65 protein-coding genes and 1 riboswitch (1 of these 66 only partly in view) are annotated in these 57671 nt (G+C 39.6%); of the genes, 20 read left to right on the top strand and 45 right to left on the bottom strand.

The annotated features are described in order from the left end of the window. The 4 genes from ERX37_RS08545 to ERX37_RS08560 form a co-directional block, all read left to right on the top strand. Positions 1-519, top strand: the 3' portion of a protein-coding gene (locus tag ERX37_RS08545) for an undecaprenyl-diphosphate phosphatase (protein ID WP_133430253.1). Its footprint begins 324 nt before the window's first position; 519 of the gene's 843 nt are visible here — the last part of the coding sequence; its start codon lies beyond the left edge, outside the window; its stop codon occupies positions 517-519. A 29-nt stretch (positions 520-548) separates the two neighbouring features. After that, a complete protein-coding gene (locus ERX37_RS08550) occupies positions 549-968 on the top strand; it encodes a MarR family winged helix-turn-helix transcriptional regulator (RefSeq protein WP_133430254.1) in 420 nt (139 codons plus the stop codon). 84 nt (positions 969-1052) lie between these two features. Next, positions 1053-1697 (top strand): hypothetical protein, encoded by a 645-nt coding sequence (locus ERX37_RS08555; protein ID WP_133430255.1) that lies wholly within the window; start codon positions 1053-1055, stop codon positions 1695-1697. 3 nt (positions 1698-1700) lie between these two features. Then, the gene (locus ERX37_RS08560) at positions 1701-2141 is read left to right on the top strand and encodes a YaiI/YqxD family protein (RefSeq protein ID WP_133430256.1); all 441 of its coding nucleotides are present in this window, start codon (positions 1701-1703) and stop codon (positions 2139-2141) included. Here ERX37_RS08560 and ERX37_RS08565 read toward each other — a convergent pair. Then, positions 2135-2602, bottom strand: a complete 468-nt coding sequence (locus ERX37_RS08565) for a GNAT family N-acetyltransferase (protein WP_165982013.1) — start codon at positions 2600-2602, stop codon at positions 2135-2137. The two genes, ERX37_RS08560 and ERX37_RS08565, sit on opposite strands and share 7 nt — an antisense overlap. A gap of 56 nt (positions 2603-2658) precedes the next feature. On the opposite strand from ERX37_RS08565, the gene ERX37_RS08570 reads away from it, so the two are divergent. Beyond that, complete coding sequence (locus ERX37_RS08570; protein WP_133430258.1) at positions 2659-3192, top strand: LOG family protein; 534 nt, start codon at positions 2659-2661, stop codon at positions 3190-3192. Here the strand turns inward: ERX37_RS08570 and ERX37_RS08575 are convergent. The 5 genes from ERX37_RS08575 to ERX37_RS08595 all read right to left on the bottom strand — a co-directional run bounded on the left by ERX37_RS08575 (position 3169) and on the right by ERX37_RS08595 (position 9158). Beyond that, complete coding sequence (locus ERX37_RS08575; RefSeq protein ID WP_133430259.1) at positions 3169-3636, bottom strand: 2-thiouracil desulfurase family protein; 468 nt, start codon at positions 3634-3636, stop codon at positions 3169-3171. The genes ERX37_RS08570 and ERX37_RS08575 overlap by 24 nt on opposite strands. Then, on the bottom strand, positions 3620-4168 hold the full coding sequence (locus tag ERX37_RS08580) for a GNAT family N-acetyltransferase (RefSeq protein WP_133430260.1): 549 nt from the start codon (positions 4166-4168) through the stop codon (positions 3620-3622). The genes ERX37_RS08575 and ERX37_RS08580 overlap by 17 nt, the downstream gene beginning before the upstream one ends. Positions 4169-4226: 58 nt before the next feature. Further along, positions 4227-6587, bottom strand: coding sequence for an immune inhibitor A domain-containing protein (locus ERX37_RS08585; RefSeq protein WP_133430261.1), 2361 nt, complete (start codon positions 6585-6587; stop codon positions 4227-4229). Positions 6588-6766: 179 nt separating this feature from the next. Beyond that, positions 6767-7060 carry a hypothetical protein gene (locus ERX37_RS08590; protein WP_133430262.1) on the bottom strand — a complete coding sequence of 98 codons (294 nt, stop codon included), beginning with the start codon at positions 7058-7060 and terminating at the stop codon, positions 6767-6769. Positions 7061-7124: 64 nt separating this feature from the next. Beyond that, positions 7125-9158 (bottom strand): cation:proton antiporter, encoded by a 2034-nt coding sequence (locus ERX37_RS08595; RefSeq protein WP_133430263.1) that lies wholly within the window; start codon positions 9156-9158, stop codon positions 7125-7127. 76 nt (positions 9159-9234) lie between these two features. Here ERX37_RS08595 and ERX37_RS08600 point away from each other — a divergent pair, with 76 nt between their 5' ends. Next, positions 9235-9741 (top strand): cupin domain-containing protein, encoded by a 507-nt coding sequence (locus ERX37_RS08600; RefSeq protein ID WP_133430264.1) that lies wholly within the window; start codon positions 9235-9237, stop codon positions 9739-9741. Between the two features lie 17 nt (positions 9742-9758). Here ERX37_RS08600 and corA read toward each other — a convergent pair whose 3' ends face one another. Both corA and ERX37_RS08610 read right to left on the bottom strand, forming a co-directional pair. After that, entirely contained in the window at positions 9759-10706 is a 948-nt protein-coding gene (corA, locus tag ERX37_RS08605) for a magnesium/cobalt transporter CorA (RefSeq protein WP_133430265.1), read from the bottom strand. A 9-nt stretch (positions 10707-10715) separates the two neighbouring features. Further along, positions 10716-11144, bottom strand: coding sequence for a GNAT family N-acetyltransferase (locus ERX37_RS08610; RefSeq protein WP_133430266.1), 429 nt, complete (start codon positions 11142-11144; stop codon positions 10716-10718). Positions 11145-11356: 212 nt separating this feature from the next. Here ERX37_RS08610 and pflB point away from each other — a divergent pair, with 212 nt between their 5' ends. Together pflB and pflA are read left to right on the top strand one after the other, a co-directional pair. Further along, positions 11357-13606, top strand: a complete 2250-nt coding sequence (gene pflB / locus ERX37_RS08615; RefSeq protein ID WP_133430267.1) for a formate C-acetyltransferase — start codon at positions 11357-11359, stop codon at positions 13604-13606. A gap of 23 nt (positions 13607-13629) precedes the next feature. Next, entirely contained in the window at positions 13630-14385 is a 756-nt protein-coding gene (pflA, locus tag ERX37_RS08620) for a pyruvate formate-lyase-activating protein (protein ID WP_133430268.1), read from the top strand. Positions 14386-14426: 41 nt separating this feature from the next. On the opposite strand, the gene ERX37_RS08625 is transcribed toward pflA, so the two are convergent. Next, a complete protein-coding gene (locus ERX37_RS08625) occupies positions 14427-14900 on the bottom strand; it encodes a DinB family protein (RefSeq protein WP_165982014.1) in 474 nt (157 codons plus the stop codon). A 265-nt stretch (positions 14901-15165) separates the two neighbouring features. Between ERX37_RS08625 and rsgA the strand changes: the two genes are divergently transcribed. Further along, positions 15166-16221 (top strand): ribosome small subunit-dependent GTPase A, encoded by a 1056-nt coding sequence (rsgA, locus tag ERX37_RS08630; RefSeq protein ID WP_165982015.1) that lies wholly within the window; start codon positions 15166-15168, stop codon positions 16219-16221. Positions 16222-16315: 94 nt separating this feature from the next. Here rsgA and ERX37_RS08635 read toward each other — a convergent pair whose 3' ends face one another. Together ERX37_RS08635 and ERX37_RS08640 are read right to left on the bottom strand one after the other, a co-directional pair. After that, entirely contained in the window at positions 16316-16792 is a 477-nt protein-coding gene (locus tag ERX37_RS08635) for a DUF456 domain-containing protein (RefSeq protein ID WP_133430271.1), read from the bottom strand. Next, positions 16792-17994 (bottom strand): sugar efflux transporter, encoded by a 1203-nt coding sequence (locus ERX37_RS08640; protein ID WP_133430272.1) that lies wholly within the window; start codon positions 17992-17994, stop codon positions 16792-16794. The genes ERX37_RS08635 and ERX37_RS08640 overlap by 1 nt, the downstream gene beginning before the upstream one ends. A 57-nt stretch (positions 17995-18051) precedes the next feature. Between ERX37_RS08640 and ERX37_RS08645 the strand changes: the two genes are divergently transcribed. After that, the gene (locus ERX37_RS08645) at positions 18052-18696 is read left to right on the top strand and encodes an MOSC domain-containing protein (protein WP_165982016.1); all 645 of its coding nucleotides are present in this window, start codon (positions 18052-18054) and stop codon (positions 18694-18696) included. A gap of 2 nt (positions 18697-18698) precedes the next feature. Here ERX37_RS08645 and ERX37_RS08650 read toward each other — a convergent pair whose 3' ends face one another. The 3 genes from ERX37_RS08650 to ERX37_RS08660 are packed head-to-tail and all read right to left on the bottom strand — an operon-like array spanning position 18699 to position 20966. Beyond that, a complete protein-coding gene (locus ERX37_RS08650) occupies positions 18699-19355 on the bottom strand; it encodes a GTP pyrophosphokinase (protein ID WP_133430274.1) in 657 nt (218 codons plus the stop codon). 11 nt (positions 19356-19366) lie between these two features. Further along, the gene (locus tag ERX37_RS08655; protein WP_133430275.1) at positions 19367-20218 is read right to left on the bottom strand and encodes a LysR family transcriptional regulator; all 852 of its coding nucleotides are present in this window, start codon (positions 20216-20218) and stop codon (positions 19367-19369) included. Then, the gene (locus ERX37_RS08660; protein WP_165982017.1) at positions 20205-20966 is read right to left on the bottom strand and encodes a TatD family hydrolase; all 762 of its coding nucleotides are present in this window, start codon (positions 20964-20966) and stop codon (positions 20205-20207) included. The genes ERX37_RS08655 and ERX37_RS08660 overlap by 14 nt, the downstream gene beginning before the upstream one ends. Before the next feature lie 162 nt (positions 20967-21128). Between ERX37_RS08660 and ERX37_RS08665 the strand changes: the two genes are divergently transcribed. Both ERX37_RS08665 and ERX37_RS08670 read left to right on the top strand, forming a co-directional pair. Beyond that, a complete protein-coding gene (locus tag ERX37_RS08665) occupies positions 21129-21998 on the top strand; it encodes an SDR family oxidoreductase (protein WP_133430277.1) in 870 nt (289 codons plus the stop codon). 88 nt (positions 21999-22086) lie between these two features. Further along, entirely contained in the window at positions 22087-22470 is a 384-nt protein-coding gene (locus ERX37_RS08670; RefSeq protein ID WP_133430278.1) for a YkvA family protein, read from the top strand. A gap of 3 nt (positions 22471-22473) precedes the next feature. Here the strand turns inward: ERX37_RS08670 and ERX37_RS08675 are convergent, their stop codons facing one another. The 3 genes from ERX37_RS08675 to ERX37_RS08685 form a co-directional block, all read right to left on the bottom strand. Continuing rightward, complete coding sequence (locus tag ERX37_RS08675; RefSeq protein ID WP_133430279.1) at positions 22474-23010, bottom strand: ribonuclease FAU-1 family protein; 537 nt, start codon at positions 23008-23010, stop codon at positions 22474-22476. A 79-nt stretch (positions 23011-23089) separates the two neighbouring features. After that, positions 23090-24961, bottom strand: a complete 1872-nt coding sequence (locus tag ERX37_RS08680; protein ID WP_133430280.1) for a DHA2 family efflux MFS transporter permease subunit — start codon at positions 24959-24961, stop codon at positions 23090-23092. 12 nt (positions 24962-24973) lie between these two features. Beyond that, positions 24974-25624 carry a biotin/lipoyl-containing protein gene (locus ERX37_RS08685; RefSeq protein WP_133430281.1) on the bottom strand — a complete coding sequence of 217 codons (651 nt, stop codon included), beginning with the start codon at positions 25622-25624 and terminating at the stop codon, positions 24974-24976. Positions 25625-25796: 172 nt separating this feature from the next. Between ERX37_RS08685 and ERX37_RS08690 the strand changes: the two genes are divergently transcribed. Continuing rightward, positions 25797-26564, top strand: coding sequence for a nuclease-related domain-containing protein (locus ERX37_RS08690; protein ID WP_133430282.1), 768 nt, complete (start codon positions 25797-25799; stop codon positions 26562-26564). A 211-nt stretch (positions 26565-26775) separates the two neighbouring features. Here the strand turns inward: ERX37_RS08690 and ERX37_RS08695 are convergent, their stop codons facing one another. From ERX37_RS08695 to ERX37_RS08705, 3 genes are read right to left on the bottom strand one after another with little or no spacing between them, the layout of a single operon-like run. Next, the gene (locus ERX37_RS08695) at positions 26776-27615 is read right to left on the bottom strand and encodes a MetQ/NlpA family ABC transporter substrate-binding protein (protein ID WP_133430283.1); all 840 of its coding nucleotides are present in this window, start codon (positions 27613-27615) and stop codon (positions 26776-26778) included. Positions 27616-27627: 12 nt separating this feature from the next. Beyond that, entirely contained in the window at positions 27628-28293 is a 666-nt protein-coding gene (locus ERX37_RS08700; RefSeq protein WP_133430284.1) for a methionine ABC transporter permease, read from the bottom strand. Then, on the bottom strand, positions 28283-29299 hold the full coding sequence (locus tag ERX37_RS08705; protein ID WP_133430365.1) for a methionine ABC transporter ATP-binding protein: 1017 nt from the start codon (positions 29297-29299) through the stop codon (positions 28283-28285). Before ERX37_RS08705 ends, ERX37_RS08700 begins: the two co-directional genes overlap by 11 nt. 66 nt (positions 29300-29365) lie before the next feature. Beyond that, positions 29366-29471, bottom strand: a riboswitch (SAM riboswitch). A 123-nt stretch (positions 29472-29594) separates the two neighbouring features. Between ERX37_RS08705 and ERX37_RS08710 the strand changes: the two genes are divergently transcribed. Beyond that, the gene (locus ERX37_RS08710) at positions 29595-30137 is read left to right on the top strand and encodes a TetR/AcrR family transcriptional regulator C-terminal domain-containing protein (RefSeq protein ID WP_165982018.1); all 543 of its coding nucleotides are present in this window, start codon (positions 29595-29597) and stop codon (positions 30135-30137) included. Positions 30138-30209: 72 nt separating this feature from the next. Beyond that, a complete protein-coding gene (locus tag ERX37_RS08715) occupies positions 30210-31508 on the top strand; it encodes an N-acetylglucosaminidase (protein ID WP_165982019.1) in 1299 nt (432 codons plus the stop codon). A 34-nt stretch (positions 31509-31542) separates the two neighbouring features. Here the strand turns inward: ERX37_RS08715 and ERX37_RS08720 are convergent, their stop codons facing one another. The 16 genes from ERX37_RS08720 to ERX37_RS08795 form a co-directional block, all read right to left on the bottom strand. Further along, the gene (locus ERX37_RS08720) at positions 31543-33063 is read right to left on the bottom strand and encodes a phospholipase D family protein (RefSeq protein ID WP_243715922.1); all 1521 of its coding nucleotides are present in this window, start codon (positions 33061-33063) and stop codon (positions 31543-31545) included. 52 nt (positions 33064-33115) lie between these two features. Further along, complete coding sequence (locus ERX37_RS08725) at positions 33116-34999, bottom strand: hypothetical protein (protein WP_133430287.1); 1884 nt, start codon at positions 34997-34999, stop codon at positions 33116-33118. Further along, positions 34971-35876: an ABC transporter ATP-binding protein gene (locus ERX37_RS08730; protein WP_133430288.1), complete on the bottom strand. Its 906-nt coding sequence runs from the start codon at positions 35874-35876 to the stop codon at positions 34971-34973. The genes ERX37_RS08725 and ERX37_RS08730 overlap by 29 nt, the downstream gene beginning before the upstream one ends. Before the next feature lies 1 nt (position 35877). Further along, positions 35878-36246: a GntR family transcriptional regulator gene (locus ERX37_RS08735; protein WP_133430289.1), complete on the bottom strand. Its 369-nt coding sequence runs from the start codon at positions 36244-36246 to the stop codon at positions 35878-35880. Between the two features lie 277 nt (positions 36247-36523). Next, positions 36524-37303 (bottom strand): SDR family NAD(P)-dependent oxidoreductase, encoded by a 780-nt coding sequence (locus ERX37_RS08740; RefSeq protein ID WP_133430290.1) that lies wholly within the window; start codon positions 37301-37303, stop codon positions 36524-36526. Further along, on the bottom strand, positions 37304-37696 hold the full coding sequence (locus ERX37_RS08745) for a GNAT family N-acetyltransferase (protein WP_133430291.1): 393 nt from the start codon (positions 37694-37696) through the stop codon (positions 37304-37306). Further along, positions 37693-38097: a VOC family protein gene (locus ERX37_RS08750; RefSeq protein WP_133430292.1), complete on the bottom strand. Its 405-nt coding sequence runs from the start codon at positions 38095-38097 to the stop codon at positions 37693-37695. The genes ERX37_RS08745 and ERX37_RS08750 overlap by 4 nt, the downstream gene beginning before the upstream one ends. A 60-nt stretch (positions 38098-38157) precedes the next feature. Then, complete coding sequence (locus ERX37_RS08755; RefSeq protein WP_133430293.1) at positions 38158-38661, bottom strand: cupin domain-containing protein; 504 nt, start codon at positions 38659-38661, stop codon at positions 38158-38160. Positions 38662-38697: 36 nt separating this feature from the next. Beyond that, positions 38698-39411, bottom strand: coding sequence for a YebC/PmpR family DNA-binding transcriptional regulator (locus ERX37_RS08760; RefSeq protein WP_133430294.1), 714 nt, complete (start codon positions 39409-39411; stop codon positions 38698-38700). Between the two features lie 78 nt (positions 39412-39489). Further along, on the bottom strand, positions 39490-40116 hold the full coding sequence (locus tag ERX37_RS08765; protein WP_229713108.1) for a Bax inhibitor-1/YccA family protein: 627 nt from the start codon (positions 40114-40116) through the stop codon (positions 39490-39492). A gap of 68 nt (positions 40117-40184) precedes the next feature. Continuing rightward, positions 40185-41705: a gluconokinase gene (gntK, locus tag ERX37_RS08770; RefSeq protein WP_133430296.1), complete on the bottom strand. Its 1521-nt coding sequence runs from the start codon at positions 41703-41705 to the stop codon at positions 40185-40187. Between the two features lie 12 nt (positions 41706-41717). Further along, on the bottom strand, positions 41718-42266 hold the full coding sequence (locus tag ERX37_RS08775) for an alpha/beta hydrolase (protein ID WP_133430297.1): 549 nt from the start codon (positions 42264-42266) through the stop codon (positions 41718-41720). Between the two features lie 59 nt (positions 42267-42325). Continuing rightward, a complete protein-coding gene (locus ERX37_RS08780) occupies positions 42326-43324 on the bottom strand; it encodes an inorganic phosphate transporter (RefSeq protein ID WP_133430298.1) in 999 nt (332 codons plus the stop codon). Positions 43325-43339: 15 nt separating this feature from the next. Beyond that, entirely contained in the window at positions 43340-43957 is a 618-nt protein-coding gene (locus tag ERX37_RS08785; RefSeq protein WP_133430299.1) for a DUF47 domain-containing protein, read from the bottom strand. A 165-nt stretch (positions 43958-44122) separates the two neighbouring features. After that, positions 44123-45004 carry an NAD-dependent epimerase/dehydratase family protein gene (locus tag ERX37_RS08790; RefSeq protein WP_133430300.1) on the bottom strand — a complete coding sequence of 294 codons (882 nt, stop codon included), beginning with the start codon at positions 45002-45004 and terminating at the stop codon, positions 44123-44125. 94 nt (positions 45005-45098) lie between these two features. Continuing rightward, positions 45099-46172: a YkvI family membrane protein gene (locus ERX37_RS08795; RefSeq protein WP_133430301.1), complete on the bottom strand. Its 1074-nt coding sequence runs from the start codon at positions 46170-46172 to the stop codon at positions 45099-45101. Positions 46173-46309: 137 nt separating this feature from the next. On the opposite strand from ERX37_RS08795, the gene ERX37_RS08800 reads away from it, so the two are divergent. Further along, positions 46310-46684 carry a hypothetical protein gene (locus tag ERX37_RS08800; RefSeq protein WP_133430302.1) on the top strand — a complete coding sequence of 125 codons (375 nt, stop codon included), beginning with the start codon at positions 46310-46312 and terminating at the stop codon, positions 46682-46684. 31 nt (positions 46685-46715) lie between these two features. On the opposite strand, the gene ERX37_RS08805 is transcribed toward ERX37_RS08800, so the two are convergent. The 5 genes from ERX37_RS08805 to ERX37_RS08825 all read right to left on the bottom strand — a co-directional run bounded on the left by ERX37_RS08805 (position 46716) and on the right by ERX37_RS08825 (position 49656). Continuing rightward, positions 46716-47213, bottom strand: coding sequence for a hypothetical protein (locus ERX37_RS08805; RefSeq protein WP_133430303.1), 498 nt, complete (start codon positions 47211-47213; stop codon positions 46716-46718). A gap of 62 nt (positions 47214-47275) precedes the next feature. Then, a complete protein-coding gene (locus ERX37_RS08810; protein ID WP_133430304.1) occupies positions 47276-48409 on the bottom strand; it encodes a DUF418 domain-containing protein in 1134 nt (377 codons plus the stop codon). Further along, positions 48406-48741 carry a zinc ribbon domain-containing protein YjdM gene (locus tag ERX37_RS08815; protein ID WP_133430305.1) on the bottom strand — a complete coding sequence of 112 codons (336 nt, stop codon included), beginning with the start codon at positions 48739-48741 and terminating at the stop codon, positions 48406-48408. Before ERX37_RS08815 ends, ERX37_RS08810 begins: the two co-directional genes overlap by 4 nt. A 26-nt stretch (positions 48742-48767) precedes the next feature. Next, positions 48768-49235 carry a methylated-DNA--[protein]-cysteine S-methyltransferase gene (locus ERX37_RS11715; RefSeq protein ID WP_133430306.1) on the bottom strand — a complete coding sequence of 156 codons (468 nt, stop codon included), beginning with the start codon at positions 49233-49235 and terminating at the stop codon, positions 48768-48770. Next, positions 49228-49656 (bottom strand): GNAT family N-acetyltransferase, encoded by a 429-nt coding sequence (locus ERX37_RS08825; protein ID WP_133430307.1) that lies wholly within the window; start codon positions 49654-49656, stop codon positions 49228-49230. The genes ERX37_RS11715 and ERX37_RS08825 overlap by 8 nt, the downstream gene beginning before the upstream one ends. A gap of 82 nt (positions 49657-49738) precedes the next feature. Here ERX37_RS08825 and ERX37_RS08830 point away from each other — a divergent pair, with 82 nt between their 5' ends. Next, positions 49739-50437: a type 1 glutamine amidotransferase domain-containing protein gene (locus ERX37_RS08830; RefSeq protein WP_208001687.1), complete on the top strand. Its 699-nt coding sequence runs from the start codon at positions 49739-49741 to the stop codon at positions 50435-50437. A gap of 25 nt (positions 50438-50462) precedes the next feature. Here the strand turns inward: ERX37_RS08830 and ERX37_RS08835 are convergent, their stop codons facing one another. Then, positions 50463-51224: a C40 family peptidase gene (locus ERX37_RS08835; RefSeq protein WP_133430309.1), complete on the bottom strand. Its 762-nt coding sequence runs from the start codon at positions 51222-51224 to the stop codon at positions 50463-50465. A gap of 297 nt (positions 51225-51521) precedes the next feature. After that, positions 51522-52967: an NAD(P)H-binding protein gene (locus ERX37_RS08840; protein ID WP_133430310.1), complete on the bottom strand. Its 1446-nt coding sequence runs from the start codon at positions 52965-52967 to the stop codon at positions 51522-51524. Between the two features lie 159 nt (positions 52968-53126). Here ERX37_RS08840 and ERX37_RS08845 point away from each other — a divergent pair, with 159 nt between their 5' ends. The 3 genes from ERX37_RS08845 (at position 53127) to ERX37_RS08855 (ending at position 54450) form a co-directional block, all read left to right on the top strand. After that, the gene (locus ERX37_RS08845; protein ID WP_165982020.1) at positions 53127-53609 is read left to right on the top strand and encodes a DUF805 domain-containing protein; all 483 of its coding nucleotides are present in this window, start codon (positions 53127-53129) and stop codon (positions 53607-53609) included. A gap of 201 nt (positions 53610-53810) precedes the next feature. Next, positions 53811-54044 (top strand): GNAT family N-acetyltransferase, encoded by a 234-nt coding sequence (locus tag ERX37_RS08850; protein ID WP_133430312.1) that lies wholly within the window; start codon positions 53811-53813, stop codon positions 54042-54044. Between the two features lie 85 nt (positions 54045-54129). Beyond that, on the top strand, positions 54130-54450 hold the full coding sequence (locus tag ERX37_RS08855) for a hypothetical protein (RefSeq protein WP_133430313.1): 321 nt from the start codon (positions 54130-54132) through the stop codon (positions 54448-54450). A 20-nt stretch (positions 54451-54470) separates the two neighbouring features. On the opposite strand, the gene mqo is transcribed toward ERX37_RS08855, so the two are convergent. Further along, positions 54471-55949: a malate dehydrogenase (quinone) gene (mqo, locus tag ERX37_RS08860; protein ID WP_133430314.1), complete on the bottom strand. Its 1479-nt coding sequence runs from the start codon at positions 55947-55949 to the stop codon at positions 54471-54473. A gap of 145 nt (positions 55950-56094) precedes the next feature. Next, on the bottom strand, positions 56095-57576 hold the full coding sequence (locus tag ERX37_RS08865) for an FAD-dependent oxidoreductase (RefSeq protein ID WP_165982021.1): 1482 nt from the start codon (positions 57574-57576) through the stop codon (positions 56095-56097). Between the last annotated feature and the right edge of the window lie 95 nt (positions 57577-57671).

A 57671-nucleotide genomic window follows, 5' to 3' on the forward strand; every position in this document is an offset into this window, starting at 1 on the left:
GATTTCATTGACGAACATCTCTTTTCAGTACCAACTGTACTCATTGGTCTTGCGCTTGGTGCTATTCTGATGATTGTCGCTGACTTATACGCTAAGAAAGTTAAACATCCTCAGACTGTTGACAGCATTACCCACAAGCAGGCTCTTATCATCGGTCTCGTTCAGATTCTTGCGCTATGGCCTGGGTTCTCTCGCTCTGGTTCTACAATATCAGCGGGTGTTCTGACAAAACTTGATCATAAAGCTGCTTCAGACTTCACTTTTATTATGGCTGTACCTATTATGGCAGCAGCGAGTGCAAAAAGTCTGCTCAGTAATTATCAGTACATCCATGCAGACCAGCTCTGGTTCTACATTGCCGGTTTTATCGCTGCCTTTATTTTCGGTTTACTATCCATCAAGCTATTTCTTGAACTCATCAACCGCGTCAAATTAATCCCATTCGCGATTTATCGCCTCGTGCTTGTCGCGATTATTGCCGTTCTTTATTTTGGATTTGGTATCGGTAAAGGAATTTAAAATTGTGTGTTATTTATGAAGGAGATATTATGAATAAATTATCTACAGTTGATTACCATCTCTATCATGGCCAACGGGAAATGATCAAGCATTATAACCGTAATCTGCTGAAGTCTTATGGTATTAGTTATCAACAGTATCTGGTGATGATGGTGCTAAGTGAACATCATGATATGCCTGTACTGAAACTCGGTGAAAAACTGGCCTTTCAATCAGGTACTATCACTCCTATCCTCAAAAAAATGGAGGCAGATGAATTAGTCATCCGCAGTCGTTCAGAGACAGATGAACGTGTAGTGATGGTCTCCCTCGCAAAAACAGGACAGGCATTACTTGAAGATATTCAGCATATACCAGATGAAATGTTTAAAGATTCGAAAGTCACAATAGAAGAATATAAACGGCTCATGTATTTGATGAATAAAATCGTCCATAACATAGAAGTATAAAACGGTTGTCAGGCGACAGCCGTTTATTTATAAGTTATAAGGGTAAATTGAAGTATTAAAAATGACTTTAAGGAGAGATTGAATATGAATGATAAAATCAAGACAGCAGTTAATGTCGGCGCCTTAATCCTGGTTCCACTTATCAATGAACGTCACCGCCTGAAAGAAAATGCAGACTATGTGGCCATTAAAGATAAGACAGTACGTACAGCAGCTGTCACAAAAGATGCAGCTATTAAAGTCAAAGATAAAACAGTCGATACCACTAAGAAAGTAGCTCATACAACTAAGAATGTAAAAGATAAAACAGTCGCTGCTTCTCAATTTGTTGCTGAAACGTCTCACAACATCAAAGAAAACAGAGCTGAAAACAAAAAAGTGAAACAGACTAAACAAATGAACAAACAGCTTGAAAAGGAAATGACTAAGCGTCAGAAACAGGAAGAAAAACAACTTAAAGAACGTCAGAAAGAAATGAAAGAAAATCTGATTCAGGCCAATAAGGAAGAAAAGAAAAAGCAGAACAATGAAAAGAAAAATAAAAAGAAAGCCTCTCATAAAACAGATAAGCCTTCTCTTTTAAATACTTTCAGTCGTCAATCAAAAAAAGAAGCTGTCCCTGCTCGCACATTAAGATTTGATCATGAAGAGGATTACAGCAACGCGCCGCTCTTTGAAAAGCATCGTACAGAAATGGCCGCGCATATTGAAAAACGCGGAAAATTTTAAAGCATGCTGATTGTAGACGCTGACGCATGTCCTGTAATCGACGAGATTATCGATATCGCTGGACAATATCAGCTCAACGTTATATTAGTTCGCAATTTCAATCACTTCACCAGCCGTCAGTATCCTTCCTTTGTAACACTGGACTATGTTGATGACGGCTTTGATAGTGCAGACTACAGAATTGTGCAACTAGCCAGTAAGCAGGATATCGTTATTACGCAGGACTATGGTCTTGCAAGTCTTCTGCTCAATAAGCAAGTGACGGTTCTGCACCATACCGGTTCTATTTATTCACAGGATAATATTGAATATCTGCTTATGGTGCGTCATTCTTCTCAACAAATGCGCAGAGCAAGACATAAGACTAAAGGACCGAAAGCCTTGACGGAAGCTGATCGACAGCATTTTTGTCAGCAGCTCGAAAAAACCATCCGTAATCAATGATTATGGATGGTTTTTGATAGAACTTTTAATTTGAGCAAGCCTTGACGCACGACTCGTTTTCTATCTATAAAGCCTGTTTTAATGAATGCATAATAGCCGCTGTCATTTTTGACATTGACCATCAGATAAAGTTCTTTTTTACCAGCTGTCCGGGCATAATCCTCAATCAGTTTAAGGGCTTGTCTGAAAAAGCCTTTACCTTGATGATTCTGATCGATAGATAGTCCTCTTAAATAAATGGCATCAGGCGAAGCGCCCATTTTAGCAAGAATAGCGCCATCTTCAAGCGCAAAGACACCAATTACTTTATCATCTTTCAATATGACGAATGGCTGGTAATTTTCTTTTTTTCTACTGATGATATAACTCGGATGACCCGAAAAATTCATCTGTCTCATTGATAGTGAATAATGTTGTAATGAAATTTCCATTTCTGCGTTCACTTTCATGATTCTGATCATACAGTCACCTCTTTTCAATAGCACTATCATATCACATTTAAGAAAGGATTTTTTCTATGAAATCAGTCGCAGTATTTTGTGGTTCACGTTCTGGTTCTGATATTTATACATCAAAAGCACAAGCACTGGGTCGTTACCTGGCTGACAATCAAATCAGACTCGTTTACGGTGGTGGAAATATCGGTCTGATGGGAATCATCGCAGATAGCGTCATTGAACATGGCGGGGAAGCTATCGGCGTTATCCCCCAGTTTCTCTGTGATAAAGAAGTCGCTCATAAAGGACTTACTGAGTTGCATATTGTTGACTCCATGCATGAACGAAAGAAGATAATGGCTGACTTATCTGATGGTTTCATTATGATGCCAGGCGGTGCAGGTACGCTTGAAGAGTTTTTTGAGATCTTCACCTGGGCTCAGCTCGACCTGCACACAAAACCGATCGGCATATATAATATTGAGGGCTATTATGACACACTTAACCAGCTGCTCATTGAAATGCATGATAAAGGATTCCTGGATCAACGTTATCTGACACTCGCCTTATTTGCAGATGACCCTGCCCATTTAATCGAAGAGATGACCCTCTAATTGAGGGTCATTTTCATTGAGCACCTGAATATTATTCATTTCAAGAAGTGCAGTAGTCACTCCGCTGCCCATACGCTTTTCGCCATTAAATGAGCCTGTATAGATGTGCTGACTGCCACAACTTGGGCTATTCTCTTTTAATATGACGACTGTAATGCTGAGTGAATGGCATAATTTCAGTGTCTTTTCTGCACCCTCTTTAAATGCTGCTGTCACATCTTTACCTGATAAGGTCATCACACGCGCCGTACCTTGCCAGACATCGACACCCTCTCCACCAACAATTTCTGCCGGTTCGCGTGGCACATTTAACCCGCCCATTAATTCAGGACAAGCCGCTACTGCCTTACCTTCTGTAACGAGTTTTTTAAGTTCACTGTCTAATTGATCCCGACCATCATAACGGACTTTTTCTCCAACGAGACAACTACTGATCAGAATCATATGTATCCTTATACAGCACATGTTTTTCAAGAGGATGGCCTGCCGGAATCATCGGATGATGGAATGTGCGCCACTCTGTCAGACCAATTTTCTGCATCACATTAATACTGGGCAAGTTTTTTACACTGGTCAGACTATAAATAGGTAAATTTACAAGCACTCTACCATAATCAAGCACTGCCTTTGCCCCCTCAGTGGCATAACCTCTGCCCCATGCTTCTTTTCTCAGTCTCCAGCCAATTTCAAAACAAGGCATCTCTTCTAATGAAAACCACTTATTCGGCTCTAATTTCTGCATACCAATAAAACCGATAAAATTACCTGATGACTTTTCTTCAGCTGCAAAAAGACCGAGCTGATATTTTTCGATTTCATTCTGCATATGTTGAAAGACAATTTCTGAACGCTTGTAGCTCAATCTATCTGGAAAGTAGCGTCTGACATCAGCATCCACATTCATTGCCTGGAAATAAAGTAAATCTTCCTGACACCAATCCCTTAAAATTAAACGTTCTGTCTCTAAATAATTCATCTCGTCACCTCACACCTATTATAACAAAGAAAAATGCCACCGAAGTGGCATTTCCATATTATTTATAAACCATAACCTTACCTACAGACTTATCTTTTGATTCAGCTACTACTTTCACTTTCAGACCGTATTGAGGTAAGATTTTACCTGCATGCGGCTGATCTGCGTTAGAGTAGTCATTTGTATCACTAAACAGAGGGTTCGCTTTCAGATTTTTATCCACTAACACTGAACCATCTTCGAGCTTAAAATTTAATGGGTCCTGCGGTGTAAGACTAAATGCTGCATCACGTACCTGATACTGTGTAGAAGCAAATGATGGTGTAGCGCCAGTCCATTTTAGAGCATTCTGGTCAGCATCGACAATACCGATATAGCCATAACCCGGGTGTCTGCCTACATGATTATCTGTATAGCTTTCATCTACATAGAAGACGTTAAGTCCTTTATTAAAGCTCAGCAGATTATCTCCACGTTTAATATGTGCGAGTCCTACATCAATTTTGTTATGACTTCTCCATTGCAGCAAGTAGTAGTTTTTACTGTATTTCTTTCCATCAGATACAGAGAAACCATTCATGTCGAATTTAGAGGTACCTTCAGCATCATCTGCAAAAACAGAAGCACCGTCTGCAGTGACTTTAATATCATCAGCATATAAACCAGGTGCTGTATAACCGCCATCAGTTACATAGAGGTAACGGAACTGCACTTTTTTACCTGCATAAGCTGATAAATCAAACTTTGCATCGATCCATCCATTACTTGTGCCATCGATACCATTCCCTGCATTGGCACCTGAACCTTCCGGATCGTCATTATTAGTAATATTCCCAGCTAAATTCGTCCAGTTTTCACCATCCGTTGATGCTTGAACATATGCATAATCAAAACCTTTTTCGATATCATACCAAGCTTTAAAAGTTAACTCAGCAGATTTTTTACCAGTCAGATCGACTGAAGCAGTCATAGTATTTAACAGATCATCTCCCGATCCACTGAAATAAGTTTTTGTACCTTGTGCAGGCTTAACCACTTCTGTCACTTTATCAGGTAACGTGATTTTCACAGCATCATCATTAGTTCCTTTAGTTGTCGCTTCATCCAGTGTAAATAATTGAGGTGTAGAAGTGACTTCTTTTGCGTCTATCTCACTACCCGTCTGCCAGTTACCTCCGTGAAAATCTTGCAGCATCTCTTTCATATAGGCATCGAAGCCAGTCGGTTCTGTTCCAGGGATTTTACCTGCCCAGCTACCACTTGACATAATAGACCAGAATGAAACAGGCTCTCCTTTACCTGAATAAATTGTATCGTATTCATCCGGCAATCCTAGATCATGTCCGAACTCATGTGCGAATACTCCAGTCGCACCGTCTTCCGGTTGAATAGTGTAATCAATAACACCTAATTCACCGCCGAATTGTTCTTGACCTGACTTCGTACCTGGAATGGTATAAGGTTCACCTTGCTCATTGAAGTCCAGACTCCAGCGATGAGACCAGATAGCATCTGTAGTCAGAAGACCACCACCCGCTTCTTCACCAGGTCCAGCATGTATAATCATCAGATGATCCACGATGCCATCCTTTTCGTTCAGAACGCCATCTCCATCTAAATCATAACGATCCCATTGATCATAGTCTGCCAAGTTAAGGGATGGATCCTTTGCTGCTTTTTCCAGCGCTTCTTTAATGAGTTCTTTCGGACGGCTATCGCTGCCATCTGCATCTGGATAATTGCCACCATAATAAGCAGCAGGATGGTCCGCTGTATACCAGCCATGAACTTGACCATCAATATCATAACTACCACCTGATTGATTCTGATAGTACTGCTTCATACTGATCAGATTCTGACCATTCGGCCCTTTATAACCATTTTCTCCAAATACCATCTGCTGGAAATGATCCATTGGATAGTTTTCATAGAACATATCACTTTCATCTTTTGTAATAGAAGAATTTTTGTAATCCGGGAAATCAATTGCCAGAAGCAGTACTTTATCAGTACGTGTTTCACCGGTATATGCTTCTGGCGTCACCGGTTTAAGCACATTCGCATGTCCTTTTTTCTTGCCGTTGCCTCTTGTGTATTTATTATCACTTCCATTGTTGTTTTTGTCTGTTACTTTTTTATGTTTCTTGATGAATTTACCTTCATTTTGTACTTTGCGAGTAGCTGCATCCCCTTTAGCTCTCACATATTCTTTTACTGCTTTCTCTGCCTCACTGCGCGATGCATCTTTCGCAAGAATACCTTCTTGCTTCAGCATTTTGATAAGACGCTCCTCATTAGCAATGACACCATCAAAGTTAGAACCTTTTTCATATTCATTGTTATGTGCATATGATGTCCCTGCTGTTAAAGATAAACCGAGTCCCAATGTCAATACAGATGAAATAACCTTCTTTTTCAAATGATAGCCCCCTATTGATTAGTTAAATTCATTATGGCTAATTATGAACATTTTGTAAATAAGATTTTTAAATTTTCTGATTTATATTTAATAATTGTAATAATAATGTTCAAAATATATAAAAATAAAAAGAAGCGCCTATAATGGCTTGTTCAGCAATCATAGGCGCTTCTTCAGATTTATCTGGATTTGTACGACAGCAGACGTACTTTAACATGATCCTTTTTAAAATCAATCTTCTGATTTCTTGGTGTTGTGACAGTCGCATCAACGATATCGTTTGTTTCGTTGAACTCATAAGTGATGAGAAATGTTTCGAAATCGTTATCAAAATTGGGCTTCTGAGCAACAATTCGATTGATATCACCATAACTATCTGTCACCGTGTAACCTGTTATTGCTTCTAGTTCGCTCGCTAATTCTCTTAAAGACATCTCTTTATTTTCAATCAGTACAAATTTTTCTTCATGCATTTGCCTCATCCTTTGCTCTAATTAGTCTTACTGCTACTTTCCCCTTGAAAAGCATTTAAAAACATTAACTATGATTATCCAGCAGAATCATTTCATCATAGTTGAGTGATTGGCGTAATTCGATAGCTACTTCACTTGAAATCTTCTCTTTCATGGCAAGCTCCTGCACAATCTCACGTTCAATACCAATGACATTAAGTGCCAGAAGCGTTTCTGCATCTTCCAGTTTTTCATTCATAATATTACGCTTCAGCTGCTGAACACGGTTCAAGTAAATATCTGTGACCATAGCCACTTCCATCCGGTTGCCAGCATTCTGCTCTTTGAGTAATCCTTGCAGCACTGCATAGTGAACTTTACCCGCTACTTTTTCGATTTCCATTAAGTGGCTGCGGAATGTGTAAGGACTCATACCACTAAAACGTTTTTTAAGTTTATGTCGATTCCTTCTTACCTTCAGTAAAAAGAGTGCACGTTTAACAAAGGACGCATGGGCAAATAGCCGCGTTCGTTCGATATAAGCCACATAATTCTGGTAGACAGTCTCAGAGATCGTACCATTCTCAGTCAGTTCCTCAAGAACTTTAGCTTCAATATCGAGTGCTTTGTTCTGAAGTCTAAGCATCTCTTTAGGATTCTCATCCAGGTCATGTATTCGCTTGTAGAAGTTAATTCTCATGGTATTCTCACGGATAAGATTCCCTGTTATCGCCATATTCTCTTTCGTTGTATGACGATGCAGATACTCGATGCCTTTTTCAATAACAAGAACACGCGCTTCCTTGAACGAATAATTAGATGAAGTTTGAACGACCTCTTCTTCAGTAAGCAGTGGCAACAGTAACTGAGCGACAATCAGACTGATCAGTACGACACCCGCTGCAATAAATAGTAAGTCATCACGGAACATAAACGGCTGATGGTTAAATATTTCATAGGGCAGCGTAAGTGCAATAGCCATGGAAATCGTACCGTGAACACCGCAGACAGTTGTAATGAGTGCATATTTAAACCGTGAGGGCCGCTCTTCAGGCTCTGATGCATTTTGATTATTTAAGATCTTAATAAAAGGATTGACCGGTAAATAAAACATATCATATAGCACGAATACCCATAGGAAACGGAATAAGTAAACCAGCAATGACACCACTATTGTCAGTAAAATGAGACCTCCGAGATTCTGCTGTTCATTCTTCAGGATCTCAATGGTCACCTCAGGAATAATATAACCTAGAATAGTAAAAACCATACCATTTAAAATAGTGGACAGCAGGCCCCACGTATAATTGTAGCCCATCTGAAGTTTAGTAGTTGCCTGGCTGAAGCGATCACGCTCTATACCGTGGATGATACCACCGACAACAGCAGCAATAATACCTGATACATGAAAGGTTTCCGCTACCATATAAATAACAAAAGGTGTCAGCAGTTGAATAAGACTGAAAATATATTCTTCTTCAAATCCACCATCCAGTAGACGAATTCTGATTTGTACAAATAAAATACCGATGATCAGACCTACAGCAATACCGCCGAGCGACGATGCAAAGAACTGAAGGGCTGCTCTCTGTATAGTAAACACATGGGCAGTCAGAGCAACAACCGCAATGTTAAAGCTCAAAATCCCAGCTGCATCATTTAATAAGGATTCGCCTTCCAGAATGGTCATAAGCCCTTTCGGTAACTTTTTACCTTTTGCGATAGCTTGTACTGCAACGGCATCTGTCGGACAGATGATAGCGGCCAGTGCAAAACAGGCAGCGAATGGAATAAGGGGCATAAGAAAATGAACAATATAGCCGAGCCCGATGACTGTAGTAAAAACCAGTCCGATTGCCATCAGAACAACGGGCTTAATATATTTAAGCAATCTAATCCGCGAAACATGATTACCTTCCAGAAATAATAAAGGCGCTATAATACCAATCAGAAACATCTCGGGCTCAAACTCCATCACTATAGGTAGCGGCGTAATATATATGAGTAACCCTAAAAAGATCTGAATGAATGCGAGAGGCAGCTTCGGATATTTAAAGTGAATAACCGTCGATAAGATAGTCGCTATAATAAAACTTGATAACATTATAAAGATCTCCATTAACATACTCCTTTCTGTGGTTGATTGATAGAGATAACGGGAATAATATATTATTCAATTAAAAGGGGGATTTTTTATGAAACATACTATTTTGCATAGGCCCACTTCACCTTCAGCACCTAACCATATCATTCTGCCCGTCATTCTCTACCACGACGTTGAAGGCTCTCCTGCTGAATTATTCAAGCAGAATGGCTGGCATCACATATGGGAAAATGGAGTCTTTGATTATCATCATTTTCATCCTAATACCCATGAAGTACTCGGAGTAAAATCTGGTGAGGCAGAATTGCAGATTGGGGGCGAAAACGGTCAGATTGTCACTGTTAAAATGGGTGATGTCCTCCTGCTGCCGGCAGGTTACGGTCACAAAAGATGTTCCCAGTCCGCCGACTTTAAAATAGTGGGCGCCTATCCAACCGAACAGGCTGTCGATACTGAAACAAGTTATAATGACTTAAATGACGTCAATAAAATTATCAATCGTGTCGCACTACCTGAAACAGATCCTGTGCAAGGAACAACAGGACCCGTTTTTAGGGAATGGCATAATATTTATCATTGTAATACAGCACATCAATAAGGTCATACTGATTGGCTCTAGAACCAGTTTCTTTTCTTAAAAAATGCGACCATACCGAATGAAATCACCAGCATTATGATCCATACTGAAAAATAGCCGTATTTCCAGTGGAGTTCAGGCATATAATCAAAGTTCATTCCATATATACCAGCAAGCAAGGTCAATGGCATAAAGATAATGGAGTAGATAGTCAGGATTTTCATGATATTGTTCATTTTGAACGAGTTTAATGAAATATAGTTATCTCTAATATCAGCGGTCATCTCACGTGATGACTCAATCATCTCTGCCTGCTTGATCAGATGATCATTAATATGATGTAAATAGATTTTCTGTTTCTTGGACAGAGTCATGATCTTCCCTTCCAGCAGTCGATAGACCAGGTCTTTCATCGGCAGTACCGTCCGTCTGATCAATAACAGGTCTTCTCTCAGGTCGAATGTTTCATCTATCAGAGCTTCTGTTGTAATATCAACCGAGTGGCGATCTTCAAATGAAAACACTTTATCCTCAAGCTCATAGACAAAAGGGAAATAGTTATCGACTACTGCATCCAGTGTACGAAACATAATTTCAGAAGAAGATATTTTTGATGGATCATTTTCATGGACAACCGAATTCCATGCTCTATCCACTTCTTCTGAATGTTCCTTATGATAAGTCACGATTAACGTGTCATTAATAAATACATCAATCTCTTCCGGTTTCATCGTCGTCAAATCAATCGCGTGAAAGACGTAAAATAAATAATCATCATATTCCTTGAACTTCGGTCTTTGTCTTACTGATACAGCATCTTCTATAGAAAGAGGATGAAAATGAAAGAATTGACTGAGCAACAGATTCTCCTGAATCGTCGGTTCTGAAATATCTACCCAGAGAAGACGAGGTTCTGTCGTCATCTCAGCAGGAGATTCACCGGTCTTCAGCTCATTGTTTATATCGATATATAATGTACGGATCATTTGTCACCTCTATAGTTTAAGAATCATTTTTTCTCCGTCCCAATTATAGCCTAATTTATGATTAAGAGCGATCATGTTTTGATTATCACTATGTACCTTACCTGCGATATAAGGCATACCTGAATTTATACTGATTTCTTTCACTTTATTCTTCAGCCTGGCTGCGTAGCCTTTGCCTCTATATGTAGGTCTCACCCATAGCGACTTAATATAAGTATGATCTGTCAGACTGTACCAGATAAACGCAATCAACTGGTGATCAGCCTGTAAACTGAGAATATGGTCATTGCCTTGCTGTAATAATAGACGAAGTGATTCAAAACGCAGTATATAATCTAGTTCTTCAGCAGACCATTCTTTATATGTCTGCGGAATATTTTCATGTATTGCAGCAATTTCCTTAAGTAGCGGGTCGTCAATAGAGATTTTTTTTAGCATACAGCCATTTTAACATGACAGCTCATTAATGAAAAAAGTCGCTCTGTTATAATAACAGTCATTGATTCTCTCTATGTACTATTACAGTCAAACCGTTGATAATACTGAGTTAATTTATTTTTGATAAAAATAGTTGATTATTGTGACTCTCTTCACAGATATGTTATAATAAATTGTGAAGTTAATCACATTAAGCCAGGGAGGCATATAAAATGTTAAAAGACAATTCAACTCAAACTAGCGCATGGTCAGGATTCAAAACTGGGAAATGGTCAAAACGAATCGATGTTCGTGAATTTATTCAACTGAACTATACTGTTTACGAAGGTAACGATGAATTTTTAGCACCTGCTACAGATGCAACTCAAAAATTATGGGCACAAGTTATGGAGCTCACTAAAGAAGAACGTGAACGTGGTGGCATGTGGGATATGGATACTAAAGTAGTATCATCTATCACTTCTCATGATGCAGGTTATTTAGACAAGGATTTAGAAACAATCGTCGGTGTTCAGACAGAAAAACCATTCAAACGTTCTATGCAGCCTTATGGTGGTATCCGTATGGCTAAAGCAGCTTGTGAATCATATGGTTATGAACTGGATAAAGAAACTGAACATATCTTTACTGAATACCGTAAAACACATAACCAAGGTGTGTTTGATGCTTACTCTAAAGACATGCTTGCTTGTCGTAAAGCAGGTATCATCACAGGTCTTCCAGATGCATATGGCCGCGGACGTATCATTGGTGACTATCGTCGTGTTGCTTTATATGGTATTGACTTCTTAATGGCTGAGAAAAAACGTGATTTCGATAATTTATCTGCAGTTATGTCAGAAGATATCATCCGTTTACGTGAAGAAGTATCTGAACAGTACCGTGCTTTAAATGAACTGAAACAATTAGGCGAAATCTACGGCTTCGATCTCAGCCGTCCTGCTGAGAACTTTAAAGAAGCTGTACAATGGACTTACCTTGCTTACTTAGCTGCCATTAAAGAACAGAATGGTGCTGCGATGAGTTTAGGTCGTACGTCTACTTTCCTTGATATTTATGCTGAACGTGACATTAAAAATGGTGTCTTAACAGAAGAAGAAGCACAGGAAATCGTTGACCACTTCATCATGAAATTACGTCTTGTGAAATTCGCACGTACACCAGACTACAATGAATTATTCTCAGGCGACCCTACTTGGGTAACTGAATCAATCGGTGGTGTGGGTATGGATGGCCGCGCACTTGTCACTAAAAACTCATTCCGTTTCTTACACTCACTTGACAACTTAGGTCCAGCGCCAGAACCTAACTTAACTGTACTGTGGTCAACACGCTTACCTGAGAACTTTAAAAAATATTGTGCAAAAATGAGTATTCAGACATCATCTATTCAATATGAAAATGATGATTTAATGCGTGAAAGCTACGGCGACGACTACGGTATCGCATGTTGTGTATCTGCAATGAAAATCGGTAAACAGATGCAGTTCTTCGGCGCTCGTGCTAACTTAGCAAAAACATTACTGTATGCTATCAATGGTGGTAAAGACGAAAAATCAGGTGTACAAGTAGGACCTGCTCTTGCTCCTATTTCATCAGAATATCTTGATTACGATGAAGTGATGACTCGTTTCGATGATATGATGGAATGGTTAGCAGGTGTTTACATCAACTCACTGAACGTTATCCACTACATGCATGATAAATATAGCTATGAAAGAATTGAAATGGCTTTACATGACACTGAAATTATTCGTACAATGGCTACAGGTATCGCAGGTCTGTCAGTTGCTGCTGACTCATTATCAGCAATCAAACATGCGAAAGTTAAACCAATCCGTAATGAAGACGGCCTTGTTGTCGACTTCGAAACTGAAGGTGAATTCCCTCAATACGGTAACAACGATTCACGCGTAGATGATATCGCTGTTAAATTAGTTGAAGAATTTATGACTAAACTACGTAAACATAAAACATACCGTGACTCAGAACATACAATGTCAGTACTGACAATCACTTCTAACGTTGTATATGGTAAGAAAACAGGTAACACACCTGATGGACGTAAAGCAGGCGAACCATTCGCACCAGGTGCGAACCCAATGCACGGCCGTGACCAAAAAGGTGCTTTAGCTTCATTATCATCAGTTGCTAAATTACCATATGACTGTGCAAAAGATGGTATCTCAAATACTTTCTCTATCGTTCCTAAATCATTAGGTAAAGAAGATAATGCGCAGCAGAACAACTTAGTCAGCGTGCTTGATGGTTATGCAATGCAGCACGGACATCACTTAAATATCAACGTATTCAACAGAGAAACATTACTTGATGCTATGGAACACCCAGAAGAATATCCACAGCTGACAATCCGTGTATCAGGTTATGCAGTTAACTTCATCAAATTAACACGTGAACAGCAGTTGGATGTTATTTCAAGAACATTCCACGAAAAAATGTAATTTACAGCATAGGAGGACTTCAATTGATCAAAGGACACATTCATTCAGTCGAAAGCTTAGGGACAGTAGATGGACCTGGTCTCAGATATATATTATTTACACAGGGTTGTCTGCTGCGCTGCCTATTCTGTCATAATCCAGATACATGGCAGATCGGTGAGCCTTCACGAGAAGTGACTGCTGAAGAAATGGTTCAGGAGATCATCCCCTATAAACCTTATTTTGATGCTTCAGGTGGTGGTGTGACAGTGAGCGGTGGTGAACCGCTCCTACAACTGCCATTCCTTGAAGAATTATTTAAATTACTAAAAGCAGAAGGTATCTCAACCTGCATCGATACATCAGCAGGCTGCTTCAATGAAACACCCGCATTTATGAACCACTTCAACGAATTACAGAAATATACTGATTTATTTTTGCTCGATCTTAAACATATCGATAACGAAAAGCATTTAAAACTCACAAGTAAGCCTAATACACACATCCTGAAGTTTGCACGCATGCTGTCGGACCGTAAGCAGCCCGTATGGATCAGACATGTACTGGTGCCAGGTTTAACAGACAGCAGAGAAGATTTAATCAAGCTGGGTGAATTCGTCAATTCCCTGGACAATGTCGTAAAATTTGAAATCCTCCCCTATCACCAGCTTGGTGTACACAAATGGCAGGCTTTAGGAATCCCTTATGAGCTTACTGATGTAGAACCTCCAACAGACGAAGAAGTTAAGGCAGCCTATGCGCTTGTTGACTTCAAAGGTCTGACCCCACTTAATAGCTAACAAAAAGAAGCTTCAGGCAACTGCCTGAAGCTTCTTTTGTCTTACTGATCATCTCTTGATGAGCCATAGATAGAAGGGATATGTAAATCAGCTTGACGCATTAATACAGACATCTGACCCCGGTGATGGACTTGATGCGTATTAGCTGCATGTAGAATCCCACCTTTTGGCATCGGTGTACCAAAAAAATCCACTTCATCAGATAAGTTGTCATCCGTTACCGAAGACTGATAAGAAGCAAGCACATTTTGATACGTTGTTTCATAAGCTTGTGCAATTTCTTCAGCGGTTTCAGGACGTTCTGACCCAAATGATGCCCCTTCGAATGTCTCACCTGTCAAGGACGCAAATCCGCCTAAGCTTTGAGTGATGTACCAGGCGATTTCTCCAAGCGTACGGTCTTTCTCTGACACCGCCTGCTCAAGTGCTTCGTCATTTAATTCTTTAAAACAGCTAAGAGTGAGTTTCGCTTCACGTTCATAATCTTTAATGAATACTTCTTTAGATGTGTACATATGCATCCTCCTTTAATTGGTAATTTCAGTGCAGTGCGTAATATATAAAAGAACAAATAATAAGTATTATAAATTTGCAGTTGCTTTTTTCTTTAATATTCATATAGAATTAAGAAAAAGAAAGGGTGTGATGTTTTATGGCGAAGTTGATAACCGTTCTGTTTCTACAGCCATGGCTCACACACGCCCTTTAACGGACGTTTTTTCAGTGTGCCCATGGCTGATGCCATGGGTATTTTTTATTAACTGAAAAAGGATGATTGATTTGATTACTTTAAAACAATTAGGTTATACAGGTACAGTTAATGGACTAATCGGACGTATTTCCACACAGTCTAAAGGTATTTATAAAGCAATAACAGAAGAAGGGACCTACCTTGTTTCACTGAAAGGGACCTTCAAATATGATTTAGTAGCCAGAATTGATATCCCTGCAGTGGGCGACTTCGTCAGTATTCAGCCCTTTCCTTCAGAAAAACGCGGTATTATTACAGAGCTACTGCCAAGACACCAGGCATTTATAAGACAGTCAGCAGGTACGGAGACGAAACCGCAAGTGATATCAGCCAATGTTGACTTCGCCTTTCTTGCCATGAGCTGCAATGACAATTTCAATATCAACCGAATGGAGCGCTATTTAATTGCCGCATGGGATTCTGGTGTGAATCCTATTATTCTACTGACAAAAGCCGACCTCGTCAATGACCTGGACAAAGAAATCATGCTGGCAGAGTTATCGGATATAGCTGCTGACGTCCCTATCTATTTTATGAATATGCATACTCATGACCATATCGAGCAGCTTAGAAATCTGCTGCAACCTAATAAATCAGCGACTATTTTAGGTTCGAGCGGTATAGGAAAATCGACATTGATCAATAAGTTGATGGGACAGGAAGTCATGGCCACTCAGGAAATCCGACAATCTGACAGTAAAGGGAAACATACGACGACACACCGGGAACTACTCATCTTACCAACGGGCGGCGTTATCATTGATACACCCGGTATGAGAGAGTTTCAACTCTGGTCAACAGGTGAAAACCTGGGTCTTAGCACGGAATTTGAAGATATTGAATCCTTAATAGCTTCATGCCGCTTCAATGATTGTAGTCATACAACTGAGCCCGATTGCGCAGTAAATCAAGCATTCGATGATGGTTCCCTCAGTCATGATCGCTATCAGCGCTACCAGAAATATCAAAAGGAACTAGCCTTTCAGGAGCGCCGAGGTAATGAAGCACTCGAGAGATTAGAGCGAGAAAAATGGAAGAAAAATTCAGCTATAGGCAGACAAAATCGAATGAAAAAAGGCAGATAAATTAAATAAGGGACTTCCATCGTCTGTAACGGCGATGGAAGTCCCCTACTTTTATTTTATAAGACTTTCGTCCATAACACCGATGCTGAAAGCCCTAAAAGTTAACATAAACATCAGCAAAAAACCAGCTGACCATCAGAACGAGAATTAAAAACTTAGCCATTGTACTCGTCAGGAAGCCAAATAAAGAACCAATACTCGACTGTAGCGCCTGTCTGATATTCCGCGTTGCGAGTAGTTCAATCAACAGTACTGCAATAAAAGGAACGACAATAATACCGAATGGCGGCAGGATAAAGCTACCGACAATCACACCGATTGCAGCAGTAATCTCTCCTGCCTGGCTGCCCCCATATTTCTTAACAAAATAGCTACCCGCTACATAATCACTGACTAAACTTATAACCGTCAGGATGATCATGACGAGCCAGAAAAGCCATGATAACGTTGTGTTATCAATCAAGAAGTGGTAGACGAGAAAACCTGCCCATATCATTAGAACTCCGGGTATCATCGGCATCACCAGACTGACAAATGCAAGTACAAATAGTAAACCGACTAGTAACCACATCAGCCAATATCCTCCATCTTAACCGGCTTTGTAAAAATCAACAGTATAAAGGCAACAGCGATAAACGCTGCTGATACGAAAAAAACATTTCCAAGCCCGACAATACCACTCATAAATCCACCGAGCAGATTACCGACCAGCTGGCCAACAATCATCGCATTTGAAAATAACGTAGAAGCATAACCCGGGAAATCAGGAAGAATATCCTGAAAATAGCTGATGCCAAGACCCAGCAGAATAGCCAGGAAGAAGGCCAGTGCCACTTGACCGATCAACATCGCAGTGACACTATCAAAAACACCGATTGAAAAGTAATAGCCGCCACCGAGTAAAGCACCTATCATTAAGAGGGTCCTTGTCTGCATTTTAGAGGCCATAATACCCAGCACAATCATAAAAGGGACTTCAAGTCCTGCACATAGACTTGCTAAATAACCTACATTGGATTCAGAAGCATTTAAATACTCTGTGATGAAAAGTGGCATATTAAGCGTGTACATCCACTGCCCGATATGTAAGAAGACAAAAGCCAGGAACGGAACAAGCAAATACATATCACGCAGTAAATTGGGCACGATAGGTTCTACATATCCTTTTTCACGCTTGATAACCGGTCTTTCAATATCCTTATAAAAAACTAAAATAGTCAGCAGTGCTACTAAATAACACAGAATCGTCCCACCGAATAGCCCGGCATATCCGAAATGTTTGAGTAAAATAGTGCCTACCAATGGTCCGAAGAGAAAGCCGAAGCTGAACATGGATCTCAGTACAGTGTTTGCCAGTACTGCATTCTTATTGGATGTAGAAGCATTGATACTCTCACGTGCTGATGCATACATCTGCGGCATAGCTGGTGCACCGAGACCCGCAAAAAAGACGTACATCATAATAAAAATGACAGGTGTATGGATAAAGAAATAGCTACTGAATGCAATACTCGACATAATGAGGCTGAACATAATCATATACTTACGTTTAAAACCTGACTTGTCAGAAAAGCGTGCAACAATCGTATTGACCAGGAAGCCAGCGAGAGCAAAAAGAGCCATCATAACGCCATACATACCTCTTGTCATTCCAAGTTCCTGCGTCGCATATAAAATAAAGAAAGGCACTGTAATGGCTAGAGCCATACCCAGCAGCATCATATCCAGCAGGAACAGTTTATAATTTTTTATTTTTAATAATTCTCGAAACATTTTCTCACACGCTTTCTTATAATATTGTATGATGAAATAAAACTTGAGGTGATAATGATGAACTATGACATCCTAAAAATTTGTACAGGTAAAGTAGAAAAAGTGATGCTAGGAGATAAATTCAAAAAAACAGCGGTCAACAAATATCCTATCACTGAAGCGACCTATCTTTCTAAGCTTGGCTTCGCAGGTGATGAACATGAATATAAAGGACATGGGGGTGTCAATAAAGCGGTCTGCCTGTATGACAAACTAGATTATTCATTATGGACTGACTATATTCAGGATATGCCGGACTATGCTATGTTCGGTGAAAATATCACGACAGTCGGTCTTACAAAAGATCAAATTGCCATTGGTGATATTTTTAGATTAGGTGACACCCTCATACAAGTTACAGAAGGTCGCGGCCCCTGTAATACCATCGCCCAAAAACATCAAGTGCCTCAACTTGTGAAATTAATGAGCGCAAGCCATGCAACAGGATGTTATTTCCGCGTTCTTGAAGAAGGCGTGGTACAGCCGGATAGCCAGCTCGAACTCATTCATCGTCATCCGGTTCAGTTCACACTTGATGACTTCAATACATTGATCTATACAGATCAACGCAACCAGATACTCATTCAAAAAGCATTGAAAGTCGATGCTCTGTCTGAGGAACATCGACTTAAATTTGAAAAACGTCTTAAAAATAACGACTAAACTTAATCAACTAATATTGTATTGCGGACCTGAGTCATCTTCTCATCAAGTTTACTTGAGGCAAGTGCTACCTCATACAGCTCATCTTTAAGATCCTGACTCAGTTCCTTTGTATTATATTTATACTGCAGCTTATGTTCTGTTGAAGCAAAGAAATCCATGGCAAGCGTCCGAATCTGTATTTCAGCAGGTACCCATTTGATTCCTTCAGATAAAATCAATTCCGTCTCTACAATCAGATGCAGACTCTTATAGCCGCTCGGCTTAGGATTCTTAATGTAATCTTTCACCCTTCTTATTCTAAGATCATTCCGTCTTTTTAACAACTCATATATCTTATAAACATCATCTTCAAAACTAGTAACGATTCTTAGTCCCACTATATCAAAAATATTGTCACGAATGCCTTCAATCGTAAAAGGTACACCTTTACGTTCTATTTTCCTCTGCAGAGACTGTGAAGTCTTCATGCGTGTCTTGATATGCTCAAAAGGAGAATATTCATAGCGTGTCTGCCATTCAAGTTCAATGATTTCAATATCACTTTGCAACTCAAGGAGGGCCATCTCATACAGTTTGATGAAGTCATTGAACTCCAGGATAATCTGTCTGTAATCTTCATGAGCACCGAAGCTATTAAAAATTGTCTTTAAATCCATCTTTTCACCTTCTACTGATATTGTTTCATCAGACTAATAAACGCCTCCACCTGTGGCAGAGCGAGAACATCATTGTCATAACTCATATAAGTACGACGAAGCAGAGGCTGTTGTCCTGCGCTCAGCAACTTCACTTCAAACTGATTTTTGTCAATATCACCGATCACTATTTCAGGTAATACTGTCATACCTACTCCACTGAGTAAAAGTGCTTTACATGTGGCAATCTGATCCGTGCGGATTTTCGGTATGTATAGCTGATGGAACTGTTCAGTGTACCAGAGTTCAATTTCCTTTAAATAAGCAGTATCCGCCTGAAATTCTATAAATGGCAGCATTTCAAGCTGATCTGCCTTCGCTTTCGGATAGATAAAGTAATGCTTATCTTCAAGAAAAATTTCATTATTCATATTCATGATTTCAGCACCCCTGATGATTGAGACATGGAAGTCATGGTGATTCGCAATAATCTGAGAGCTTGATCCCACTTGCAGCTGAATTTTAACATCTGGATACAGCTCTATATAGCGTCCTAGAACTTCAGGCAGGATAGTCTGACCGATAAGTGAAGAAGAGCCAATGGATAACTTACCATTGATGATACCCTCAGAGGAATGAATCAACTCTCTTAATGTCTCTTCTTCCTTTAATATTTGTCTCGCGTGCTGGATAATACGCTCGCCATTAGTCGTCACTATCAATTTCTTCTTCGTCCGAATAAAAATAGGGGTCCCCCATTCCTGTTCAATACTTTTTAGGCGCTGGCTAACAGCCGGCTGAGAGATATACAGGAGAGCCGCCGCTTTTCTAAGTGTTTCAGCATCAGCAAGTGTGACAATCAGGCGGTAATCATCTATTTTCATCAAGAGCCTCCAAACGATAAAATGTCCGTGTATTCATACGTAGTGTATGAGCCACTGCATCTCGTTTCATCTTTTTAATCACTGTGACCTCATTTATTATAACAGATAGCATGTCTGAAATCTCACTCTTTCCAAATCCTGTATGGGGCCACGGTCCATCTGTTTCAATCATCAGCTGACTAATAGGCACCTGTTCAGCTACTCGTCTCGTTTTATCGTTCCAGAGAATATCAGGAGTCACACTCATATAATGACCAGCAGCTATCACTTTATTTAGTGTCGCATCCGCTGCTTTAAACCAGTGGAAGTGTCCTCTTACTTTATAGTGTTCAAGCAGATGAAGTGCAGTTTCCGCATCTGAATAGACAGCATGCAGAGCAACCGGCAAATCAACTTCAGCTGCCAATTGAATCAGCTCTTCCAGCACGTTCAAGTACCCTTCTTCACTCTGTACTTTACCTTCACGCCGCAAATATTGCGGCAGCCCTATTTCGCCGACTGCAGACAGGTCATGGCGGTGCTGCTTAATCCACCGCTTCAATGCATTCAGTTCATCGGCAGATAACAGTGGCTGCTCAGGATGAAATCCAGCCGCAATCTGAATAACAGGATACCGTTTTCTTAATTCAAGGAGACGCTTGCTGCTGTTCAAGTCAGTTGCAACTGCGATGACACCTTCAACCTGCGGCATAATATTTGCAATCTCAGCGTCCGTATATTGATCAAGGTGAATATGACTATCATACATAAGCATTCTTCTTCCATTTCTTTATATAGTCTTACTTTTCATTCTGAACTTATTTATTGAAAATCACAAATTAAAATCTTAATTTTTAAAGCAGTGTACAACGTTTCATATGATAGTTTAAAAGGTATAACTAATTAATCACAAATTTCAGGAGGTATTTCCATGGATAAATTTGAAAAGATTGATAAAGAGATTAAAGGTTATACACAGGAAGGTCAACCTGGTCGAGAAAATGAAATGGATCCGAAACCTATCGCAGAAGACGATGATTATAAAGCGGGCGGTAAGTTAGAAGGTAAGGTCGCCCTTATTACAGGTGGTGACTCTGGTATTGGTCGTGCCGTAGCTATTCTTTATGCCAAGGAAGGTGCTGATGTTGCAATCGGCTACTTTGATGAAAAGCAGGATGCTGAGGATACTGTCAAACGTCTTGAAGAAATCGGCGGTAAAGCTAAGGCTTATGCTTTTGACTTAAAAGATGTTGAACAATGTAAAAAACTCGCTTCAGACGTTATGTCTGATTTCGGCCCTATCAATATTCTTGTCAATAATGGCGGTGTACAACATCCGCAGGAAGACTTCCTCGATATTACACCTGAACAGATTCAGGAAACATTCGCAACTAACATCTTTGGTATGATGTATTTAACACAAGCAGTTCTTCCTCATATGTCTAAAGGAGACTCTATCATCAACACAAGTAGTGTCACTGCTTATCGTGGTTCTGAGACATTGATTGATTATTCAGCAACTAAAGGGGCTATCACAGCATTTACACGTTCATTGTCACAGCAACTTGCACCTAAAGGTATCCGCGTAAACAGCGTAGCTCCAGGTCCAATCTATACACCACTGATTCCGTCTACTTTCCCAGCTGAAAAAGTGGAAAAACACGGACAAGAGACAGCTATGGAACGTCGCGGTCAACCAAGTGAGAATGCTCCTGCGTATGTCTTCCTTGCGTCACAGGATTCTACTTATATGACAGGACAAGCTATTCATATCAATGGTGGCGACTTCATCACTAGTTAATGCACAGAAAGCCTCTTCTATAGAAGGCTTTCTTTTTTATGTCTATTTTTAGTAAGATAAGCTATGATATATTTCGAGGAGATATGATATGAATCGTCTTAAACTTTGGGCTAAAGAAATGAAAAAACAGCTGACAGTCCTTTACTTTGCTGCGCAGCACCCTAACATGCCTCTCGCTTTAAAATTATTCGCTTTATTCATTGTCAGCTATGCACTCAGTCCATTTGACCTTATACCTGATTTTATTCCTGTCTTAGGTTTACTGGATGATATCATCCTACTCCCTATCGGCATCTATCTATGTTATCGATTCACACCTGCGCATATTATAACTGAGGCGACTGCTCAGGCTGCTTCTGAAAATATAGGGAAGAAAGATTCGTTTTTGATTCTTATATTTATTATGGTGTTCTGGATTGTGATGCTTATAGCTGGCGGTTCATTTTTCATGCATGTAATCAATAAAAAATAACACCTAGAGCATAGGTGTTATTTTTTGTCTGCAATATTCGACTTTTTGTGCAAATGCAATAAAATCTGTACTGATTCGTTGCATGAGTTCATTCGCTGTTTTATATGCTGCCTCGAACTGACTTTGAGTGATTTCACCTTTGCTGAGAGCACGTTTAATATCCGCTTCATCAACCAGCTCATATTCTCCAGTAGGCAGCACCAGAATATCAAGGAACATGTCACATGTTCTTGCCTCGCCCATCTCCAGAATATTGCATTCATTAATATCGATGTAATACTGGACAGGTTTTCCTGCCGAATCGTACATCGCAGTAATGCTGTAGTCTTTATCCTTTGGTAATAACTGCAGCCATTCATAACCCACATCAGCTACTGTGATGAGCTGGCCTACTACTTCTACCTGTAAGGGAGACTTCACTTTCTTCATCGTCACGAGACCAACAATACCGTCAAACGTTGAATCTTCTATTCTCAGTTCCTTGTATTCCTTCTTCTGTAGTCTACGCCAGTATCGCTTATCAATATATTTCGTTTTCAAGTCGCACAACTCCTTAAATATCATTATATAAAAATAAACAAGTTGAAGGAAATACTTTTTCAACTTGTTTATGATTTAGTTATGCTTCATCTGAACGATAATGATCTTTTCCTTTAAGGAAGAAGGACATAATGAATGCAATGGCACTCAATACTGTCGCTACCCAGAAGGCGTCATTAATACCATTGACTGTAGCAAGCTGCTGCATGCGACCCATTATCATCTGTATACCGCCTGCATCAGATCCAATCGCCTGGCCTGCCTGCATCATCTGTCCAGTAATAGCTGGATTTGTTTTGTCGAGCGCATTCGCAATATCACCCATGTGGGCAGTCGTCTGCTGCGTCATGACAGTGACAAGAATGGCTGTACCGATAGAACCAGCAAGCTGACGAATCGTATTACTGAATGCATTACCGTGAGGAATTAATCGGCCTGGCAGTGAGTTCATACCCGCCGTCATAATCGGCATCATAATAAACGCCATACCGAATGAACGGAGTACATAGATACTTAAAATATGTCTATATGTTGTATCCATGTTCAATTTAGTCAGCTCCCACGTGGCATATGTCATGATCGCCAGACCAAAAATAGCCAGAGGTTTAATGCCGACTTTATCGAAAAGACGACCTGCAATCGGCCCCATCAGACCCATCAGCAGTGAACCTGGTAATAGTAATAAACCTGAATCAAGAGGTGAGAATCCTCTGATAGATTGCAGATAGATAGGAAGAAGAATCATCCCACCGAATAATGCCATCGTAACAATAACGTTAATGATTGTTGTAAATGTGAAACCTGAGTATTTTAAAGTAGATAAATCCATCATCGGATTTTTCATCGTTAATTCTCTATAGACGAATAGGGCGATGAAAATAAGACCAATAATCATGGTAGAGATGACAACTGCTGAATCCCAGCCTTTGTTACCTGCTTCACTGAAACCATACAACAGACTACCAAAACCAAGCGAACTGAAAATAACACCTGGTACATCTAGTTTTGCATTGGTAGTCGGCTGAGCAATTTTAAACCAGACAAGTCCGATAAGAATAGCCAGCACACCGATGATGAACATACCGTAGAACATCACATTCCAGTGATAGTTCTGGATCACCCAACCTGTTAATGTCGGACCGATAGCCGGTGCTAAAATAAAGGCAATCCCCATCATTCCCATCGCTGCCCCACGTTTTTCAGGTGGGAAGATAGACATGAAAATATTCGTACCCAGCGGCATCAGAATACCTGCCCCCACTGCCTGAATAAGGCGTCCTGCCATCATCATCGGGAAGTTAGCCGCAATCGCACAGATTAATGAGCCGACTGTAAAGAACATCATGGCTGTCAAAAATAGCTGGCGATAGGTAAAACGCTGGATCAGAAATGCACTGATCGGTACAAGTATCCCGTTGACTAACATGAAACCTGTTGTCAGCCACTGCGCAGTCGACGTTGAAATACTGAAATCATTGATTAAGACCGGGAGTGCTACATTGATCAAAGTCTGATTCAAAATAGCAATGAACATCCCTATCATCAGTACTGTAATAATTTTAGCAATCGTGATATTCTTGCCAAATTTGAGTTTTGGTGCGTGGGCCTTAGTTTGAGCAGCTACTGTTTCCTCTGAATTGTTGCCAGAAGATAACAGTGGCTCAGCGTTACGCTGCGCTTCACTGTTATAGAGAACTTCTGATTTATCATCATGGCGTTCTTCACTATTGTAGGTGATTTGAGGTTCACTTTTTTCAACATGATGCTTGATTGGCTGCTCATATTGAACTTCCTCAGTGTCATGATGATAAACAGGTGCTGCTTTTTCTTTTGATGTCGTTTCTTCGACGTGATCAATCGTCTTCTTAGTACGTTTATTCAAAAGCAATCGATTGATAACAAAGAATATTGCTAGAGATAATAATATATAAACAATGATAAATGAGGTCATACGGTAACCTCCTTAGTTTTTATGAATGCGTACAGTTACATTCATCCCTGGTAAGATGTCTAATGATTTATCTTTAGAAAGGCTGATTTTCACAGGTACTACTTGAGTAACTTTTGTGAAGTTTGCATTACCATTTGAAGAAGGTAATAATGAGAAACTTGAAGCAGTCGCAAGACCGATCTGTTCTACTTCACCATCAAGGGTAGTATCTTTATAACCATCGACGTAGATATCAACATCCTGACCTTTTTTCACGCCATCCAGTTCAGTTTCTTTAATATTTGCTGTTACAAATAATTCGTCCATATTATAGGCATAAGCAATCGGTGTACCTGCACCTACAAAACCGTTCTCAGTCGCTTGTGTTTTTACAATTGTACCGTCCTGAGGCATTTTAAGACTCATTTTAGAAGGTTGACCATCAGTTCCTTGAGCCATTACTTCTCCAATTGTGTCGTCTTTAGCAATATCATCTCCTACTTTTTTATCGAAAGAGATTAATTTGCCTGCCGCAGGACTCGCAATTGTGAGCTGTGTACCGTCCACTTTCGCATTGTCCGTCTTCACATAATTAGTAGCTTCATTATAGAAATGAAATGCTGCAATACCGGCAATCGCAAGGATAAGTAACGTTAATACATTGACTAAAACTATTTTCTTCATTCAAATTCCTCCATTTAATTTTTTCACATAGATATTATTATAACGCCTTCGATTTATGTATCAACCAACAGTTTGTAATGAAATGTTGGAATATAGATGTTTTCTACAATCGGAAGCGATTACATTTACAAAATATTTATATTTTCCTTCTATAATATGAATGAGGTGAAAAATGACTATTGCGGATAAGATGAATGACTATCAGATTTTAAAGAAAAGACAGCCACTCAGCATAGAGCAGAAAGATGATTTCTACAGTGTTTACTATGGATATTCGGGCGAACAATCATTTGCAGAACTATTACCTGCTGTGTCTATAGTCAGAGATCTGCATGTGCGAAGTATTTCTAAAGGTCTTGCGCAGTTCGATATTATCGTTGTACATGATCAGACAGTGACGCATTATGATATTAAAAATTACAAAGGCCAATTTACTGTACAGAACCACGGTCTTACTAATCAATATGGTAAGTATTTCAAGAATCCTGATGATCAGTTAGACCGGGCGCATTACATTCTCGAGGAATATGTCAGGCGATTTAATCCTCATTATCAAGTTGAAAGTTATGTCGTCTTTATTAATGAAGGTTTTCATTTTTCCGGTGATAACCGTAATCCAAAATGGTTGTTCAGAAGCATGCTTAGCAGTCACCTGCAACAATACGCTGATGAGCGTTTTATGGCTTTTGAAAATGCAGCACTCTGTCACTATTTACAGGGAGTAGCTAGTCCGCCACTCAATATAAATCCTATACAACGTTCACCCTTCAATATGAATATGAAAGGACTCAGATGCAACTGCGGCACTTATATCAGTGAACAACTGTATGGGAAAAAGAAAACGTATTGCCCAGTATGTGAGCAGCTATATACGACGAGAAAAGTTGTTTTTAATAACTCACTGGAGTTATATATCAAAAGGTACTGCATTTTCGATTAATGAAGCATTTGAATGGTGCGAACAAATCAGTAAACGCAGTCTGTCGAGGTTATTAAACGAAGAGTTTGAATCAAGTGGACAAAGTAAAGCAACTGTTTATTATAGAAGCAATAAATGAAGTTATTGGGTTATTCTCAGTGAGAATTGGCGCGCTCATTCTTTTCACTACAAAAAACACCTCACGATATGTGAGGTGCTGCCAATTTTCATATTATTGAGCATCTTTTTCGACTTGCTTGATTTCATCTTCAGTTAATTCATGGACGATTTCGCCACCATTAGAATTTTTCTCGATTGCTTTTGCAACTTCAGGTGTATGGTAGTACTCTACAATCTTCTTGTATTCTTTTTTATCTTTGTTTTCTGTTTTCGCTGCAATAACATTAATATAAGGTTTTGCATTTTCTGCATCTGGATTTTCAAGATAAATCGGATCGTTCTTAGTGTCGAATCCTGCTTTCCCTGCGACACCATTATTGATGATTGAAGCGGCTACATCAGGCAGTACACGTGGTGTCTGTTGTGCATCGATTGCTTTAATTTTAATACCGAGTTTATTTTCTTGTATTTTAGAAGGGTCACCGAGTAAGCCAAAATTGTCTTTTAACTTAATAATGCCTGCTGTTTCCAGTAAACGAAGGGCACGTGCCTGATTTGTCGGATCATTAGGAATAGCAACTGTATCCCCTTTTTTAAGTTCCTTAATATCTTTGATTTTTTCTGAGTAAATACCCATTGGTGCGAATACTGTTGTTCCGATTGGTGTAATATCCAGATTATGTGCTTTCTTAAATTCTTCAAGGAACGCGAAGTGCTGGAATGCATTGAGATCGATTTCTCCTTCATTCAATGCATTATTCGGAATCGTATAATCCTGGAATTCCACAAGTTCTACTTTAATACCATCTTTCTGTGCTTTTTCTTTAATGATATTCCAGACTGTTTTATCTTCACCTGTCACACCGATTTTAACAGTCTTGTCATCTTTATTCCCCCCACATGCTGCTAAAAATACAACCACACTTAATACTAAAAATAATAATCTTTTCATTTTCATCTCTCCTTATAATCTTCCTGTATATATATTTGCAACCTTATTGCCAATAAACTGAACAATCTGTACTAAAATAATGAGGATCAGAACGGTAATGACCATCACTGCGACATCGAATCTCTGATATCCATACGTGAATGCAAGATAACCAATGCCACCTGCACCGACTAACCCGGCAACAGCAGAGAATTCAATCAGCGAGACAGTTGTAAATGTCAGTCCTAAAATCAATGCACCTGCTGCTTCCGGGATAAGCACTTTAAATAAGATTTCAAATTTGGAAGATCCCATTGCTTCAGCAGCTTCGATAACCCCTTTATCCACTGAAATAATATTGTTCTCGACAACCCTCGCGATTGTGAGTGATGCTGCTAATGTCATCGGAAAAATAGCTGCCCATATACCGATTGTCGTCCCAATCAGAAAGCGCGTAATCGGAATCAGTGCAACTAAAAAGATGATAAAAGGGATTGGTCTGATCGTATTGATCAGAAAGTTCAATATGAGATTAACCGCTCTATTTTCAAGAACATTGCCACGACCTGTGGCATAGAGCAAAATACCGAGTGGAATACCGATGATAGCCGCGAGTACGAGTGTAATGCCTACCATAATTAGTGTATTCATTAGTTCGTGCAGAATAACTGGATAAAACTCAGATAAATTAGCTTTCAAAACCTTCGACCTCCTTTATTTCAATACCGTGTTGATTCAATTCAATCAGAGCAAGCTGAACTTGATAATCTGGTCCGACTGCTTCAATAAGTAAATTACCGAATAGTCGGTCGGTTAACTCGGTTATACTGCCGTAAAGAATATTGAAATCAACGTCGTATTTACGTCCAATCTGACTGAGCACAGGTTCCAGAATTTGTTGATGATTGAAAATAAAACGATAAACTCTGCGTTTTGTCGTATCGACTTCAATCGGGATATCATCATTTAAAACTGAATGAACAAAACGCTTTGTCGTCGGATGTTTTGGATTAGTAAAGAGTTCAAATACTTTATTCTGTTCTACTATTCGTCCCTTCTCCATCACAGCTACTTCATCACAGATTGTCTTAACGACTTCCATCTCATGCGTAATCAGTACAATCGTAATATTCAGTTCTCGGTTGATTCGCTTCAGAAGTCTTAAAATCTCATCTGTCGTCTCCGGATCAAGTGCAGATGTCGCTTCATCACACAGTAAAATCTCAGGTTCAGTTGCTAGAGCACGTGCGATGCCGATACGTTGTTTCTGACCACCTGATAATTGCGCGGGATAATCATGTTTCTTATCAAGCAATCCTACGAATTGAAGCAACTCATCGACCCGTGCATCCAGCTGCTCTTTTGAATATTTCTTCGATAACTTAAGTGGATATTTAATATTGTCGGCTACGGTCTTTGCCTTAAAAAGGTTAAACTGCTGAAAAATCATGCCGATATTCTGACGTCTTTTTCTTAGCAGTTGCGCTTTCAGCTTCGTAATATCCTCTCCGTCTACCATCACTCGACCCGCTGTCGGTTTTTCAAGCTTATTGATCAGACGGATTAATGTAGATTTGCCGGCGCCAGAATAACCGACAATGCCGTATATCTGTCCTTTTTCAATCGAAAGTGACACATTTGAAAGTGCTTCTACAGCCCCTTTTTTCGTTTCAAATCTTTTGGTAACATCTTCAATTTCAATAATGGCCATAATTTCCTCCTAAAATAATAAAAGACTTCTTAGCTAGAAGCTAAAAAGTCTCATTACGTCCTTTTATCTGCCAAGCTAAGCTTGATGGATTTAGCACAGTGCTCATTAAATGAGTCCGCTGCTGAGATTTCACCGGGCCATATCCCTCAATCTCTCTTGATAAGTTTTATTAAGTTAATGACAATATTACCTATCAACTTATAACATGTCAACCTATTTTTTAAATTTTCGCGATCTTATGATTCATGGTAAAATATATGATTATGTCACATTATTAAAGCGAGCTGTTATGAGAGAAAAACAAACCTTGATTGAAGAAAAATTTATTGCACTACTTGAAGTCCATCGTTTTCGTAAAATTACGATTAAGATGATCTGTGAAGAAGCTCAAATTAATCGTTCAACCTTTTACTCTTATTTTCAAGATAAATATGACCTGCTCGATCGCCTCATTGATCATCACTTGTCTGAACTTGATCAGCTTGTCTCTGAAATAGCAGCTGGAATTAACCGACAGTCTGATAGACGAGAACTGTCATCTATTTACCTGCAGAATCTATTTCAGTATTTGTATGAACACAAAATATTCTTTAAAACATTGATGATTGTCCATCCTGCCCAGAACTTTAACCAGAAACTTATTCAACTGCTTCGTAATAATTACATGAAAGTAGTAGAAAATGTAAAAATGCAAAACGCTGAGTACTTCGTCAACTACACACTCGGCGGTCAGTTCGGTATTATTTTCTTCTGGTTGCAGAATGATTGTCAGGAGCCACCAGATGTAATTGCTGATATTGTCTATCGTAACATTATCAAGACAAATCGTTAAATTGTTGTAAAGATGACTTATCAAAAACTAGTTTCATGTATAATGAACCCAACAAACATTCGGAGGTCTTTTATGCAGTATTTTAAATATATTCTGCCGTTCACATTAATGTCTTCTCTCATGCTGACAACGGCTGCAGAAGCAAGTGAAAAACCTTTACGTGTCGGTCATATTAAAAACATGGATACTATTATTGTTACCAGCAAGAATGCCATGACTAAAAAAGTGGCAGGCGATTATGCCCACTACACGCTATATATTAACGATAAAGTCATAATAGCCAACAAACCATACTACCGCGTGCAGACATCAGAAGATATTAACCATGCAATCGGCTACGTCCAGGAAGACGAACTCATAATTGAACCTGTGAAAATAGTTTCTAAACCTGCTGAGACTATTCAGTTATCTGCCAGTACAAAGGTTTATAATATACCTGATGGAACTGAGCGCCAAGTGATTGACCGCGCTCAAAAAAATGAGACATTGTCTATTGAACAGACGCTTCAAGTCGGCCAGGACACTTATCATAAAATTACCCGGTCAAACGGCTTAACTGGGTGGATTAAATCAGTTTCATCTTCTCCTGTACAACAATCAGAACAGTCAGCAGATAAATCCGTTAATCCGACTCCAGAGCCTGTCGTCAAATCAACATCAGTACCTGGTGCTCGTATCGTCAATACTCGCTTCAATGATGCAGTGACCACTCAAATGAAGCTATCACCGAAACCTCAATATTCTAACGGGATTAAATGGTCTGATGCTTCAAAACAAGCTGTTATTGAAGCGATGGATCCAGGCAGACTTGCTCATGATCCTGTCAATCGTTATCAGTTTTTAACGCTGACAGAACCACAAGGCTTGACGGTCGAACAACTCAATCACCTGTTAAAAGGCAAAGGCATATTAGAAGGACGCGGACAGGCTTTTAAGACAGCTAGTGAACGCTATCGTATCAATGAAATCTATTTAATCTCACATGCTTTCCTTGAAACAGGTGAAGGTACGAGCAAGCTGGCGACAGGACAAAAAGTTAAGGGCGCTGGTAATAAAAAGTATTATAATATGTTCGGTATTGGTGCATTTGATAAAAATGCTGCGAAATATGGTGCTCAGTATGCAGCTAATGTAGGATGGGATACACCTGATAAAGCGATTATCGGCGGAGCTGAATTTATTTCATCAGGCTATTTAAAAGCATCTCAGAACACGCTTTATCAGATGCGCTGGAATCCTGATGCCCCAGGTCAAACACAGTATGCGACTGATGTCTTATGGGCAACAGCCAACGCACGTTATCTTGCTCAGTTTTATCAGCAGCTTGGAATTGAAGGAACGCATTACCAGTTTATTCAATATCAATCATAAAAAAGAAACCTTTCAGAGTGAAAGGTTTCTTTTTTTAGAAGCTTGAGAGTCCTGTGAATTCCTGCAATCTATAGACCACTGTTTTCCAGAATGAGACTTCTTTTTGCACATCATAGCTATCCGTCACGTGCCCTTTTCTATTCTCCCATTTATCATCAAAATCCTGATTCAGTCTGCTGAAGACCGGAAGATGAGACTTGCCAGTTAAGATAACATCTGTCTCCATATTGTTATCATCAATATTACGTCTGGTCAGATTAGCACTGCCTACAAAAAGAGTAGATTCTCCCTGCTGATCGTCTTCAATCAATACATATTTATTATGAAATTGTTCACCATGGGAAACTGCCCACTTTACTTGTATCCGATCATTGCTTTTTGATACCAGTTCATGCGCCACCGGTTTATTCGGTATACCTGGTTTCTCCTTACCGAACGCTTCTTTATTGACATCCAATATCAACTTAATATCTACGCCTCGGTCTGATGCACGAAGAAGCGCATCGATGACATCCCGATCTGACAAATAAAACATTCCTATTTTCATCGTATCGTTATCATTAGTCTTATCGATAGCTTCAAGTAATGCTTCTTTAATCTTACCTTCCGTCACAAGTGTCGTGCCGTAAGCCATCGTATTGTCAAACGCATGGTTTTTAATATGGAAGTCTCGTTTATCAAGGCCACCACCACTCATATTGATAGCTGCAATCTCACTGTTGATTATATCTTCCTGAATACGACCTGATAATTTAACAGCCACATTCTGATGATGACTACTTGGATTATGCGGATTACTGCTCGCGATAATCGCTGACTTTTCCGTTACAACCGTTTTGCGATGATTCGCTTTAAAGTTAAGTAATTCAGCCATTCCTCTAATCGTGACATCAGGTGCTTTTCGCGAAAAGATATTGGTGATATGTCCGTTTTCACTGTTGCCGAGAAAGCGGAAAGTAGAACGCCATAACCCTGAATAAATTGGGTTAGAGTCACGAAGTTTGGTCAGATCAGTTTCATACAAAAATATATCATTTGCTCTTAACTGCTTATATTGTTCAGGAGTATAGCTCCCGTAGACAGAATTGATAGGATCTGTCAGTACATAAATACGTACGTTCGGATTATCCTTCTTTTTATTTACCAGATGCCGAGTCAGTTCACCCGCCAGATCCGGGAACTGGCCGGCACCGTCATAGGCGTCATTGAAGAGGAACATATCGAGAATGATAAAATCATCCGCTTCATCAATCGTCTTAAATACTGTGTTGAAAATTTCGTGGTCATAATGATCAGCATAAGTATTATCAAGCAATAATTCAGCATGATTTGTACGGCTCATTTCAGAACGTTTAGAAAGTCCTGTCGGCATCGGCTTTATAACATTCCATATCGTCACTGCAGCGACAATGAGAAGTAGACTCCCTACAATTAATTTCCCAGTATGACGTTGCTTTTTCTTTGACTGTTTTTTGTTGGGTACCCTCTTTTTAGACTGATTTTTATTAGACACCTTCTTTTTAACCATTTTCTTTTCCACTTTTTTCTGAGCCATAGCATTCTCCATTTCCCGGGTTATAAAGAAATAAGAAGATGCAGGCACCTTCTTATTTCACTTCCTTATTCATCTTAATTATAACAAACATATCATCGGCACCGATAGCATAGATGTATTGACCATTGATATCAGCGTGACCTTCATTTAATGCCTTATCGAAGGCTGACTTATCAACTGTTTTAACTTTGATATTTTTCAAGCTATTTTCATCGACACCAAACTGAGTCTCATCGTAAGCCGGAAGTTTACTGATTTGATACACTGTATCTGCGTTATAAATATCACTCATCTGCGTCATTAGTTTTTCTTTTTTCATAAAATCGACTAAGTTCTTCTGATATGGTGAGAGATTGAAGCCGACTGGAGGCGAAACTGCATCATCCATGAGTTCGATATAAATGTCAGAACTTGAGAGTTTTAATACGGAATCTTCAACAACTGCTGTTTGTGTATCTTTTTTAAATGCATTGATGAAGTCCGCGTTGTTTTCCGATTGAATCATTGTCGTATTTTCTCCAGCCATAATGGAGATATCCTTATCAGCGATACTGTCCCAATCATACCCTTCCGCAATCACTCGGCCATACTTATTGGACACGGTGAGGTCAGTTGCCTTATTGAGTGTACTCTGCGACACATCACTGTAATAACGCTGCTGATAAGAACCATCTTTTAATTTATAACTGATATATACACCGCCAGCCTGACCCTTGCCCTCATTTAAAATCTCCTGATGCAGCTGAATAACTTCTCTGATATAGTCAGGATCTTTGATGTTACTCAGCAGCTGAGATTGCTGGCCATCATCTGCCTGTAATCTGACTGATTCAACATCATTAGCTTGCGGAATCCATTTTTCCTGTTCTTGACTGTAAATATATGTCGCAATCAGAATCACAGCCACGGTCACGAATGTCAGGGCCATCGATTTAAAATTCAATCTGATACGTGGACTTCTCTGGTTTACAGATTGTGCGAGCAGGTAGATGATAATAAAGGCCAGAAAGTAAATGATAGCTATAACAAATAAATTAGACAGCTCTGATGTGAAGATGGCACCTGATACCATTATCCCGAGCAATACAATCAAGGTAATAAACGCCCATTCCATCCATGGATTCTGGAAAGAATGTACAATTCGTTCATTGCGACGATGCTGATATAAGTAATAAGTCAGTGCGAGCAGCAAGCAGGCAATGATCATAACTATACCGAAGTAAAACCAGTTAATGGAGTCCGTGATATTCGATACCATCGATATTGGAAAGGTCATCTTTTCGGCTAATGAGTCGATTTTCTCCGTATCGGTCCCATAATAAAACTGTGTAGAACCTCTGAACAGGTTGCTGTAGAGTCCTGATGCGAGACTGTGGAACACGATAGGCAGCATCAACAGAAGACCTGTCAGCACTAAATGACCGAAGTAATGGTTGATAATCTGACCTACAAATAGTGTGAAGATAAATGTAAAGAGTGAAATAATATAAGTCAGTAATATCCAGTCCGCTATCTTCTGAATGGTGATATCATCATAGTACATCGAGAAAAGACTGATGATCAGGCCATTGATGATAAGATTAACCGTAACAGCTGTGAGAAATGCCGCAAGCATATGACTAAGAATCTGGCTTCTTGTAAAGGGAATACTATGCATAAAATCAGATGCTTCCTCACTTTTCCAGAGGTACGTCATCCCTAGCGCACTAAGTACACTGTAGAACAGTGTTCCAGTGAAGAAGACTGCCAGCACAGCTGAATCATATCCCAGTAGATGCGTGTCATTGATCACATTCGCATCATTGTATTCAAATATAATGTAGCCGAATGGAATCAGAAAGAACGTACAAACAATATTGATAATCATAAAAATCAGATTGTTGTTGAAGAAATGTCTGAACAATCCATTATTCAACGATAATATTTTCGATAGCATAACCATGGCCTCCCATCTCATAAGTAAATATCTCTTCTAAAGTCAGCGGCAGAATATCATACATAAGTGGATTGTAACGAGTGATGACCTTTTCAATTTCCATATCACTGCCCTGTGTAATACACGTTACTACGCGTCCTTTGATTTTGCGATCCAGCGCCTTAAGTTCTTGATAGAACAATTCTGTCGGCAATGTTTCAAAAGCGACTTGAACTTTACTGTGTTCTCTTTTCAGTGAATCCAGTTCTCGATTAATCAGCATCGCCCCTTCATGCATAATCGAGATACTATCACAGAAATCCTCCATCTCACGTAAATTGTGACTGGAAACCAATATGGACATCTGATGATTTGAAACGTCCTGAATAAGCAGGTTTTTAATAGTATGCCTTACTACTGGATCGAGCCCATCAAAGGGTTCATCAAGTAAAAGGACATCCGGGTAGCAAGACAATGAAAGTATGAATGCAGCTTGTCTTTTCATCCCTTTTGACATGCGGTTAAAGCGTTGTTTTGGATTCAGTTGCAATAATTTAACCAGCTGTTTAAAACGTGCAGTACTGAATTTTGGATAAGTCTCTTTATAGAAACCTGCCATTTCAATCAAGTTAGAGTAATTAAAGAAATAAGGGATATCTGGCATAAAAATCATATGCTCTTTGGCCGCAGGATTTTCATATATAACTTCGCCATCGTAAAGAATTTCACCACTATCTGGACGATAAATACCTGCCAGCAGCTTTAGAAATGTAGTTTTACCGGCGCCATTGGAACCTAACAGACCATGAATAGTACCTTTTTCAACAGTCAGTGATGCCTGGTCGACTGCCTTATAACAATCAAACTGTTTAGTGACGTCTAGTGCCTTAACCTCCATACTACTTCCCCCCTGTTATTGTTTCTATTTTTTGCTGAATCTCTTCTTTCGTCAGACCGAGGAATAAAAGTTCTTCAATGATTTTTTCAAGTTCTGTCGTCAATTCATCCACACGCTCCTTATTGTTATCATTTTCAATAGGCTGAACAAAGCTCCCTCTGCCTGGTATTGAATAAGTAAACCCTTCACGCTCAAGCTCTCTGTAAGCTTTTTGAATAGTATTCGGATTGATAGTCAGTTCCTGAGCGAGCTGTCTAACTGAAGGCAGTTGCTCATCTGGTTTCATGACTCCCTTTATAATATGCATCTTAATATTTTCCATGAGCTGTTCATAGAGAGGAATCCGGCTTCGGTTATCGATTGAAATCAATGGATGACCTCCTTATATAAATTTTACTAACTGTATTAATTAAAATAATACAGTTAGTACAGTTAATATGCAATAGATGATTTGAATATCCTGGAATTTTTTTATATACGGTATGAATCACGCTACTCATCTCACTTTCCTCCCGCGAGTGGCGCAAATCACGCCACTCATCTCACTTTCCTCCCGCGAGTGGCGCAAATCACGCCACTCATCTCCATAGTTTTCAGTCCATAAAAAAAGACTTATCCTCATTTCTGAGAATAAGCCTTAAAACATATTATAATGCGGCCCCACTGCCTCCATCGATATTGACTGCTGTACCTGATACATAACTTGCGGCATCCGATACGAGGAATGCAATGACATCAGCCGCTTCTCTTGTGTCACCGATGCGACCAAGGGGAATATTGAACTTCGGATCACTGGCATATTCCTCCCATGTCTTGTCAGGTGCATCCTGCTGCCAGCGCTTTTCAATCTGTCCACTGCGAATCAGTCCGATACAGACTGCATTCACTCGAATATTATACTGAGCTAAATCTTTACTGAGTGTTTTGGTGAGTGCTAATCCAGCTGCACGTGACACTGATGTTGGCGATGACTGCGCAGGTGGAGTTTTACCAGCCACCGCTGCCAGGTTTAAAATAGCGCCCCCTTGTTTTTTCAATTCCGGAAGTGCTGCATGAATCATTCGTAACCAGCCGAATAGTTTAAGGTTCAGGTCGTTCTGCCAGTCGTCAAGACCCACTTGATCAAAATTCTCAGCAAACGCTGAACCTGCATTATTAATCAGAATATCAAGCTGGCCATATTGGTCCTTCACATAATCGATGACCTTTTTCGCATCACTATCTGATGTGACATCGGCAACGACGTAATCCAGCGTCTTGCCAGTCTTTTCTTTAATATCAGCAACTGCTTGTTTAAGACCATCCTCATGGCGCGCCACAAGAACGACTTTTGCGCCTTCCTCAGTCAGAACGGTTGCTGTTTCTTTACCAATTCCTTTACTTGAACCCGTTATCACTGCTACTTTTTCTGTCAGACGTAAATCCATCTACTCACTCCTCAAATCTTCATGATAAGTTCGTCTAAAACCATGAAAAGGCCTGAATCTAGGTACATAATAATCTTTTGACTGACTCGTCGCGAGAAGTTCCATGCGAGTGGTAGGATATTGCTTGTGCAGGTAGTCTAATAGCGCTCTTGCATATCCATGGTTCCGTTTGTCCTGTCTAATAATCAGTTCGCACACATAAAGAGTGACGTACCCATCCGTTAAAGCCCGGACACAGCCGATGACTTCTCCGGCTTCCTCAAAGACATAAGACACGCTATTCCGCCAGCTCTTTAAAGTCTGCTCATGTCTTGCGACTAGATTATCCCATCCTTCTGCACGATTCATCTTTTGAATGGCTGCTATATCCCCGCTTTGAAATGGTCTGATCATGCTGCTAAATTCAGTTGCCAGCTTAATCCAAAACGGTCAACAACCCAGGCAAATTGTCGTGCAACAGGAGGCATCGGTGCTAGTTTCATCAGGACTTCTCCATTGGTTGATAAACGATTATAGAGATGTCTGATTTCTTCTTCACTATCACAGTTAACAACAAATGATAATGCAGGTGTGAAAGGTACATCTGTCCCGTTTGCATTGTCAATGGCCATAAACTGCTGGCCATTCAGTGTAAAGATACTGTGATTAATCGTTCCTTCTGCGCCTGGTCCTTCTGTCCCATAACGATTCATTGTCGCAATCTCACTATTGTTGAAAATAGTTGTATAAAAATCAACCGCTTCTTCTGCTCTACCATTAAACATCATAAAAGGTACTACTTTCTGCATGTTCATTTCTCATCTCCTTCAATTTAATTGTAAAGAAACACTTACTAAATTGCGAAAAAAACGTCCCTAGCTAGGAACGTCAGTTTTAGATAAGGCATATTTTCTGATAATAGTCTCATGTTCTGGATACTGGTTGATCAATTCATCCTGACTGAATAACTTAAATTCATCAAATGAAAATGCAGGTGATACCATACAACCGACCAGACTCCACTCACTCTCGCCTTCTACTGATGAAGCAAATATCGTCTCTTTCGGCACCAAGTACTGCGGCACCTCTCCATTTGCTACATCCAGCCCGAGTTTTACTGCCGTATAGTGTCCATCTGCATCAATCATATGAATAGTCAGTGCGTCACCGCTGTGAAAGTACCACAGTTCATCTGATTTAATCTGATGAAAGTGAGAAATATTTCCTGTCTCAAGCAGAAAATAAATACTTGAAAACAGTGCTTTTCCGCTTACCGTTGTCATATCAGCAAGATAAGTTTCATGATAATATCCTCCTTCTGGATGTGGAATCATTTCCAGCTTATCAATCAGCTGCTGCTTTAATTCGTTTTTATCCATATAGCCTCCTAATAAAAAAGCCGAGATATTCTCGGCTTATAGTTCCACATTGTGATAGACGTTCTGCACGTCTTCTAAGTCTTCAATGGCATCGACTAATTTTTCAAAAGTCGCTAAATCATCCTCAAATAATTCAAGTTCATTTTGTGCCAGCATCGTCAGTTCTGCAATAGTAAATTCTTCGATGCCTGCATTGTTAAGTGCATGTTGCACCGCTGCAAACTGATCAGGTTCTGCATAAACGATAGTCTGACCTTCTTCTTCCATAACGTCACGTACATCAATATCTTCTTCCATCAGTAACTCTAATGTTTCATCAGCAGATTTACCCTCAAAACCGAAGACTGCTGTACTATCGAACATATAGGCAACAGAGCCTGATACACCCATATTTCCACCATTTTTACCAAAAGCGGCGCGCACATCACTTGCTGTACGATTCACATTATTCGTCAGTGCATCCACAATCAGCATTGAACCCGCCGGCCCGAAGCCTTCGTAGCGCAGCTCGTCGTAGTTCTCCTCGCCGCCACCCTTTGCTTTCTCAATCGCCCGGTCAATGATGTGTTTCGGTACTGAGTATGTCTTCGCACGTTCAAGGGTGAACTTCAGATTCTGGTTGGATTCTGGGTCCGGTTCTCCAGACTTCGCAGCTACATATATCTCACGACCGAATTTCGCATAGATCCGGCTCGTGTTTTTATCTTTTGCTGCCTTTTTATCTTTAATATTATTCCATTTACGACCCATAATGACATCTCTCTTTCGAATTAAGATAACTATATTATACACTATTTCAAATAAAAAAAGAGTGACATGACATCACTCTTAATCTCTCAAAATACTTGCCAGTCTGAGCACATCCATGATGATATTCAGAAGATTGATAAATAAATTAAAGCCCATCTCACGGGGTGAAAAGTTACCCCGTTTCATTCTGTTAAAGTCGAAGATGGTATACAGCAGGAATATAGCAAGTCCAGCAATCGTAATCACTAAATGGAACATTGGAATCTGAATAAATATCCCGAGAATACTGGCAAAAATAAGAGCGACTAAAGCAGGAAACAGTAAACGTCCTAAACTTGAAGCATCTCCTATCACAAAATAGCCTAGGAAACCAAAAGCAAAGAATGCAGCTATCGCAAGTCCGACATTCTGATAGAACGCCACTGTACCTAGATCATTCAAATAATACATAAATGATGCATAACTGACGACTCCAATTAAAAACGCCAGTATATTGGCAATTAAAGCACTGAACTTACGTGAAGCCTTAACGAACAGAGATATCAAAACAATCGCTATAATCAGTATAGAAATAGGCATTCTTAAAGTTGCCGGGATAAACTGTCCCGCAAATGTCCCAACTGCAAAAACAATCCAGTAATACATAAAATATAACCATGCCTGACGGATGTTGCTTGACCGTGAGACTGAAGACTGATAATTCATTGGCATAACCTCTTTTAAATTAATGATATTGTGCTATTGATACTACACGATTTAACATTTTTTCTCAATCAATTCACTCTGCGCTGAAAATTTGCAATTCTTGTATACTGTTCAGTTAATGACTGTGCAATATCAAAATAAAGCGGTAAAATTTCCCGGTAAATAGCTACATTCTTAGATTGAGGTGAATGCTCATGCGCAGTTCCTATCCATTCAGTCACGTGAGTAAAATCAGGTTGAAGATCTAAAGCATATTGCCCTAGGACCACGGCACCAAGACAGGAGCTTTCGTAACTCTCCGGCACGATCAGGTTCTCATCAAATATATCTGCCATCATTTGACGCCATAACGCACTGCGCGAGAATCCACCTGTTGCTTTAAGTTCTGTAACAGGTTCATCCATCAACACATTCAGAGCAATAAAGACAGAATATAAATTATAGAGAACGCCCTCCAGCGCTGCCCGAATCATATGTTCTTTTTTATGGGATAGTGTCAGTCCGATATAAGAACCCCTGACATCAGCATTCCACAATGGCGCACGTTCGCCTGTTAGATACGGGTGGAAGATCAGACCATCACTTGCAGGTGGAACAAGTTCTGCAATGCGCATCAGGACATCATAACTATCTAGTCCTAAACGTTTAGCTGTTTCTATTTCACTGGCAGCAAACTCATCACGAATCCAGCGCAGTACAACACCACCATTATTCACAGGTCCACCAATCACCCACTTATCGCGTGTCAGTGCATAGCAGAAAAGTCTGCCCTCTCGGTCAAGACGCGGTTGATCCACTACTGTTCTTATAGCGCCACTTGTACCGATAGTGACAGCGACTTCTCCCGGTTTATAAGCATCTACACCCAAATTACTGAGCACTCCATCTGAGGCGCCTATAACGACTGGCGTATCCGTACTTATTCCCAGCTTATCTGCTATTTCAGGTTTTATACCTTTGAGCACTGTTGTCGTATCTGTCACCTCAGATAACTGCTGCCTTTCCATTCCTAGTTTATTCAATATCATTTCATCGAATTGCATTTCATGAATATTGAAAAGACCTGTCGCTGAGGCAATAGAATAGTCTACAATATAACGCTCAAAGAACTGATAGAAAATATATTCTTTAATACCGATGAACTTAGCTGTGCGGTTGAATAAATCAGATTCTTCATTTCTAAACCACATGATTTTAGTTAACGGGCTCATAGGATGTATCGGTGTACCTGTCCGTTGATATATATCGTGCCCTTCTTCACTGCTATTAAGCTGTTTAGCATAGGCCTGGCTACGATTATCTGCCCAGGTGATACTATTCGTCAGTCGCGCGTGGTGTTCATCCATCAATATCAGACTGTGCATAGCACTTGAAAAACTGATGAATGCAACATCATGGGATACTCTGTCAGTTACATTTCTTATACAGCTGACAACCGCTTCAAATATCTCATCAGGATTCTGTTCAGCTCGATCGCCTTCTGTGAGAAGAGGGTATTCAACATAATGTGTCGCTTGAACAGATCCATCTACAGCATAAATCACTGCTTTAGTACTTGTTGTTCCTATATCGACCCCTATCATATGCATCGTCATCTCTCCTTACTCTTCAATGATTGGCAGCAATTCCTCAATACCATGATGAAATTCATGCTGCCCCTCCTGTTTCGTAATAGTATTCAGTTTTTTGAAATGTTCACGCCAGCATGTCTGGTGACTAATATCTACTCGGTCATCATCTTCTGAATGGATATGATAAAGGAGGATAGCATCTGCCAGCTGACTTTCAGCATCCTCGCTCAACATATTTTCGGCATCGCTGAATTTCTCATCACATCCGAAAAATGGTGAACCAATCAGGATGACTTTCGAAATATGATGCCTCTCTTTTTGTTCAGTTAAATATTTCATCACAACGGTTCCACCAAATGAGTGACCAATTATCATTAATTCATCTTCGACAGGAATATGCTCCAGCTCTTCTTTCAGGACCTGTACCCAGTTCGAATAAACCTGACCCTTATCTCTCGGAAAATCAGGTGTATGCCACTCAATATCCGGCAGCTGACTTTTTAAATAGCGTATCAACGGATTACTGCCGCTATCACGGTGTTGTTCACTGGCACTATGGACGAACAATACATGCTTCATTTTTTATTCCTCCCATATAAAAAAGGTAAACTCATTATAAGTTTACCCTTTTTAAAATATTATAAAAATAACTGTAAAATAAAATAGCTAGCAGCTGCAATTAATGCTGAGATAGGCAGTGTAATCACCCATGTCACTACCATACGCTGCGCAGTTGTCCATTTTACACCTTTTGGACGATGGGAAGAACCCACACCCAGGATAGATGATGACACAACGTGCGTCGTTGAGACCGGCAGATGGATATGTGTAGCACCGAAAATAATAAGCGCAGAACTGAGGTCAGCTGCTACACCATTTGTCGGACGGATCTTCATAATGTTACCGCCGACTGTCTTGATAATCTTCCAGCCACCGACCGCTGTTCCGAGTCCCATAGCAGTCGCACAGGCAACCTGTACCCAGCGCTGAATATCTGTACCTGACTGCAGATCAGCCGAGATAAGAGCCATCGTAATAATCCCCATCGCTTTTTGTGCATCGTTCGTACCATGAGAAAAGGCTTGAAGTGCTGCGGTAAAAATCTGGAAGACTCTAAAATTACGATTGGTCCGGGTTAGATTACTATTTTTAAAGACAACTTTAAAGATGGAATAAATGATATAACCTACTCCAAATGCAAGTAACGGAGAAATAATCAGTGCCATAATGATTTTAATAAAACCGCTGTAGTGCAGGACACCAAAACCTGCTGAAGCTATCGCTGCTCCTGCAATCGAGCCGATTAATGCATGTGATGATGAGCTTGGAATGCCGTAATACCATGTTACGAGATTCCAGATAACAGCTGATAACAGGGCTGCCAGTATCACAACGGAGCCATTTTTCAATGTGAACGGGTCGACGATGTCTTTTGTGAGTGTTTTAGCGACACCTGTTGACCATAGAGCGCCCAGAAAGTTGAGTGCCGCTGCCATCAATATAGCATGCCGGGGTTTAAGTGCTTTTGTTGAGACAGCTGTTGCAATTGCATTGGCAGTATCATGGAAACCATTAATAAAATCAAATATCAATGCGAACGCAACAACCGTGAACGTAATAATCAATAAATTATCCATTATAGATGTAAACCCCTAACTATTTTTCATAATGATAGATTCAAGATTATTGGAAACAGCTTGACACTTGTTTGCAATGCTTTCAAGTGACTGATAGATATCTTTAATCTTCATAATAGTAACAGGATCCGTTTCTACTGAAAAAATATGTTTAATGGACTGACGAAGAATATTATCACATGTTGTTTCATGGTCTCTAATATTCATGGAATGTACACGAATGTGAGAGAACTTCTTACTGCCGATCAGATCAACTGCCAGTTTAATTTCTTCCGCACATGCCTGAATATTTTTAACAAATTCACCCATAAAATCGTCTGAGTACTCAATGGAGTACATCTCAAACATAGCTGATGTTTCTTCCATCTCATCCAGCACATCATCAATAGCATTGCCGAGTGCAAGGATGTCTTCACGTTCAATCGGTGTGATAAACGTCTGGTTTAAGTCTGAAATCATCTGCTGCATTAAGTCATCGCCATTTTTTTCATATGACTTAATATTATCTGCGTATTTCTTCAGGTCGAATGCATTATGGAATGACATATCACCGAAAACAATAGACGCACGTCTCAGGTTTTCGGCCATATCTTCAAGCTGAAGGATAAATTTATCTTTTTTCTTAGTAAACATGGTAAAGCCTCCTAGAGTATCTTGAAATAAACAAGTTCATCACTTAGTTTAAAACAAAATAATTAGAAGTGATAGCTTTTTTGTAAATTTTACGTAAATTTCATTAGGTAAATATTAATTTTCTTAATAAATTGTAATCAATAACATTCAATTTCTATGCACACTTCATCTTTTTTGCTCTTCATTGAACTTTTCAATACGCATATCTACCTCAAAAATCCGCATCGTTAATGCATGGAAAGGGGCCTGCAGAAGCTGATAAAAAAGCCACGACTGCGAAGGCTCATATTGATGAATGCAGACCATTATCTCTTCAGTACCGAGCATACGTCTGAACTCAAGCTGGCCTTGCTGCTCAAGATGAACGACAGCCAGTTTACCACCTCTGATATCAAAGACTTGGCGGTCATTATTAGATAGAGCAGTCCGTCTATGCAGCTTGATGAGATCACGATTCATGCCTTGCAGTATGTAGTCTTCATCTTCAATCGTTACATTTGATAGCCCGGGCAATACATTCTTATAATATTCAAAGTAGTGCGCAGTGAACTTCTCGAGAGTCCATGATTTCGGAATATCAAATCGACGGATGATCCTTACATCATCAGTTCGTGCACTCTGAAATCGTGCAAGCATACCTTTACGTTTGATGGCTACTTCAGTTGTTCTGACAGGCGTCTTATAACTTCTTAATATATTCAGCGTCTCATCATCCTCAACAGCGCCTGATATATAAATGATTTCATTAACATCATTTGCCTGTGCTGCACGTCCATAGTTGTCAGCGGCAAGGGCATTCATATCTTTAAAATTTGCCTCCATCGTTTTCGATGAACGTTTTGTCGGATCAAGAAAATAAATGGCGATATCAATATCTGCCATTACTGTACTGACATCCTGCAAATTGAAGATATCCCCTTGTGCCCAGATGATATCATCATACGGCTGCTCGTACTGAGACAGTACGACAAGTTCATGTTCATGCCGAAGAGATTCATATAAATTTTTACCGATATATCCGCTGACTCCTGTTAATAATACACGCATCTTCACTACCTCCAGTTATTAGTCCTTATATTTTAGCATTTACCCTTTTAAACAACAAAATACAGAGGAAAGATTCCTCTGTATTGATTAAAAATTAAGCGATATGTTTTTTGCCTGCACGTTTACGCAGGAAATATTTTAAAGTAATACCTAAACATAATGCTAGCCCAACGTAGCCCATCAATGGGTAGATGACATCTACAAGCTGAACGAAACCGACGAAACTTAAGCCATAGCCTAAAATCATAGAGCCAAATAATAATAGTTTATAGTTTCTTGAATAAGGTTTCGTAAAACGCGTAACGAATGAGTACATCAGACCCACAATCGTATTGTAGATAACAAGCAACATAATAATACTGAGCGCAATACTAATGGCTGGATGAATCATACGTCCAAGCAGGATTGTCGGAATCGCCGCTTCATTGACTTTATCCAGTTCAGATAAAAGACCTGAGTTCACCATCAGAATAAGGACAAGCAGCAGCAGTCCGCCTATTAATCCACCACGACCCGCAACACCTTTACGACTCGCATCTCCACCGATAGCAAGCATCATACTGAAAGCTGTTGAGAACGCAAGCGCACCGTACAGGATACCATCCCACCACCAAAGATGTGACGGTTGTCTTTCTCTATTGATATGCTGATTCACTTCTCCGAATGATAATGTACCATTAAAGAAGAAATAGACTGCAATAATAGTGACTACAATAATCAGAAATGGTGTCACTAATCCAAGCGCACCTACGATTTTATTGAAGTCCATCAAAAGTGTAAAACTAACTGCTAACATCATCAATACAGAACCTAACCATGTTGGTATTCCAAAACTTTCATGCGCTGCACTACCTGCTCCTGCTATCATAACGACTGACAACGCATAAAGAAAAAATATTAAAACGTAGTCGATGACTTTTCCAAATTTTTCACCAAATAGGTAGTGAATTGCACTTACGTGACTTTCTGACTCAAGCGCATTCCCAATCTTGGAAATCTGCCGTCCAAAGAAAGTTAGCATCAGTCCGGCAATGATAATAGCTAAATAGCTATATGTACCGTAGTTCGTGAAAAACTTTAAAACTTCCTGTCCTGTAGAGAAACCTGCCCCTACGACAACACCGACATAGGCCGATCCTATTTTAACTGCTTCTGAATTTTTTGACACTTCATCTCCTCCTCAAATGTTCGTGTGCTACCTTTAAAGCACGGTACTTTTTATACCCCTTCTTATCTTCGTTCAAACATTTTATAACTGATTAGGTTATAATGAACTGGTAATCAATCACGAGAGGAGCATTTATTTTGGACTTACAAAAACAAGTTGTACATATGCACCTAAAAGAACTTCATGTCCGGGACTTTGAGCAGACTTCTGCTGAAATAACGAAAATGTATCGCATTGATATTGAGCAGCACCCTCAAGATAATGAAGTATTTGAATTCACACTGAACTTTATGTTCGGCCATTTCGGCACACAGGTTGACGGTGTTATTCAATCCACTATTATTGCAAAAAGTGATAATCCAGATGACGATGTTTATCAGGAATTACTCAGTGACGAAAAAATGTATGCAGTACCTTTATTTTCAAAGGCCTCAGCTATTATTACGAAAATAACAGAAGACCGGGGCATGTTCCCTGTTATCGTGCCTGTGGAGATGTGGTTTGAAGATTAAAAAAATCCTCGGATGATCATCATCCGGGGATTTATGCATTTCTCATACGATTGAGATCATTGATATCAACGACACCCGCTTCCAGACCTCTGACAGCTTTCTTCATCAAGTCGCGCGCAATTTTATTATGCGGATCCAGAACAAGAATCTGTTTCGCCACCTGATAGGCCTGTCTGTCAGTAAGCACTGGCTCTGGTACGGTATATAAGAACAGGAGCTGAAGCAGACTTTTGACTTCCTTAGACTCAGTCAGTTGAACTGAACGTTCTGCATGATAATAGGCTGCTTTAAAAGCATCCGTCAGCTCACTCAGTGGGTAAACGAGCAGCAGAAATGCAAGGTCATGCAGCTCTGCTGTCTCGTTCTTTTTCATCTCTTCAACGATGAATGTATAGAATAAAACGGATTCTGTATTTTGTGCAGCGCCTATAAACGCTTCTTCAAATTCCATAAAGTCATGTTCGGTCATCAACTGCCTGACACGCTCAAACTGGCCATCCAGAATCAGAACTTCAATTTGTTCTCTCAATTGATGATCCTCCTTAACTTTTTCAGCATTACTATTGTAACATATTCCACTGTTTCCACCTACTACTTTAAATAGGTAATTTTTCTCCACAGATATTCAAGCGGTCCTTGCTTAAAGCGACTGAAATACCGCCATGAGAAGGCGATAAGACTCATATAAATCACAAGCGCTATACTATAGGTCTCAATAAGATTCAGTTGACCATATAGCTTAAAGCTATAAGTGATGATGAACATGATGACACTCTGCAAAATATAGACAGTAAAGCTCATCCGGCCGAGCAGACTCATCGGCCCTGTAATCTGTCTGAAGCGGCTTGACTCACTCAACTTGATGATACTAATCATATAGCTCGCCGCCACCATCACGCCTCCGATGTAGCCACCTGCTGCTTCAGCGCTATAACGACCATAGAAAATAAGCGATAATGATTTTAGTGCAAGTCCTGATATCATCAATCCTATTGCCCATTTAATATTGCGTTTATCTTCTATTACTCTTTCAAACCATCCCGTTCTTCTCGCATAACTGCCCATCAGCATCAATGGAAGCAGACTGGACAGTCTGAACAGCAGTCCTTGAACATCGGTGACGAAAAAATACTGAAAAAAATGCTGGGCATTCAGCGCAATGATATCAGCATAGTGTCCGCTATTAAAGACCTGCGCGACATACGCGGCTCTGTCAGCATCATTGATGACATAATCATAGCGCGGTAGCTTCAGACCATTCACTACAAATGGCACAATATGATTCATAACGTAGTAACCAAACAATATAATACTCGCGATTACACTGAATTTCTTATCTACAAATAGGAGGGGCGCGCCTATCAGCATGACGACTGCATATGTTTGAAGGATATCACCCGAGAAAAGAAAGATACCATGCAATATGCCGAAAACAAAAAGAGCGATCAGACGCCGATAAATGATAGGAAGAAAGGCGTCCCCTCTTTTATCCGCACTATCCTTCATCATCATCAGACCATAACCGAACAGAAAAGCAAAAATGGGATAGAAAGACTGCTGGATAAAGAGAATATTGAAAGCATAAAGTACACGATTCAAGCCATACTGAAATGTAAAAAAAGGATCAAGATGAAAAATATCGTGTGTAAAACCTACTATATTCATCAATATGATACCTAGTAAACTGAAGCCTCTCAGTATATCCAGGCTATAGATTCGTTTCATATTTTTTTAACAACAGATGATTTCAGACCTATTTGACCAAATCCTTCTATCTTACAGTCAATGTCATGACCATCTTCAGGATCGACCAATCTGATATTCTTTACTTTAGTGCCTTGTTTGATCACTGAAGAAGCACCTTTCACTTTCAGGTCTTTGACGACAGATACTGTATCCCCATCCTTCAGTTCATTGCCATTCACATCACGAATAACCATTGTTTCCTCTTCTTCTGCATGTATGGGCCATTCATGCCCACACATCGGACATACGTAGTTTAGACCATCTTCATAAGTATATTCTGAGCCACACTCAGGGCAATTAGGTAATGTCATCAGTTTCTCCTTTTAATTTTAAGATTTTAATCAAAGTAAGGGATATGCTCTACATCGAGCAGTCTTCTTTTGAGATGCAGTCCACTCGAAAAACCGGTCAGTCTGCCATTCTTTCCTATAACCCGATGACAAGGCACAGCAATAAGTACAGGATTCCTGCCAATCGCACCCCCTACAGCCCGCACCGCTTTCGGTCGACCGATCTGACGTGCAATATCACCATACGTCACCGTCTCTCCGTATGGAATCGTCAGCAGTGCTTGCCATACATCCTGCTGGAACGGTGTGCCATCAAGATGAAATGACCAGTCAAAAGAAGACAGACTGCCTTCTGCATATGCTTTTATATCCGCAATATAGCGAGTATTTTGCAGATCAGCCTGTTCTCCGGTCACACTCCCCTCAACCTTATCATGACTTAATGAATAGACACCTTTATCAGTTGAACAAATGTGTACAGTCTCTCCGAAAAGTTCAAAAGAGCTGCTATACACGGGTTAACTCCATATCGACATGAGGAATCATATCTTCAAAATAAATAACAGAACGCACTTCAAATCCAAATGATCGGTAAAAATCAGCGAGATGCGCCTGTCCTTGTAACTTCACTGCGCGTGCCGGATAATGTTCATTGATATATTCCATACATGTTTTCATAAGTTCTCGTGCAAGCCCTTTCCCTCTGTACTTAGGATTAACAATCACACGACCGATAAATAAATCCTCTCTCTCTATTATCCGCGCATAGGCTTCTATTTCATCGGTGCCTTTAAAAATATGAATTGCACTTAAATCCTCATCATCTACTTCAGGATAAGCACACCGCTGTTCAACGATAAATGTATCAATCCGCAATTTCACAATATCAAACCATTGTTTTGTCGTTAATTCCTCAAACCGTTGAATATGCCACATCTTCCTCACCTCATACTTTTAATTATTTTACTATATCATGCGTGTAAATACGACTTTTTCGGGTAAAGACCAGTAAGGAGTGATAACGTTGAAAAAAATACTAGTTGTTTTAACTAATATAGAAAAATATGAAACGATCAACCGCGCAACAGGCCTGTGGTTAGGAGAAGCTGCACAATTTGTTGAAGTGGTTAAAGAAGCGGGTTATGAAACCGATTATGTCAGCCCTGCCGGCGGACTTGTACCTATCGACCCTGCCAGCTTAACATCAGCAGATGATATCGATTTCAAGTGGTATCATGATGCTGACTTTAAGCGTCATGCTCTAGCTGAAACCCTTAAGCCATCTGATATTAATCCTGAAGATTATGCTGCTATTTATTATACAGGTGGTCACGGAACAATGTGGGATTTCAAAGATAATATCGAGCTTCAGCAGATTGCCGAAAAAATTTATGAGCAAAACGGCTATGTAACAGGTGTCTGTCATGGTGTTGTTGGACTCGTCAACCTTCTTGATACGCAAACAGGAAAACGCCTGATTAAAGGGAAAAAGGTGACAGGTTTCAGTAATATGGAAGAAAAACTGAACCGTACAAAAAAACATGTACCTTTCTTAGCCGAAGATAGCTTAAAAGAAGCAGGCGCAAAATATAAATCTAAACGCCCAATGAAAGAACATGTACGTGTGGATGGACAGTTAATTACGGGACAGAACCCGCCTTCTGCCAAAAAAGTAGGACAAGAACTTGTGAAAGCACTAAAAAACCGGACATCTTAAGATGCCCGGTTTTGTCTTGTTTAAATTAGAAGCGGTAGTAACCTGTTACTGAACCACTGATGTATGATACTGCACGTTGTGCGATACCTTGTTGTGGGTTTAATGCATCGATCATTTGGCCGTTACCAATATAAACACCAACGTGAGAACCGCCGTTGAAGAATACTAAGTCACCAGGTTGTGGAGCTGATACTGGAGTACCTGCTGCCATTTGAGCGTAAGTAGTACGTGGGATTGATTTACCCATAGATGCTAATACTTGTTGAGCGAATGAAGAACAGTCAACAGCTGTTGCTGAGTTTCCACCATAAACATATGATTTACCTGCTGCTACACTGTTTGCAACTGCTGCTACATTGTTGTTTACTGCTGAAGTTGTAGCAACTGCTTTTTTAGCAACTGGTGCAACGGTCGTACGATCTAAGTTTGTGTTTGTAGTTGAATAATTAGATGTAGCTGCTGGTGCTGAGTAGTTAGTTGAGTAATTAGATGTAGTTACTGGCGCTGAGTAGTTAGTTGAGTAATTAGATGTAGTTACTGGCGCTGAATAGCTTGCTGCCGGCGCTGAGTAGTTAGATGTTGAATAGTTGTAACCATTTGAATAGTTGTAAGTTCTTGAACCATCTTGGTTGATTGTATAAGTGTAGCTATAAGATTGATTAGATGCTGGTGCTTGCTCTTGTGTTTGGTTTACTTCGTCTACTGTGTGAGCTGCTGCGTCTGCATGGTTAGCACCTAAAGTTGATAATCCTGCTAAAGTTGTTAAAGCTAATACTGTTTTTTTCATTATATATTTTCCTCCAGAAAATTCTTAAGTGAATTATTTTTTATTTAATGTATGATCAGGACTGATTTGTTTATCAGCTCTTTGCGATGAATTTATATTATCACTTATTTTTCTGGAATAGGGCGTTGTTATTTATTTGTTACATAAGTGATATGTTTAACATCAAAATATTACAGCGCTCATCTCACCATGTAATAATCAAAAAAACCACAACAAATCCTATAACAACAAGGATTGACGTGGTTGAAAACCTCTATTTTCATTCAATTATTTTCCATTTATATTACAAAGATAACATTAGACAGTAGTTGACTGCTGCCCTTTATCCATTAAATATGTCGAATCCAGAGTTTTTTCCAGAATCTTTGTCTCATATCCGAAGAGTGTCATTACGATTAAATGAACACGTGCTTGAGTAAGTTTATAAATTGCCCAAGGTAAGGTCGGCTCATATTCATGAATGGCAATGATACATTCATTCGTATCGAGGATTCGTCTGAATTCAAGTCGAGCTCTTCCCTCTTCACCATCTTTTACCTTCTTAGAGAATTTACCCCCTTTTATCATAAATAAAACACGATCTTCGTCTGTATAATCTTTATTTTTTTGTAAAATCAGAATAGGGTCTTTAAAAATCGGCAAGCTGATTGATAATGTATCACCCTCAATGGCTGTATTGATAAATGACATACCAATGCGTGACAACCAGTTCATATAGTAGTTAGCTGTCTGATCAATCGACCATGATTGAGGTATCGTAATACGTTGCACAGATTTCACATCACTTTTTTTCAGTGCTTCTCCGATTGTTTCTTTCTTCTTATCTTTCTTTTTACTGTCTTTATCTTCATCTAATGCAATCTTAATACTCTCTTCAAGTGGAGTGGGTGCATTAGTAATACCTTCAACATAGTTTTCTTTAGATGGAACCATGTCATGGACCAGACTATCAAGTAAAGGATAAACTAATTCTTTCGGTTCACCTGTCAGCAGACTGACAACCGGTTTTGTAATAGATACCGGAATGATAGGTAAATCTACCATCGGCAATTTTTTATTCATCACCTTTGCTGTCTCTTTAAACATGCCTTTGTAATCTGTTACATCATGATAAATATCAATTGATTCATTTTCTTCCGGATTTCGTTCAATGAGTTTAGCAAGCCCTTCAATTACATCCTTTAAAGCAACGGGTGCTGTCTTACTGTAGGCCCACTTAGGCAGCACGAGTGCAGGCAGACGTTCTGTCAGCTTTTTAAGTACAGGGAATGACGATCCTTTTGGACCAATGATAAGCCCGGCACGTAAAGTAGATACTGGCACCCCATATGAACCTAATATCTTTTCACACTCCAGACGGCTGCGCAGATGATCTGATAAATCCTGTGCATCTTCATGCGGCATAATACCACTCATAAAAATAATGTGCTTAACCCCTTTACTTTTAGCTGCACGTCCAAAGTTATCTGCTAGAATAGCATCCATGTCTACAAATGATGCTTGTGTAAGCTTTGCAGCTGGTTGCATTGAGTGGACAAGATAGATAGCAGTGTCCACGCCCTCCATCGCTTCCTCAACATCTTTGATGGCAAATAAGTCCACTTGCTTCCATTCAACATTCTCTTCATTTTCTTTATTTTTTGTACTGCGGGATGCTGCAACGATTTTATGATTTTCTTTAATCTTTTTCAGCAAGTTACCACCGATATAGCCAGATGCACCTGTCAACAATATCTTCTTCATCTATATCCCTCATTTTCATTAAGATGTTGAACTATACCCCGTACTAGCTTGTATATGTGATAATTCACCTTAAAGTTTTATTAAAAGTTCAACCGATAACTTTATTTCTAAATGAAGTATGCTATATTTTGAGAATAGAGAAAGAAAGTAGGCGTTATGATGATTGTAAGAATGTCTAACCTAGAAGCATATAAAAGATTTTGGACTGAAGCCTTTAATCTGCACGACCGTGCAAGACGTAAAGAATTCTGGGTTCCGTTCCTTATTCATACCTGTCTTTATACCATTGTTTCACTTATTGTCCTTCTATATTATAAAGTTAACGATAATCATATTTACATGACAGCTAATTTTGTGTTTTTTGCGGTGACCTGTATTCCGACCTTTTCTGTTTTCTTCAGAAGACTTCAAGATTTAAATATATCAGGCTGGTGGTATTTGATTATGCCATTCATCAAATTTATAGATGAACTTCCAAGCTACTTCATTTATGAAAACTTGCAGCTGACTATTGGATTTATGGGTATTATTGGTAAAGTTGTACTGCTCGTTGTGATGACATTTGATGGCACTGAAGGACCGAACCGTTTTGGACATGATCCAAAAGAAGTCATCGATGAATTGAATCCGAGGCAATACTAATGTATTTCATTCAAGAGATGACACAAGCAGATCAACAGGAAATTTTAAAATGGCGTTATACAGCACCCTATGAACGATATAATTTAACAGCTGATACATTTGAGCAAGAAGAACACTTTTATAGTGTATTCAGTAAGCCAGAATTAATCGGCATGCTTAAACTACATTATAATGAAGTAACTTGTTTTTTTAGGAATCGGTATGAACCCTGATTTAACGAATCAAAGTCATGGTCAAAAATTTGTGCAAGCAGCGATTGATTTCATTAGAAAACAGGGTTTTCAACATATTCGATTAGTCGTAGCTACATATAATGAACGTGCCATTAAAGTTTATGAACGCTGTGGATTTAAAGAAGCAGATTATGAATGGATCCTCGCTGGAGATGTGTTGGAAGAATTTGTAATAATAGAATATGGGGTGGAGAATAGATAAGTGAGAGTTCTAAGGAATTATCTCCACTTCTCTTCATGAACTGGCGCGCTTTACCATTTCTATTAATTAAAGGAGGGATTTTACCATGTCTCAACTCTGTGATTGTTCACATCTTACTCATATTAATGTATCAGCAGATTATGGAGCTGATCCGCTGTGGTGTGCAGCTTGTCACTTAAACCTTGATGCAGAGTCATTCACTCTTTCTGACTCGCTAGACGATGATTTATTTCGCTGGTCTAATCGCTATGGTCAGTGGCTCGATCTCGAAACGAATACCCTCATTCCAGAAGGTGCTGCACTAGAAACGAAACATAATGAAGAAGGACTGTTCCTTACTAAGCGTCTCCAACATGAATTACCTGCCTATCTTTTCACTTTCATACCTTCTATAGATACAAAATAAAAGCAGCCATTCGGCTGCTTTTATTGTTTAGGTATTAAATTCAGTGCTTCTGATACTTCCTGGTTCACTTTTTCGAACAATGCTTCATCGTCCCCTAATTTCTGTCCATATGAAGGAATGATATCTTTCAGACGTTCTTCAATATCCGGAATCTGATTATTAAAGCATTTAACTAGTACTTGTAACATAACATGCGCTGCAGTTGAAGCACCTGGTGAAGCACCAAGTAATGCTGCCACTGTACCATCCTGTGACGTGATCACTTCTGTACCAAACTGAAGTGTCCCTTTACCTTGATCTGTATCCTTGATGACCTGTACACGCTGTCCCGCTACAACTATATCCCAGTCTTCTGATTTTGCTTCAGGTACAAATTCACGTAGTTCTTCAATACGTTGTTCTTTGGACTGCATGACTTGTTCAATTAAGTATTGCGTCAGTTTCATTTCTTTTGCCCCAGCTGACAACATTGTAAGGAGGTTATTCGGTTTAACTGAACCAAATAGATCCAGATAAGAACCTGTTTTCAGGAACTTAGGTGAAAAACCGGCATAAGGACCGAATAATAAAGACTGCTCTCCGTCAATGTAGCGGGTATCTAAGTGAGGTACTGACATAGGTGGTGCACCGATTTTAGCTTTGCCATACACTTTGGCATGATGCTTTTTAACGATGTCTGGATTTTTACAGACGAGGAAAAGACCGCTGACCGGAAATCCTCCGACATGTTTGGATTCCGGAATATTTGTCTTTTGCAATAATGGCAAGCTATAGCCGCCCGCTCCGATGAATACGAAATCTGCATTATGATATTCCGTCTTTTTCATATCTTCATTGTATACTTTGACTTGCCAGCCGCCGCCTTGCACACGGTTCAAATCTTTAACTTCGTGGCGATAATTCATTTCCACACCTTGCTCAATCAAGATGTTAAATAAATCTTCAGTTAATTGACCGAAGTTGATATCAGTCCCTGACTCCATTCTAGTAATGGCCATTACTTCATTTGGATCACGTCCCTCCATCATAAGAGGAACCCACTGTTTCATCTCGTCTTTATCTTCAGTGATTTCCATACCTTTGAAAAGTGGATTGTCAGCTAATGTCTGGTAACGATTCTTGATAAAGCGAACATTATCCTCTCCGCTTACATAGCTTAAGTGAGGTACAGGCATAATAAAATTTTGAGGTTCTTTAAGAAGGCCTTTATTCACAAGATGTGCCCACAGTTGTTTAGATAACTGGAACTGTTCGTTGATATCAAGTGCTTTTGAGATATCAATATTGCCATCTTTATCTTCTTTAGTGTAATTCAATTCGCATAATGCAGAATGTCCAGTACCGGCATTATTCCATGCATTAGAACTTTCGAGACCAGGTTTATCCAGCTTCTCAAATACTCTGATATTTAGCTCAGGTTTCAATTCTTTTAACAGTATACCTAACGTCGCACTCATAATACCGCCACCAATTAAGATGACATCGGTTTTATTCGTCATGTTCTATTTCCTCCTACCCTTCTACTTGTTTTTCATTATACTCCTTTACATTTAAAGAAAAAAGTATGCGATTACATAATTAATACTTGTCCTCACATAAAAAAGTTCCGTGAATGGCTATCCACGAAACTTAGCTTTGTTCATATTAATTCAAATCTTTTGTTGCCGGTCCTTCCAGCACACAGCCATCTTGATCAAATCTTGAGCCGTGACAAGGGCAGTCCCATGTCCTCTCAGCATCATTGAACTTTACCACACAGCCGAGATGAGTACAGAACGGACTGACATGATGTTCATTTCCTTGTTTATCCTTATAAATCGCTGTCAGTTTACCTTCGATATTGAATATTCCACCTTCATCTACCTTTAATTCAGATGGATCAGTACGATGATCTTTCAGCGCTGCCGCTTCTCCTACTATCGCATCTTTAATCTGCTTACCGATTGCTTTGGCCTGATTGCCTAGTGTCTTGATTCGTGATGGCTCAAACAAGGATGCATAGTTATTTTCACGTCTGTTAATTAAATCTGTAAGAAGTTCCGCCGCAACTGCAGCACTTGCCATTCCGAATTTATTAAAGCCAGTGACAATAAAAAGATTCGGGTTCTGAGCATCATATGCACCGATTAAAGGCATTCTATCAACTGTCATCATATCTTGTGCCGACCAATTATCGGTCACATTACCTTTAAATACTTCAAACGCAAACTCGCTCAGTTTGTCATAAGCATCATCCATATGACTGACCGTTGCTGTAATATGATTCTCTCCACCCACTAATACACCGATTCCATTATTAGTATGATAATGTCTCAATGACCGCTTAGGTTCATCAACAGTCTGAAACATACCGACAGGAATATTCATTCCTTCAGCTGCCACAATATAAGAACGTTCAATCTGGAGCTCAGAAATATAATTATTTTTTATGTTAATAAGAGGAAAATGAGTAGCGACTATCACTTTCTGAAAATCAATCGTCTTTTCTTGATCTGTGACTGCCTGCACTTTATTAATATCTGTAATTAATGTCTCCTCATAAAACTTAACGCCGAGGTTAACACAGGCTTCCACCATTCCAGACAGAAACTTGACTGGATGAAATTGTGCCTGATTAGGCATTTCGAGTGCTAACGTATTTTTAACAGGTAATTTTAACCCTTGTTCATGTAGTTCTGATTTGATGCCCAGTTTTTCATAAGCTTCATATTCTTTTCGAATTGCCTCTTCATTACGACCATCAGTTAACTGCGTACTGGATATTTTCTCAAAGTCACAGTCAATCTGATATTGCTTAACAAGTGTTTCAATTGCCTGGATACCATCCATTTGCGATTGATAGAATAACCGTGTTTTATCTTCACCTTGATTTTCCAGCATCTCCTGATACATAAGATGATGCTGCGCCGTAATCTTAGCCGTCGTATTAGCAGTTGTTTCCTGTACAAGTTTACGCCCTTCAGCAAGCACCACTTTGTGTCCGGCTTCAGCCAGTCGATAAGCAGCTAAAATACCTGCTATCCCCCCGCCCACAACTAGAATTTCAGTACGAATATTCTGGTCCAGCTTAGTAAAGTCAGTAATTGCAGCAGATTTAGTCCAATAAGAAATATTTTCTTTTTTCATGAATAATCCCTCCCTCTCTTTCTTTGCTATACCCTTTTTACATGAAAATACCATTTATCTTTGTAAAATAAAATAGACATTGAGCAGCTGCTCAA

Origin of the sequence: Macrococcus hajekii (genome assembly GCF_004359505.1) — a bacterium.
Lineage (GTDB): Bacteria > Bacillota > Bacilli > Staphylococcales > Staphylococcaceae > Macrococcus > Macrococcus hajekii.

Excerpts from the sequence above, each read along its gene's own strand:
- ERX37_RS08580 (WP_133430260.1), bottom strand. The coding sequence starts at position 4,168 with ATGAATTATTTAGAGACAGAACGTTTAATTTTAAGGGATTGGTGTCAG.
- ERX37_RS08790 (WP_133430300.1), bottom strand. The coding sequence starts at position 45,004 with ATGCGTGTATTATTAACAGGAGTCAGCGGATATATCGGTAAAAATTTA.
- ERX37_RS08840 (WP_133430310.1), bottom strand. The coding sequence starts at position 52,967 with ATGAAGAAGATATTGTTGACAGGTGCATCTGGCTATATCGGTGGTAAC.
- ERX37_RS08715 (WP_165982019.1), top strand. The coding sequence starts at position 30,210 with ATGCAGTATTTTAAATATATTCTGCCGTTCACATTAATGTCTTCTCTC.
- ERX37_RS08645 (WP_165982016.1), top strand. The coding sequence starts at position 18,052 with ATGAACTATGACATCCTAAAAATTTGTACAGGTAAAGTAGAAAAAGTG.
- pflB (WP_133430267.1), top strand. The coding sequence starts at position 11,357 with ATGTTAAAAGACAATTCAACTCAAACTAGCGCATGGTCAGGATTCAAA.
- ERX37_RS08610 (WP_133430266.1), bottom strand. The coding sequence starts at position 11,144 with ATGCTAAAAAAAATCTCTATTGACGACCCGCTACTTAAGGAAATTGCT.
- ERX37_RS08720 (WP_243715922.1), bottom strand. The coding sequence starts at position 33,063 with ATGGCTCAGAAAAAAGTGGAAAAGAAAATGGTTAAAAAGAAGGTGTCT.
- ERX37_RS08625 (WP_165982014.1), bottom strand. The coding sequence starts at position 14,900 with ATGTACACATCTAAAGAAGTATTCATTAAAGATTATGAACGTGAAGCG.
- ERX37_RS08685 (WP_133430281.1), bottom strand. The coding sequence starts at position 25,624 with ATGAAGAAAATAGTTTTAGTCAATGTATTAACGTTACTTATCCTTGCG.
- ERX37_RS08760 (WP_133430294.1), bottom strand. The coding sequence starts at position 39,411 with ATGGGTCGTAAATGGAATAATATTAAAGATAAAAAGGCAGCAAAAGAT.
- ERX37_RS08650 (WP_133430274.1), bottom strand. The coding sequence starts at position 19,355 with ATGGATTTAAAGACAATTTTTAATAGCTTCGGTGCTCATGAAGATTAC.
- ERX37_RS08570 (WP_133430258.1), top strand. The coding sequence starts at position 2,659 with ATGAAATCAGTCGCAGTATTTTGTGGTTCACGTTCTGGTTCTGATATT.
- ERX37_RS08560 (WP_133430256.1), top strand. The coding sequence starts at position 1,701 with ATGCTGATTGTAGACGCTGACGCATGTCCTGTAATCGACGAGATTATC.
- ERX37_RS08865 (WP_165982021.1), bottom strand. The coding sequence starts at position 57,576 with ATGAAAAAAGAAAATATTTCTTATTGGACTAAATCTGCTGCAATTACT.
- ERX37_RS08815 (WP_133430305.1), bottom strand. The coding sequence starts at position 48,741 with ATGACATTACCTAATTGCCCTGAGTGTGGCTCAGAATATACTTATGAA.
- ERX37_RS08780 (WP_133430298.1), bottom strand. The coding sequence starts at position 43,324 with ATGGATAATTTATTGATTATTACGTTCACGGTTGTTGCGTTCGCATTG.
- ERX37_RS08655 (WP_133430275.1), bottom strand. The coding sequence starts at position 20,218 with ATGAAAATAGATGATTACCGCCTGATTGTCACACTTGCTGATGCTGAA.
- ERX37_RS08555 (WP_133430255.1), top strand. The coding sequence starts at position 1,053 with ATGAATGATAAAATCAAGACAGCAGTTAATGTCGGCGCCTTAATCCTG.
- ERX37_RS08845 (WP_165982020.1), top strand. The coding sequence starts at position 53,127 with ATGATTGTAAGAATGTCTAACCTAGAAGCATATAAAAGATTTTGGACT.
- ERX37_RS08665 (WP_133430277.1), top strand. The coding sequence starts at position 21,129 with ATGGATAAATTTGAAAAGATTGATAAAGAGATTAAAGGTTATACACAG.
- ERX37_RS08725 (WP_133430287.1), bottom strand. The coding sequence starts at position 34,999 with ATGCTATCGAAAATATTATCGTTGAATAATGGATTGTTCAGACATTTC.
- corA (WP_133430265.1), bottom strand. The coding sequence starts at position 10,706 with ATGATCCGTACATTATATATCGATATAAACAATGAGCTGAAGACCGGT.
- ERX37_RS08695 (WP_133430283.1), bottom strand. The coding sequence starts at position 27,615 with ATGAAAAGATTATTATTTTTAGTATTAAGTGTGGTTGTATTTTTAGCA.
- ERX37_RS08730 (WP_133430288.1), bottom strand. The coding sequence starts at position 35,876 with ATGGAGGTTAAGGCACTAGACGTCACTAAACAGTTTGATTGTTATAAG.
- ERX37_RS08850 (WP_133430312.1), top strand. The coding sequence starts at position 53,811 with ATGAACCCTGATTTAACGAATCAAAGTCATGGTCAAAAATTTGTGCAA.
- ERX37_RS08600 (WP_133430264.1), top strand. The coding sequence starts at position 9,235 with ATGAAACATACTATTTTGCATAGGCCCACTTCACCTTCAGCACCTAAC.
- ERX37_RS08660 (WP_165982017.1), bottom strand. The coding sequence starts at position 20,966 with ATGTATGATAGTCATATTCACCTTGATCAATATACGGACGCTGAGATT.
- ERX37_RS08825 (WP_133430307.1), bottom strand. The coding sequence starts at position 49,656 with ATGTGGCATATTCAACGGTTTGAGGAATTAACGACAAAACAATGGTTT.
- ERX37_RS08550 (WP_133430254.1), top strand. The coding sequence starts at position 549 with ATGAATAAATTATCTACAGTTGATTACCATCTCTATCATGGCCAACGG.
- ERX37_RS08575 (WP_133430259.1), bottom strand. The coding sequence starts at position 3,636 with ATGATTCTGATCAGTAGTTGTCTCGTTGGAGAAAAAGTCCGTTATGAT.
- ERX37_RS08640 (WP_133430272.1), bottom strand. The coding sequence starts at position 17,994 with ATGTTTCGAGAATTATTAAAAATAAAAAATTATAAACTGTTCCTGCTG.
- ERX37_RS08590 (WP_133430262.1), bottom strand. The coding sequence starts at position 7,060 with ATGCATGAAGAAAAATTTGTACTGATTGAAAATAAAGAGATGTCTTTA.
- ERX37_RS08775 (WP_133430297.1), bottom strand. The coding sequence starts at position 42,266 with ATGAAGCATGTATTGTTCGTCCATAGTGCCAGTGAACAACACCGTGAT.
- ERX37_RS08765 (WP_229713108.1), bottom strand. The coding sequence starts at position 40,116 with ATGAATTATCAGTCTTCAGTCTCACGGTCAAGCAACATCCGTCAGGCA.
- ERX37_RS08785 (WP_133430299.1), bottom strand. The coding sequence starts at position 43,957 with ATGTTTACTAAGAAAAAAGATAAATTTATCCTTCAGCTTGAAGATATG.
- ERX37_RS08835 (WP_133430309.1), bottom strand. The coding sequence starts at position 51,224 with ATGAAAAAAACAGTATTAGCTTTAACAACTTTAGCAGGATTATCAACT.
- ERX37_RS08740 (WP_133430290.1), bottom strand. The coding sequence starts at position 37,303 with ATGGATTTACGTCTGACAGAAAAAGTAGCAGTGATAACGGGTTCAAGT.
- ERX37_RS08670 (WP_133430278.1), top strand. The coding sequence starts at position 22,087 with ATGAATCGTCTTAAACTTTGGGCTAAAGAAATGAAAAAACAGCTGACA.
- ERX37_RS08565 (WP_165982013.1), bottom strand. The coding sequence starts at position 2,602 with ATGATCAGAATCATGAAAGTGAACGCAGAAATGGAAATTTCATTACAA.
- ERX37_RS08745 (WP_133430291.1), bottom strand. The coding sequence starts at position 37,696 with ATGATCAGACCATTTCAAAGCGGGGATATAGCAGCCATTCAAAAGATG.
- ERX37_RS08710 (WP_165982018.1), top strand. The coding sequence starts at position 29,595 with ATGAGAGAAAAACAAACCTTGATTGAAGAAAAATTTATTGCACTACTT.
- ERX37_RS08855 (WP_133430313.1), top strand. The coding sequence starts at position 54,130 with ATGTCTCAACTCTGTGATTGTTCACATCTTACTCATATTAATGTATCA.
- ERX37_RS08680 (WP_133430280.1), bottom strand. The coding sequence starts at position 24,961 with ATGACCTCATTTATCATTGTTTATATATTATTATCTCTAGCAATATTC.
- ERX37_RS08810 (WP_133430304.1), bottom strand. The coding sequence starts at position 48,409 with ATGAAACGAATCTATAGCCTGGATATACTGAGAGGCTTCAGTTTACTA.
- gntK (WP_133430296.1), bottom strand. The coding sequence starts at position 41,705 with ATGCATATGATAGGGGTCGATATAGGAACAACAAGTACTAAAGCAGTG.
- ERX37_RS08755 (WP_133430293.1), bottom strand. The coding sequence starts at position 38,661 with ATGGATAAAAACGAATTAAAGCAGCAGCTGATTGATAAGCTGGAAATG.
- ERX37_RS08750 (WP_133430292.1), bottom strand. The coding sequence starts at position 38,097 with ATGAACATGCAGAAAGTAGTACCTTTTATGATGTTTAATGGTAGAGCA.
- mqo (WP_133430314.1), bottom strand. The coding sequence starts at position 55,949 with ATGACGAATAAAACCGATGTCATCTTAATTGGTGGCGGTATTATGAGT.
- ERX37_RS08595 (WP_133430263.1), bottom strand. The coding sequence starts at position 9,158 with ATGGAGATCTTTATAATGTTATCAAGTTTTATTATAGCGACTATCTTA.
- ERX37_RS08635 (WP_133430271.1), bottom strand. The coding sequence starts at position 16,792 with ATGTGGTTACTAGTCGGTTTACTATTTGTACTTGCATTTGTCAGTCTG.
- ERX37_RS08690 (WP_133430282.1), top strand. The coding sequence starts at position 25,797 with ATGACTATTGCGGATAAGATGAATGACTATCAGATTTTAAAGAAAAGA.